General features: G+C 67.7%; 50 protein-coding genes and 1 other RNA gene. 17 read left to right on the top strand and 34 right to left on the bottom strand.

The window, feature by feature from the left end; translation table 11 throughout:
* Window positions 1-14: 14 nt before the first annotated feature.
* From B9P64_RS05960 to B9P64_RS27230, 3 genes are all read left to right on the top strand, one after another.
* Entirely contained in the window at window positions 15-1,076 is a 1,062-nt protein-coding gene (locus B9P64_RS05960) for a M4 family metallopeptidase (protein WP_085315316.1), read from the top strand.
* Window positions 1,077-1,087: 11 nt separating this feature from the next.
* On the top strand, window positions 1,088-1,423 hold the full coding sequence (locus tag B9P64_RS05955; protein ID WP_085315315.1) for a protealysin inhibitor emfourin: 336 nt from the start codon (window positions 1,088-1,090) through the stop codon (window positions 1,421-1,423).
* A gap of 67 nt (window positions 1,424-1,490) precedes the next feature.
* The gene (locus tag B9P64_RS27230) at window positions 1,491-2,192 is read left to right on the top strand and encodes a hypothetical protein (protein ID WP_235839907.1); all 702 of its coding nucleotides are present in this window, start codon (window positions 1,491-1,493) and stop codon (window positions 2,190-2,192) included.
* Window positions 2,193-2,273: 81 nt separating this feature from the next.
* Here B9P64_RS27230 and B9P64_RS05945 read toward each other — a convergent pair whose 3' ends face one another.
* The 4 genes from B9P64_RS05945 to B9P64_RS05930 form a co-directional block, all read right to left on the bottom strand.
* Window positions 2,274-4,595: an NADP-dependent malic enzyme gene (locus B9P64_RS05945; protein WP_085315314.1), complete on the bottom strand. Its 2,322-nt coding sequence runs from the start codon at window positions 4,593-4,595 to the stop codon at window positions 2,274-2,276.
* Window positions 4,596-4,681: 86 nt separating this feature from the next.
* Entirely contained in the window at window positions 4,682-5,962 is a 1,281-nt protein-coding gene (locus tag B9P64_RS05940) for a TRAP transporter large permease (RefSeq protein ID WP_085315313.1), read from the bottom strand.
* Window positions 5,959-6,579, bottom strand: coding sequence for a TRAP transporter small permease (locus tag B9P64_RS05935; RefSeq protein WP_085315312.1), 621 nt, complete (start codon window positions 6,577-6,579; stop codon window positions 5,959-5,961). Before B9P64_RS05935 ends, B9P64_RS05940 begins: the two co-directional genes overlap by 4 nt.
* A gap of 32 nt (window positions 6,580-6,611) precedes the next feature.
* Entirely contained in the window at window positions 6,612-7,613 is a 1,002-nt protein-coding gene (locus B9P64_RS05930; RefSeq protein ID WP_085315311.1) for a TRAP transporter substrate-binding protein, read from the bottom strand.
* A 219-nt stretch (window positions 7,614-7,832) separates the two neighbouring features.
* Between B9P64_RS05930 and B9P64_RS05925 the strand changes: the two genes are divergently transcribed.
* From B9P64_RS05925 to B9P64_RS05915, 3 genes are read left to right on the top strand one after another with little or no spacing between them, the layout of a single operon-like run.
* Window positions 7,833-9,809 (top strand): sensor histidine kinase, encoded by a 1,977-nt coding sequence (locus B9P64_RS05925; RefSeq protein ID WP_085315310.1) that lies wholly within the window; start codon window positions 7,833-7,835, stop codon window positions 9,807-9,809.
* Window positions 9,810-9,832: 23 nt separating this feature from the next.
* Entirely contained in the window at window positions 9,833-10,429 is a 597-nt protein-coding gene (locus B9P64_RS05920) for a response regulator transcription factor (RefSeq protein ID WP_085315337.1), read from the top strand.
* A gap of 35 nt (window positions 10,430-10,464) precedes the next feature.
* The gene (locus B9P64_RS05915) at window positions 10,465-11,655 is read left to right on the top strand and encodes a pyridoxal phosphate-dependent aminotransferase (protein ID WP_085315309.1); all 1,191 of its coding nucleotides are present in this window, start codon (window positions 10,465-10,467) and stop codon (window positions 11,653-11,655) included.
* Between the two features lie 5 nt (window positions 11,656-11,660).
* On the opposite strand, the gene B9P64_RS05910 is transcribed toward B9P64_RS05915, so the two are convergent.
* Together B9P64_RS05910 and B9P64_RS05905 are read right to left on the bottom strand one after the other, a co-directional pair.
* Window positions 11,661-11,885: an ATP-binding protein gene (locus B9P64_RS05910; protein WP_085315308.1), complete on the bottom strand. Its 225-nt coding sequence runs from the start codon at window positions 11,883-11,885 to the stop codon at window positions 11,661-11,663.
* A gap of 92 nt (window positions 11,886-11,977) precedes the next feature.
* Window positions 11,978-12,832, bottom strand: coding sequence for a lytic transglycosylase domain-containing protein (locus tag B9P64_RS05905; protein ID WP_176256740.1), 855 nt, complete (start codon window positions 12,830-12,832; stop codon window positions 11,978-11,980).
* Between the two features lie 505 nt (window positions 12,833-13,337).
* On the opposite strand from B9P64_RS05905, the gene ubiD reads away from it, so the two are divergent.
* Entirely contained in the window at window positions 13,338-14,870 is a 1,533-nt protein-coding gene (ubiD, locus tag B9P64_RS05900) for a 4-hydroxy-3-polyprenylbenzoate decarboxylase (protein ID WP_085315306.1), read from the top strand.
* Between the two features lie 48 nt (window positions 14,871-14,918).
* Here ubiD and dacB read toward each other — a convergent pair whose 3' ends face one another.
* Window positions 14,919-16,340 (bottom strand): D-alanyl-D-alanine carboxypeptidase/D-alanyl-D-alanine endopeptidase, encoded by a 1,422-nt coding sequence (dacB, locus tag B9P64_RS05895; RefSeq protein ID WP_085315305.1) that lies wholly within the window; start codon window positions 16,338-16,340, stop codon window positions 14,919-14,921.
* Window positions 16,341-16,455: 115 nt separating this feature from the next.
* Here dacB and B9P64_RS05890 point away from each other — a divergent pair, with 115 nt between their 5' ends.
* Both B9P64_RS05890 and B9P64_RS05885 read left to right on the top strand, forming a co-directional pair.
* Window positions 16,456-18,837, top strand: coding sequence for a DUF1631 family protein (locus tag B9P64_RS05890; protein WP_085315304.1), 2,382 nt, complete (start codon window positions 16,456-16,458; stop codon window positions 18,835-18,837).
* A 79-nt stretch (window positions 18,838-18,916) separates the two neighbouring features.
* Window positions 18,917-19,879 carry a LysR substrate-binding domain-containing protein gene (locus tag B9P64_RS05885; RefSeq protein WP_085315303.1) on the top strand — a complete coding sequence of 321 codons (963 nt, stop codon included), beginning with the start codon at window positions 18,917-18,919 and terminating at the stop codon, window positions 19,877-19,879.
* Window positions 19,880-19,891: 12 nt separating this feature from the next.
* Here the strand turns inward: B9P64_RS05885 and B9P64_RS05880 are convergent, their stop codons facing one another.
* On the bottom strand, window positions 19,892-20,884 hold the full coding sequence (locus B9P64_RS05880) for an AAA family ATPase (RefSeq protein WP_085315302.1): 993 nt from the start codon (window positions 20,882-20,884) through the stop codon (window positions 19,892-19,894).
* A gap of 162 nt (window positions 20,885-21,046) precedes the next feature.
* Between B9P64_RS05880 and B9P64_RS05875 the strand changes: the two genes are divergently transcribed.
* The 3 genes from B9P64_RS05875 to B9P64_RS05865 all read left to right on the top strand — a co-directional run bounded on the left by B9P64_RS05875 (window position 21,047) and on the right by B9P64_RS05865 (window position 24,469).
* A complete protein-coding gene (locus B9P64_RS05875; RefSeq protein WP_085315301.1) occupies window positions 21,047-21,349 on the top strand; it encodes an antibiotic biosynthesis monooxygenase family protein in 303 nt (100 codons plus the stop codon).
* A gap of 7 nt (window positions 21,350-21,356) precedes the next feature.
* Window positions 21,357-22,841, top strand: a complete 1,485-nt coding sequence (gene mdtD, locus B9P64_RS05870) for a multidrug transporter subunit MdtD (RefSeq protein ID WP_085315300.1) — start codon at window positions 21,357-21,359, stop codon at window positions 22,839-22,841.
* Between the two features lie 332 nt (window positions 22,842-23,173).
* A complete protein-coding gene (locus B9P64_RS05865) occupies window positions 23,174-24,469 on the top strand; it encodes a fatty acid desaturase family protein (RefSeq protein ID WP_217808653.1) in 1,296 nt (431 codons plus the stop codon).
* Between the two features lie 153 nt (window positions 24,470-24,622).
* Here the strand turns inward: B9P64_RS05865 and B9P64_RS05860 are convergent, their stop codons facing one another.
* The 8 genes from B9P64_RS05860 to ffs form a co-directional block, all read right to left on the bottom strand.
* Window positions 24,623-25,096 (bottom strand): GNAT family N-acetyltransferase, encoded by a 474-nt coding sequence (locus B9P64_RS05860; protein WP_176256739.1) that lies wholly within the window; start codon window positions 25,094-25,096, stop codon window positions 24,623-24,625.
* A 186-nt stretch (window positions 25,097-25,282) separates the two neighbouring features.
* Complete coding sequence (locus B9P64_RS05855) at window positions 25,283-26,995, bottom strand: DUF262 domain-containing protein (protein WP_085315298.1); 1,713 nt, start codon at window positions 26,993-26,995, stop codon at window positions 25,283-25,285.
* 66 nt (window positions 26,996-27,061) lie between these two features.
* Complete coding sequence (locus B9P64_RS05850; protein ID WP_085315297.1) at window positions 27,062-27,667, bottom strand: DUF924 family protein; 606 nt, start codon at window positions 27,665-27,667, stop codon at window positions 27,062-27,064.
* The gene (gene mgtA, locus B9P64_RS05845) at window positions 27,664-30,576 is read right to left on the bottom strand and encodes a magnesium-translocating P-type ATPase (protein WP_085315296.1); all 2,913 of its coding nucleotides are present in this window, start codon (window positions 30,574-30,576) and stop codon (window positions 27,664-27,666) included. The genes B9P64_RS05850 and mgtA overlap by 4 nt, the downstream gene beginning before the upstream one ends.
* A gap of 87 nt (window positions 30,577-30,663) precedes the next feature.
* Window positions 30,664-31,266 (bottom strand): recombination mediator RecR, encoded by a 603-nt coding sequence (gene recR / locus B9P64_RS05840; RefSeq protein ID WP_085315335.1) that lies wholly within the window; start codon window positions 31,264-31,266, stop codon window positions 30,664-30,666.
* A gap of 52 nt (window positions 31,267-31,318) precedes the next feature.
* A complete protein-coding gene (locus B9P64_RS05835) occupies window positions 31,319-31,645 on the bottom strand; it encodes a YbaB/EbfC family nucleoid-associated protein (protein ID WP_085315295.1) in 327 nt (108 codons plus the stop codon).
* Window positions 31,642-34,098 (bottom strand): DNA polymerase III subunit gamma/tau, encoded by a 2,457-nt coding sequence (dnaX, locus tag B9P64_RS05830; protein ID WP_085315294.1) that lies wholly within the window; start codon window positions 34,096-34,098, stop codon window positions 31,642-31,644. Before dnaX ends, B9P64_RS05835 begins: the two co-directional genes overlap by 4 nt.
* Window positions 34,099-34,162: 64 nt before the next feature.
* Window positions 34,163-34,261: signal recognition particle sRNA small type (gene ffs / locus B9P64_RS05825), an RNA gene on the bottom strand.
* A gap of 173 nt (window positions 34,262-34,434) precedes the next feature.
* Here ffs and B9P64_RS05820 point away from each other — a divergent pair.
* Window positions 34,435-35,247 (top strand): DODA-type extradiol aromatic ring-opening family dioxygenase, encoded by an 813-nt coding sequence (locus B9P64_RS05820; RefSeq protein ID WP_085315293.1) that lies wholly within the window; start codon window positions 34,435-34,437, stop codon window positions 35,245-35,247.
* 22 nt (window positions 35,248-35,269) lie between these two features.
* A complete protein-coding gene (locus tag B9P64_RS05815) occupies window positions 35,270-35,569 on the top strand; it encodes a DUF3861 domain-containing protein (RefSeq protein WP_085315292.1) in 300 nt (99 codons plus the stop codon).
* 68 nt (window positions 35,570-35,637) lie between these two features.
* Here B9P64_RS05815 and B9P64_RS05810 read toward each other — a convergent pair whose 3' ends face one another.
* Window positions 35,638-36,318, bottom strand: a complete 681-nt coding sequence (locus B9P64_RS05810; RefSeq protein ID WP_085315291.1) for a hypothetical protein — start codon at window positions 36,316-36,318, stop codon at window positions 35,638-35,640.
* Between the two features lie 307 nt (window positions 36,319-36,625).
* On the opposite strand from B9P64_RS05810, the gene B9P64_RS05805 reads away from it, so the two are divergent.
* On the top strand, window positions 36,626-37,336 hold the full coding sequence (locus tag B9P64_RS05805; RefSeq protein WP_085315290.1) for a glutamine amidotransferase: 711 nt from the start codon (window positions 36,626-36,628) through the stop codon (window positions 37,334-37,336).
* A gap of 20 nt (window positions 37,337-37,356) precedes the next feature.
* On the opposite strand, the gene B9P64_RS05800 is transcribed toward B9P64_RS05805, so the two are convergent.
* The 3 genes from B9P64_RS05800 to B9P64_RS05790 are packed head-to-tail and all read right to left on the bottom strand — an operon-like array spanning window position 37,357 to window position 40,610.
* On the bottom strand, window positions 37,357-38,175 hold the full coding sequence (locus B9P64_RS05800) for a TIGR00266 family protein (protein WP_085315289.1): 819 nt from the start codon (window positions 38,173-38,175) through the stop codon (window positions 37,357-37,359).
* A 51-nt stretch (window positions 38,176-38,226) separates the two neighbouring features.
* Window positions 38,227-39,270, bottom strand: coding sequence for a ribosome small subunit-dependent GTPase A (gene rsgA, locus B9P64_RS05795; protein WP_085315288.1), 1,044 nt, complete (start codon window positions 39,268-39,270; stop codon window positions 38,227-38,229).
* 56 nt (window positions 39,271-39,326) lie between these two features.
* Window positions 39,327-40,610 (bottom strand): M48 family metallopeptidase, encoded by a 1,284-nt coding sequence (locus tag B9P64_RS05790; RefSeq protein ID WP_085315287.1) that lies wholly within the window; start codon window positions 40,608-40,610, stop codon window positions 39,327-39,329.
* Window positions 40,611-40,761: 151 nt separating this feature from the next.
* Here B9P64_RS05790 and B9P64_RS05785 point away from each other — a divergent pair, with 151 nt between their 5' ends.
* Entirely contained in the window at window positions 40,762-41,571 is an 810-nt protein-coding gene (locus B9P64_RS05785) for a DUF481 domain-containing protein (protein WP_176256738.1), read from the top strand.
* A gap of 184 nt (window positions 41,572-41,755) precedes the next feature.
* Window positions 41,756-42,340: an oligoribonuclease gene (gene orn, locus B9P64_RS05780; RefSeq protein ID WP_085315285.1), complete on the top strand. Its 585-nt coding sequence runs from the start codon at window positions 41,756-41,758 to the stop codon at window positions 42,338-42,340.
* A 6-nt stretch (window positions 42,341-42,346) separates the two neighbouring features.
* On the opposite strand, the gene B9P64_RS05775 is transcribed toward orn, so the two are convergent.
* From B9P64_RS05775 to B9P64_RS05715, 14 genes are all read right to left on the bottom strand, one after another.
* The gene (locus tag B9P64_RS05775) at window positions 42,347-43,786 is read right to left on the bottom strand and encodes an MATE family efflux transporter (RefSeq protein WP_176256737.1); all 1,440 of its coding nucleotides are present in this window, start codon (window positions 43,784-43,786) and stop codon (window positions 42,347-42,349) included.
* A 38-nt stretch (window positions 43,787-43,824) separates the two neighbouring features.
* Window positions 43,825-45,564, bottom strand: coding sequence for an ArnT family glycosyltransferase (locus B9P64_RS24915; RefSeq protein ID WP_176256736.1), 1,740 nt, complete (start codon window positions 45,562-45,564; stop codon window positions 43,825-43,827).
* Between the two features lie 186 nt (window positions 45,565-45,750).
* A complete protein-coding gene (locus B9P64_RS05770) occupies window positions 45,751-46,014 on the bottom strand; it encodes a type B 50S ribosomal protein L31 (protein ID WP_085315283.1) in 264 nt (87 codons plus the stop codon).
* A gap of 158 nt (window positions 46,015-46,172) precedes the next feature.
* A complete protein-coding gene (gene rho, locus B9P64_RS05765; RefSeq protein WP_085315282.1) occupies window positions 46,173-47,435 on the bottom strand; it encodes a transcription termination factor Rho in 1,263 nt (420 codons plus the stop codon).
* Between the two features lie 122 nt (window positions 47,436-47,557).
* Window positions 47,558-47,884 (bottom strand): thioredoxin TrxA, encoded by a 327-nt coding sequence (gene trxA / locus B9P64_RS05760; protein WP_085315281.1) that lies wholly within the window; start codon window positions 47,882-47,884, stop codon window positions 47,558-47,560.
* Between the two features lie 355 nt (window positions 47,885-48,239).
* Window positions 48,240-49,187: a CobD/CbiB family protein gene (locus tag B9P64_RS05755; RefSeq protein WP_085315280.1), complete on the bottom strand. Its 948-nt coding sequence runs from the start codon at window positions 49,185-49,187 to the stop codon at window positions 48,240-48,242.
* A 45-nt stretch (window positions 49,188-49,232) separates the two neighbouring features.
* Entirely contained in the window at window positions 49,233-49,922 is a 690-nt protein-coding gene (locus B9P64_RS05750) for a CoA pyrophosphatase (protein ID WP_085315279.1), read from the bottom strand.
* A 43-nt stretch (window positions 49,923-49,965) separates the two neighbouring features.
* The gene (gene rplS / locus B9P64_RS05745) at window positions 49,966-50,355 is read right to left on the bottom strand and encodes a 50S ribosomal protein L19 (protein ID WP_085315278.1); all 390 of its coding nucleotides are present in this window, start codon (window positions 50,353-50,355) and stop codon (window positions 49,966-49,968) included.
* A gap of 77 nt (window positions 50,356-50,432) precedes the next feature.
* A complete protein-coding gene (gene trmD / locus B9P64_RS05740) occupies window positions 50,433-51,194 on the bottom strand; it encodes a tRNA (guanosine(37)-N1)-methyltransferase TrmD (protein WP_085315277.1) in 762 nt (253 codons plus the stop codon).
* A 4-nt stretch (window positions 51,195-51,198) separates the two neighbouring features.
* Window positions 51,199-51,744 carry a ribosome maturation factor RimM gene (rimM, locus tag B9P64_RS05735; protein WP_235839906.1) on the bottom strand — a complete coding sequence of 182 codons (546 nt, stop codon included), beginning with the start codon at window positions 51,742-51,744 and terminating at the stop codon, window positions 51,199-51,201.
* A gap of 11 nt (window positions 51,745-51,755) precedes the next feature.
* Window positions 51,756-52,019, bottom strand: coding sequence for a 30S ribosomal protein S16 (gene rpsP, locus B9P64_RS05730; RefSeq protein WP_085315275.1), 264 nt, complete (start codon window positions 52,017-52,019; stop codon window positions 51,756-51,758).
* Window positions 52,020-52,252: 233 nt separating this feature from the next.
* A complete protein-coding gene (locus B9P64_RS05725; protein ID WP_085315274.1) occupies window positions 52,253-53,335 on the bottom strand; it encodes a PA0069 family radical SAM protein in 1,083 nt (360 codons plus the stop codon).
* A gap of 25 nt (window positions 53,336-53,360) precedes the next feature.
* Window positions 53,361-55,163, bottom strand: coding sequence for an acyl-CoA dehydrogenase (locus B9P64_RS05720; RefSeq protein WP_085315273.1), 1,803 nt, complete (start codon window positions 55,161-55,163; stop codon window positions 53,361-53,363).
* A 108-nt stretch (window positions 55,164-55,271) separates the two neighbouring features.
* Window positions 55,272-55,755 (bottom strand): electron transfer flavoprotein subunit alpha/FixB family protein (locus tag B9P64_RS05715; protein ID WP_217808652.1); only part of this gene is annotated, 484 nt, incomplete at its 5' end.

Genomic DNA, 55,755 nt, shown 5'->3' with positions numbered 1-55,755 from the left:
AGGAGACCGTGCCCATGTGCCAGCGACATCATCGCCATTCCATTTTCTGCATCCTGCCGCCGCAGGTGCTCGACCAGATCGTGCGCAACGGCAAGAAGGCCGACCGCGACTGGGCGCTCGACGCCCTGCATGCCGACAACACCCAGCGCGCGATGCGCGCCTCGGGTGCGGTGCAGCCGGCGCGCAAGACGCGCAGCAACAGCCATCCTGGCGAGATCAAGCGCACCGTCTACACCGCCAAGAACAAGTCGGATCTGCCCGGCAAGTCGGTACGCGACGAGGACGACGGCCCGCACAAGGATGCGGCAGTCAATCAGGCCTTCGATGCGCTCGGCGCCACCCACGGCTTTTTCTGGGAGGTGTTCCAGCGCAATTCCATCGACGACGAAGGCCTGCCGCTGCTGGCCACGGTGCATTACGGCAAGAAATATCCGAACGCCTTCTGGGACGGCGCGCAGATGGTGTTCGGCGACGGCGACGGCAAGCTGTTCAACAGCTTCACCGCGTCGCTCGACGTGATCGGTCATGAACTGGCCCACGGCGTGACCCAGGACGAAGCCCAGCTCGCCTATTTCAACCAGGCTGGCGCGCTCAACGAATCCATGTCCGACGTGTTCGGCAGCCTGGTCAAGCAGTACGCGCTCAAGCAGACCGCCGACAAGGCCGACTGGCTGATCGGCGCCGAGCTGCTCACCAAGGAGGTCAAGGGCGTGGCGCTGCGCTCGCTGGCGGCGCCCGGCACTGCCTACGACGATCCGGTGCTCGGCAAGGATCCGCAGCCCGCGCACATGAAGGACTACGTGCGCACCAGCGACGACAACGGCGGCGTGCACACCAACTCGGGCATCCCCAACCACGCCTTCTATCTGGCCGCCCGCGCCATCGGCGGCCATGCCTGGGAGAAGGCCGGACTGGTCTGGTACGACACGCTGCGCGACAAGCGTTTGAAACCGAATGCCGGCTTCGCCGCATTCGCCAAACTCACCGTCAACAACGCGGTTACGCTGTTCGGCAGCGGCTCGAAGGAAGCGAAGGCCATCAAGGAGGCCTGGGTCGCGGTAGGCGTCAAGGTCTGAGGAGCTAAGCGATGGCGAACGACAAGCCCGGCGTCGAGATCGGCGCCGATGCGGTACTGCGGATCAGCCGCCAGGGCGGCTTTGCGGCGCTGCCCGGTTTGGCGGCGCCGCGCGAGATTCCCGCCAACGCCTGCCCGGCGACGCTGCGCGCATGGCTCGGCGCGCGTCTGGCGGCCAGCCAGCCGGCCACGCCGCCCGGACAGGGCGACCGGTTCTACTGGCGCATCGAGCTGCTGAGCACCGCCGGTGCGCGCAAGGCGACGGCCAGCACCGTCATCCCCGACGATGCCGACGCCGCCGCACTGGCCGGTTTGTGGGAAAAGGCCGGTCAATCCGGCGCCGGCTGAGCCGCTGCCGGTTCAAGTCGCATGGTGGGACGGCCGTTAACCGGTCAGATCCCGAAGGTTGTCCTCCATGCGTCCACGTCGTCATCTCCTCGCCAGCGCGCTTGCGCTCACGCTCTTCCTGCCCGGCTGCGACAAGCTCGACGGCCTGCTGCCCGGCGCCACCAGCAAGGCCGATGCCGAAGCCGAGGGCAAGGCGATCGGCTCGGCCTGCCGCCATGCCGGGCGCGCCATCGAGGACTGCTTCACGCTCAATGCCAAGGCCAACAAGGCCGCGATCTTCGACGGCTGGCGCGACATGAACGACTACATGACCAAGAACAAGATCGAGGTCGTGGCGCCGGTCGTGCCGCGCGAACCACCCAAGCCGGCCACGCCGCCGCAGCCCGCCACCGCCGCCGCGCCCGAGCCCGCCCCCGAACCCGCGCCGGCCGAAGACGAGCGCAAGCCGCGCAGCAAGCGTCCGCGCAGCGGTCAGGCCGCCGACCTGGCGCGCGACGATGCCTCGATGAAGCTGGCCACGCGCGACGTCGAGCGCGAACCGCGCAGCGAGATGCGCGGACGCGGCAACAACGCGCCGGCGAATTCGGCCGGCTATTCCGGCGCCGCCGCGCATGGGCCCGAGCACGCTGGCGCCGGTACGCACGAACGCCGCGCCGGCGACACGCCGGTCGCCGTGCCGGCGCCCGCCGCCGAACGCCCGCCGGCCCGCGTCAGCGCGGTCGGCAGCTCGGAGATCGAGCGCGCCAAGGCCTTCGCCAACACGCCCTGAGCGTCGTAGCGCCATGAAAAAAGCCGTGCCGCCTCACGGCGCACACGGCTTTCGGGCACGACCCGGCGGGGTCGGGTGGGTTTAGCGCCTGGCGGCGTCCACCACGGCCAGCGCCGTCATGTTGACCACGCGCCGCACCGTCGCGCTCGGCGTCAGCACATGCACCGGGCGCGCGGCACCGAGCAGCACCGGGCCGATCGCCACGTTGTTGCCGGCCGCCGTCTTGAGCAGGTTGTAGGCGATGTTGGCCGCGTCGAGGTTGGGCAGCACCAGCAGGTTGGCTTCGCCGCTCAGAGTCGAGTTGGGCATGATGAGCTTGCGCACGCCTTCGTCGATGGCGCAGTCGCCGTGCATCTCGCCGTCGATCTCGATCCACGGTGCCTGATCGCGCACGATGGCCAGCGCGCGGCGCACCTTCTCGGCCGACGCGTTGTTGTGCGTGCCGAAATTGCTGTGCGACAGCAGCGCCGCCTTCGGCGTGACGCCCAGGCGCTTCATTTCCTCGGCCGCCATGATCGTGATCTCGGCCAGCTGCTCGGCGGTCGGATCGACGTTCACATGCGTGTCGACCAGGAACACCGTGCGATTCGGCAGCAACAGGCCGTTCATCGCCGCGTACACGGTGGCGCCGGGGCGCTTGCCGATGACCTGGTCGATGTACTTGAGATGCAGATCGAAGCTGCCGTAGGTGCCGCAGATCAGCGCATCGGCCGAGCCCTTGTGGATCAGCATGCTGCCGATCAGCGTGTGGCGGCGGCGCATTTCGAGCTTGGCGTAGTGCTCGGTGATGCCCTTGCGCTCGGTCATGCGGTGATAGGTCTGCCAGTAGTCGCGGTAGCGCTCGTCGTACTCGGGATTGATGAGTTCGAAGTCGATCTCGGGCCGCAGACGCAGACCGAAGCGCTCGATGCGCTGCTTGATGACCGCCGGCCGGCCGATCAGGATCGGCTGGGCGATGCGCTCATCGACGATGACCTGCACCGCGCGCAGCACGCTCTCTTCCTCGGCCTCGGCATAGACCACGCGCTTGCTCTTGACCGGCAGCTTCTTGGCGGCCGAGAACAGCGGCCGCATCAGCGCGCCCGAGTGATAGACGAACTGCTGGAGCTGGGCGGTATAGGCCTCGTAGTCGGCGATCGGCCGCGTCGCCACGCCCGAGGCTGCGGCGGCGCGCGCCACGGCCGGCGCGATGGTGGTGATGAGGCGCGGGTCGAAGGGCTTGGGAATCAGGTATTCCGGGCCGAAGCTCATGTTCTCGACGCCGTAGGCGCTGGCGACCACGTCGCTGGCTTCCTGCTGGGCCAGCTGGGCCACGGCCTCGACGGCGGCGATCTCCATCTCGCGCGTCACCGTGGTGGCGCCCGAGTCGAGCGCGCCGCGGAAGATGAACGGGAAGCAGAGAACGTTGTTGACCTGATTGGGATAGTCGGTGCGGCCGGTGGCGATCAGCGCGTCGTCGCGCACCGCCTTGATTTCCTCGGGGAGGATTTCGGGCGTGGGATTGGCCAGCGCAAAGATGATCGGCTGGGCCGCCATCGTCGCGACCATTTCCGGCTTGAGCACGCCAGCGGCCGACAGGCCCAGGAACACGTCGGCACCCTGAATCACCTCGGCCAGCGTGCGCAGCTGCGTCGGCTGGGCAAAGCGCGCCTTGTCCGGGTCCATGAGCTCGGTGCGGCCCTGGTACACGGCGCCGGCCAGGTCGGTCAGCCAGATGTTGCCGATGGGCACGCCCAGGTCCACGAGCAGGTCGACGCAGGCCAGTGCCGCCGCGCCCGCGCCCGAGGTGACGATGCGCACTTCGTCGATCTTCTTGCCGATGACCTTGAGCGCGTTGAGGATGCCGGCGCCCACGACGATGGCAGTGCCGTGCTGGTCGTCATGGAAGACCGGAATCTTCATGCGCTCGCGCAGCTTGCGTTCGACCACGAAGCAGTCGGGCGCCTTGATGTCTTCGAGGTTGATGCCGCCGAAGGTCGGTTCGAGCGCGGCGATGATCTCGACCAGCTTGTCGGGGTCGCGCTCGTCGATCTCGATGTCGAACACGTCGATGTTGGCGAACTTCTTGAACAGCACCGCCTTGCCTTCCATCACCGGCTTGGCCGCGAGCGGGCCGATGGGGCCGAGGCCCAGCACCGCCGTGCCGTTGGTGATGACGCCGACCAGATTGCCGCGCGCCGTGTAGCGCACCGCATTGGCCGGGTCCTCGACGATCTCCTCGCAGGCGAAGGCCACGCCGGGCGAGTACGCAAGTGCCAGATCGCGCTGGTTGGCCACCACCTTGGTGGAGCTGATCGCGATCTTCCCGGGCGTCGGGAACTCGTGGTACTCGAGTGCCGCCTTGCGCAGCAGCTCCTTCTTGGATGGGTCCGCAGCCTGTTTGGAATTATCGGTCTCTGACATGGCGATGTAAGTCTCGTGTTAGGAATCCGGGGGGTGCCGATTCTAGTCGCTCCACCTTGCCAAACACTGGCAGAGCGACCAGGGCACTAGAAACCGAGCAGTCTCGGCAGGAACAGCGTGACCTGCGGCACATAGGTGATGACGAGCAGGAAGCCCACCATCGCGATCAGCCACGGCATCACGGCCACGGTCAGCTCGGAAATGCCCATGCGGGTGATGCCCGAGGCCACGTAAAGGTTGAGTCCGACCGGCGGATGGCACATGCCCACTTCCATGTTCACCACGATCAGGATGCCGAAGTGGACCGGATCGATGCCGAGCTTCATGGCGACCGGGAACAGGATCGGCGCCATGATCAGCACGATGGAACTCGGCTCCATCACATTGCCGGCCATCAGCAGCAGGATGTTCACCACCAGCAGGAAGACGATCGGCCCGAAGCCCTGGGCAATCATCCAGTCGGCCATCGACTGCGGAATGCCCTCGCTGGTCATGAGAAAGCTGAACAGCACCGCGTTGGTGATGATGTACAGCAGCATCGCCGACATGCTGGCCGAGTCGAGCAGCACCTTGGGGATCTGCTTGAAGCCGATGTCCTTGTAGACGAACACCGCGATGAAGAAGGCATACACCGCCGCCATCGCTGCCGCCTCGGTGGGCGTGAACTTGCCGCTGTAGATGCCGCCGATCACCACCACGATCAGGAACAGGCCCCAGGCCGATTCCTTCAGCGCCTTGAGCCGCTGCATCCACGTCGCCTTCTGCATGCGCGGGTAGTTGTTCTTCCACGCGAGATACCAAGTAACGAGCCCGAGCGTGAGCGCCAGCAGCAGCCCCGGAATCACGCCGGCCATGAACAGCGCGCCGACCGAGGTATTGGTCGACACCGAGTACATGACCATCACGATCGACGGCGGAATCAGGATGCCGAGCGCGCCCGAGGTGGTGATGACGCCGGCGCCGAAGCGATTGGGATAACCCTGCTTCACCATCGCCGGCAGCACGATGGAGCCGATGGCCACCACCGTCGCCGGGCTGGAGCCGGACACCGCCGCGAACAGCGCGCAGCCCAGCACGCCGGCCAGCGCCAGCCCGCCGTGCCAGTGCCCGACCATCGACGAGGCGAAGGCGATCATCCGCTTGGCCACCCCGCCGTGGGTCAGGAAGTTGCCGGCCAGGATGAAGAACGGAATCGCCATGATTTCGAACTTCTCGATGCCCGTGAACAGCTTGAGCGCGACCGACTCGATCGGCACGTTGGTCATCGTGAACAGGAAGGTCAGCACCGTCAGGCCGAGCGAAATGCTGATCGGCATGCCGGTCAGCATCAGCACGATGAGCAGCACGAAGATGATAAGCGCGCTCATGAACGGCCTCCCTTGCGCGCGTCGAGCGCCTCGTCGATGCCGGGAATCTCGGCGCCCATCGGCGACGCGACCGCGCCGTGTTCGTCGATGCCTTCCACATGCGAATGATCGTGATGCGGCAACTCGCCGGTGCGCACGAAGGCCAGCGTCACCTGCAGGAAGCGGAAGCACATGAGATAGGAGCCGAGCGGGATGGCCATGTAGACCCACCACATCGGGATTTCCATGTCGGCCGAGACCTGATCGGTCTGCGCCATGTGATGCACGAAATTGGCGCCGAGCGTGCCGACGATGCCGGTGAACAGCGCGCCGGCGAGAAGCCCGACCACGACCATCACCTTGCGCTGCCCGGGCGGCAGGCGGTTGATGATCACGTCCACGCCCACATGGATGCCGGTGCGCACGCCGTAGGCGGCGCCGAACTTGGCCATCCACACGAACATGTAGATGCAGAGTTCCTGCGCCCAGCTCAGGTTGATGCCGAGCATGAAGTCCTGCGTCAGCTCGACGGTGGACAGGTAGCGATGGACCACGGCCACGAAGATGACGAGCGTCGCGAGCGCCATGAGCGTCGCGATGATCGTCTCTTCGAGCCGGTCCAGGAGTTTGAGCACCATGCGTGCGTTCCCCGACCGGTGGCTGCGCTGGCTTACTTGGCGCCGAGGTTGGCGGCCTCGGCGTTGATCGCCTTGATGAGGTCGGCGCCGACGCGGCTTTCCACATCCTTCTGCACCGGCAGCAGCGCGGTACGCCAGACCTTGCGCTGGGCGTCGGTCAGGTGCGTCACCTGGGTCTTGCCCGACTTCTCGATGGCGGCGAGCGCGGCGTCGTTGTCCTGCTGCGCGATGGCGTTGGCGTAGCGGGTCGATTCCTTCATGGCCGCTTCCAGCTCCTTGCGCACGTCGGCCGGCAGGTCGTCCCAGAACTTCTTGTTGACGATGACCGCGTAGCCCAGATAGCCGTGATAGGTGTCGGTCGCGTACTTCTGCACCTCGTGCATCTTCTGCGTGTACATGTTCGACGGCGGGTTCTCGGTGCCGTCGACCACGCCGGTTTGCAGCGCCTGATACACCTCGCTGAAGGCCATCACCTGCGGGATGGCGCCGAGCGCGCGCATCTGCGCATCGAGCACCTTGCTGCTCTGGATGCGCAGCTTCTGGCCCTTCACGTCGGCGGGCACCAGCAGCGGCTTGTTGGCGCTGATGATCTTGAAGCCGTTGTCCCAGTAGCCGAGGCCGGTAATGCCCTTGCTCTCCAGCTTCTTGAACAGGCCCTGGCCGATCGGCCCGTCCTGCACCGCCTGCAGCACCTGCTTGTTCGGGAAGATATAGGGCACGTCGAAGACCTCGAACTCCTTCACGCCGAGCGGGCCGAACTTGGCCAGCGACGGCGCTAGCATCTGCACCGAGCCGAGTTGCAGCGCTTCCAGCTCTTCCTTGTCCTTGTACAGCTGCGAGTTCGGATAGACCTCGACCTTGACGCGGCCCTTGGTCTTTTCCTCGGCCAGCTTCTTGAAGTAGTCGGCGGCGCGGCCCTTGGGCGTGTCGGGCGCGACCACATGGCTGAACTTGATGACGATGGGCGCCTGGGCGTGAGCCACGCCGGCAAGGCACAGGGCAAGGACGAAACCGAGGGGTTTCAGGAAGCGCATGTTGTCTCCTCTGGGGATGCGCTGGCGGCAGTCGTGCCGTCATCTGGTTTGTTTGAATTGATCCGCGCGTCGGGCGGACGCGCCCGCGCGGGGTGGGCCGAATATGCCTTGCAACCAGGTTTCAGACGACTGACGGCTTTCCACAATGCCGGGAACCCTCGGCCGGCGGACGGCGCGCGGCTGCGGCATCATCGCCGGCCCGACCTGCTTGCGAATGCCATGTCAACCACTGCGCCGCCTGCCGCTTCGCCGCTGCCCGCCACCGGTGCCAGCGCCGCGCGCGCGCCGGGTTCGCGGCTGCGTCACTGGCTGCCGCCGCTGCTCGCCGGCCTGCTGCTGCTGGTGACGGCGGCCGGCGTGCTCTGGCTCAACTGGCGCGGCGAGGTCAGCCACCGCATGGAGGTGCAGGTGGCCGACACGCTGTGGGTCAAGCAGAGCCTGGAGTTCCAGCTGCGCCATCACGAGGAAACGCTGCGCGAGCTGGCCACCGGCTGGCGCCAGGGCCGCGTCGGGCCGACCGAATTCGCCGCCAAGGCGCGCTCGATGCTGGCGACCAATCATGAGCTGGTGCGCATCGCGCTCTACGACGGCGACGGCCAGGCAGTCGCCATCGAGGAGACTCGCGCGCTCGATGCCGGCGCCATCGAGACCGAGCTTTCCACCTATGCGCGGCGCCGGGGCAGCGAGCTTTACGCCGGCCCCAACGACATCGGCGGCCAGCAACTGCTGACGCTGGCGGTGCCGGCGGTGGGCAAGCGCGAAGGCACGCTGGTGCTCGAAGCCTCGCTCGACGGGCTGTTGCAGGAGGTTGTGCCCTGGTGGTTCGCGCGCAACAACGAGGTGGCGCTGGCCAACAGCTTCGGCGATCCGCTCGCGGTGCGCCGCGCCACCTCGCCGGCGCGCGGCAACTACCGCCATCAGACGCCGCTGGAGATGCCGGGCGTCGCGCTCACCCTGGTCACCGATTCGACCGAGGACACGCCGCGCCTGCTGCCGAGCCTGATGAGCGCCAGCGTGGTCGGGCTGTCGCTCACGCTGCTGGCCAGCCTGGTGCTGCTGTGGCGCGACAACACCCGGCGCGCCGATGCGGAGCGGCGGCTGTCCGAGCAGCTGAGTTTCCGCCAGGCGATGGACAACTCGCTGATGACCGGGCTGCGCGCGCGCGACCTGTCCGGCCGCGTCACCTACGTCAATCCGGCGTTCTGCAAGATGGTCGGCTATGCGCCCGAGGAACTGCTCGGCCGCAGCTGGCCGATGCCCTATCACGACCCCGAGCGCGACCGCGTGTCGCGCGCGCGCTTCGCCCAGGTGCTCGACGGCACGCTGCCGGCGAGCGAGTTCGAGAGCGTGTTCGTGCACCGCGACGGCCGCCGCGTGCATGTGCTGATCCACGAGGCGCCGCTGATCGATGCGCGCGGCCGCCGCACCGGCTGGATGAGCTCGGTGCACGACATCACCGAGCGCCGCCGCGTGGAAGAACTGAGCCGCCAGCAGCAGGAAAAGCTGCAAGCCACGGCGCGCCTCGTGACCATGGGCGAAGTCGCCTCGACGCTGTCGCATGAGCTGAACCAGCCGCTGTCGGCGATCACCGCCTATGCGACCGGCTGCCTCAATCTCGTGCCCGAGGACGAGGGCGACGGTGAATTCAGCCTGCGCAGCACGCTCGAAAAGATCCAGCGCCAGGCCGCGCGCGCCGGCCAGATCATTCGCTCGGTGCACGACTTCGTGCGCCGGCGCGAGCCGGCCAAGACGCGCTGCCGCATCGAGGAAGTGATCGACGCGACCCTGCCGCTGGTGCAGATGCAGGCACGCAAGCTTGGCATCGCGGTCGAGACCCGCATCGCCGCCGAGCTGCCCACCATCGACGCCGATCCGGTGATGCTGGAGCAGGTGCTGCTCAACCTCGCGCGCAATGCGATGGAAGCGATGGCGCCGATGCCGGCACCGCGCCGCAAGCTCGAAATCGCGGCCGAGCCGCGCGATGCGGGCATCGAGCTGGCGGTGGTCGATCACGGCCCGGGCATCGCGCCGGCCGATGCCGAACGGCTGTTCACGCCGTTCTTCTCCACCAAGGCCGAGGGCATGGGCATGGGCCTCAACATCTGCCGCACCGCCATCGAATTCCACCGTGGCCGCATCTGGCACGAAGCCACGGCCGGCGGCGGCACCACCTTCCGCTTCACGCTGCAACCCTGACGCGACGGCACGCCATGAACCGACTGGTCCACATCATCGACGACGAGGAAGCCATCCGCGACGGCCTCGGCTGGCTGCTCAAGACGCGCGGCCTCGACTCGCGCGGCTGGGACGACGGCGCCGCCTTTCTCGACGCCGGCGACGCGCCGCTCGCGGGCGTGACCTGCCTCGTGCTCGACGTGCGGATGCCCCGGCTCTCGGGCCTCGAAGTCTTCGACCGGCTGCAGGCGCGCCACGGCGACGCGATGCCGCCGGTGATCTTCCTCACCGGCCACGGCGACATTCCGATGGCGGTCGAGGCGGTGAAGAAAGGCGCTTTCGATTTCTTCGAGAAGCCGCTGAGCAACAACCGGCTCGTCGACCGCATCATCGCGGCGCTCGACCGCGCCGAAGCCTCGCTCGCGCTGCGCTCGACCCAGGCCGAGACCGACCGCCGCCTCGCCAGCCTGAGCCCGCGCGAGCACGAGGTGATGGAGCGCGTGCTCGGCGGCAAGCTCAACAAGGTCATCGCCGACGAACTCGGCATCACGATGCGCACGGTAGAGGTGCATCGCGCGAGCATCTTCAACAAGATGGGCGTGCGCGGCGCGGTCGAGCTGGCGCAACTGCTCAAGCGCTGATGCAGGCTCTCCTCCACGCATAACCCGCAGACAAGATGCAGCTTCCCTCCCCCGCGCTGGCGGCACGCCTCGCCAACATCGAACCCTTTCATGCGATGGAGATCGTCAAGGCCGCCGACGCACTCGAGCGCGCGGGCCGCGATCTGGTCTATCTCGCGCTCGGCGAACCCGACTTCGCCGCGCCCGAGCCGGTGCAGCGCGCCGCGCTCGCCGCGATGCAGGCCGGCGCCACCCGCTACACCGCCGCGCTCGGCCTGCCCGAACTGCGCGAAGCCATCAGCGGCTTCTATGCGCGCTGCTACGGGCTCGACATTGCGCCCGAGCGGATTGCGGTCACGGCCGGCGCCTCGGGCGCGCTGCTGCTCGCCTGCCTCGCCACGCTCGACCCGGGCAGCGAAGTGCTCATGTCCGACCCCGGCTATCCGTGCAACCGGAATTTCGTCGCGGCGGTGGACGCGGTGCCGCGCGCCCTGCCCTGCGGGCCTGAGCAGCGCTTTCAGCTCGAAGCGCGCCAGATCGCGACGCACTGGACCGCGCGCACGCGCGCCGCGCTGATCGCCTCGCCGTCCAATCCCACCGGCACCTCGGTGCTGCCCGACGAACTCGCCGCCATCGCGCGCGAGGTGCGGGCGCGCGGCGGCCATCTCATCGTCGACGAGATCTATCACGCGCTCAGCTACGACCTCGCCGATCCGGTCACCGGCTTTGCGCGCTCGGCGCTGGCGCTCGGCGACGACATCGTCACGGTGAACAGCTTCTCCAAGTTCTTCGGCATGACGGGCTGGCGCCTGGGCTGGCTGGTGCTGCCGCCGGGGCTGGTGCGCGCGGTCGAAAAGCTCGCGCAGAACCTGTTCATCTGCGCCTCGACCGTGTCGCAGCGCGCGGCGCTGGCCTGCTTTGGCGACGACGCGATGGCCACCTTTCTCGCGCGCCGCGACGAGTTCCGGCGCCGCCGCGACTTTCTGCTGCCGGCGCTGCGCGAACTCGATCTGGGCGTGCCGGTGACGCCCGACGGCGCGTTCTACATCTATGCCGACATCCATCGCCACGCGCCCGACAGCGACGCCTTCGCGCTGCGCATGCTGGAGCGGGCCGGCGTGGTGCTGGTGCCGGGCAAGGACTTCGGCCGCGCCGGCACCCGCGACTTCGTGCGCTTCAGCTATGCGACCGGGTTCGAGCGCATCGAGCTGGCGGTCGAGCGCATGGCGCGCGAGCTGCGCGGCTGACGCGGTCAGCGCGCTATCGGCTCGACCATCGAGATCACATCGAAGGGGCAGGTGGTGGCGCAGATCGCGCAGCCGGTGCAGCCCGGTGCGTCATGCAGCACCGAGCGCTTGCGGCCCATGCCGTTCGGCCCGTCGGCATCGAGCCACAGCACATGCGGCGGACAGCTGGCCACGCAGCGGCCGCAGCCGGTGCAGCGTGCGCTGTCGATCGCGGGCAGTGCCTTGGCCATGGAGCGGGCGGAAAAGAAGGATTGGCGGCCGGCGAGCGGCCAAAAAGAAGCCCGCTTGCGCGGGCCTCGGATGCAGTGCGGTTCAGCCCGGGTCAGCTGCCCGGCGCCTCGCTCGCGCGATCGGTCGCCGGCTTGGCGACCGTGTTGGCCGCCGTCTGCACCGCGCGCGTGCCGCGCATGGCCGCCTCGATGCGGGCCCGTTCGCTCATCACGCGGTCGCCGTAGCCGTTGTCGTCCACGCCCGGCTGGGCGCCCAGATAGGCGTGCAGGCCGGCCTCGACCGAGCCGTTGCGCTCGATCAGCTCGCGCAGGATCTGCGCGCCGACGCGGATGTTGACCAGCGGATGGAAGGCCGCGCCCGCGCCGCCAAAGCCGGCGAGCTTGTCGGCATGCACCACCGGCATCACCTGCATCAGGCCGCGCGCGCCCATCGGGCTTTGCGCGAACGGATTCATGCTCGATTCGATGCTCATCACCGCCAGCAGCAGCAGCGGATCGACCTTGACCTGCTGGCCGGTGCGGAAGGCTTCCGCCACCACCTGGCCGATGGCCTCGGGCGCCAGCTTGTACTTGCTGGCCAGGAACTGCGCCGCAGCCTTCTGCTCGCGGGTGAGGTTGACCGGCTTGCTGGCCAGTTCACGTTCGCGATTCAGCGCATCGCGCGTCGCCGCTTCGATGGCGTCCATGTCGGGCGCTTCGGTGCGCACCACCACGACGGTCTTGGGCATGCCGAGCAGCTGGCTCGACAGATCGGTCGCCGCCTGCGTCATCACGCCACGGGCTTCCGGATTGATAAAGGCAAACACCGCCGCGCAGAGCGTGACGATTCCCAGCAAGGCAAAACCCTTCTTTGCACAGATCACGACGCCGGAAGCGATGTCGGCAACCACGATGCGGACATTGCCACCCAGGCGGGCGGTCTGATTTGCAGCATTTGCAGCAGTCATCTGCATGCCTACTCCTGTCAACTTGCGTCGCTGTCCGCCGCTCTGCGCCACCGGACCAGGCCGGCAGGGCTGCGCTGCGTGCTGCGACAATCGCGACCTCGTCACTCCACTGACCTTGCAAGGTCAGGCACCGGGCGGTGCGCGGGCCGGCTGGCCCCTGGGCGGATCGCGTGACTACGTTTGCTTCGGAACCCGGCGATGAGGCCGCCAGGCCGGGTCGGCAATGCCGCCGGACGCTTCGTCCGGGCACCATTGACGGCCCTCCGGGGTCCCACGCCGTGCGGCAGCGCCGCTGGACGGGTGGCGTTCGGGAACCCGAAAGTCGTGGCGCAGTGTGTGAGACGGCCGCGACAAGGGTCAACTTGACAAAACCGATTGTCTACGGCAAGCAATTGACTCGCATTGTGCAAGTGCATGATTTTCAAGGGATTTCAGGTAAAAACCCTTAAGTCGCGCATCGATTGCAATTACTTATCGAAATCAACAGTGTGTTTTTGAAAACGCTATGAAGTACCGCGATTTACGAGATTTCCTGGGGCAACTGGAGCGCCGCGGCGATCTGAAGCGAGTCTCCACCCCGGTGTCGCCGGTGCTGGAAATGACCGAGATTTCCGACCGCGTGCTGCGCCGCGACGGCCCGGCGCTGCTGTTCGAGCAGCCGGTCGGCCACTCCATGCCGGTGCTGACCAATCTGTTCGGCAGCACGCGCCGCGTGGCCTGGGGCATGGGCGAGGACGATCTGCATGCGCTGCGCGATCTGGGCCGGCTGCTGTCCGAGCTGAAGGAGCCGCAGCCGCCGCGTTCGCTCGGCGAGCTGGGCAAGCTCGGCGGGCTGGTGAAGGCGCTGTGGGACATGAAGCCGAGCACGGTGCGCAATCCGCCGTGCCAGGAGGTGGTGCTCGAAGGGCCGGACGTCGACCTGGGCGCGCTGCCGGTGCAGCACTGCTGGCCCGACGACGCGGCGCCGCTCATCACCTGGGGGCTGATCGTGACGCGCGGGCCGCACAAGCCGCGCCAGAACCTGGGCATCTACCGGCAGCAGGTGATCGGCAAGAACATGACGATCATGCGCTGGCTCGCGCATCGCGGCGGCGCGCTCGATTTCCGCGACTGGCGCATCAAGCATCCGGGCACCGACTTTCCGATTGCCGTGGCGCTGGGGGCTGACCCGGCGACCATCCTGGGCGCGGTGACGCCGGTGCCCGACACGCTGAGCGAGTACCAGTTCGCCGGGCTGCTGCGCGGCTCGCGCACCGAGCTGTCGCGCTGCAAGGGCATCGACTTGCAGGTGCCGGCGTCGGCCGAGATCGTGCTGGAAGGCCGGCTGACCGCCGCGCACCCCGACGATCTGCCGGCGCTGCAAGCGCAATCGAGCGCGCCGCTCAAGGTCGTGGACGGCTATCTGCATGCGCTCGAAGGGCCTTACGGCGATCACACCGGCTATTACAACGAGCAGGAATGGTTTCCGGTGTTCACCATCGACCGGCTGACGCGCCGCGCCGATGCGATCTACCACTCGACCTACACCGGCAAGCCGCCCGACGAGCCGGCCGTGCTGGGCGTGGCGCTCAACGAGGTCTTTGTGCCGCTGCTGCAGAAGCAGTACCCCGAGATCACCGACTTCTATCTGCCGCCCGAGGGTTGCAGTTACCGCATGGCCATCGTGGCGCTGCGCAAGAGCTATCCGGGCCATGCCAAGCGGGTGATGTTCGGCGTGTGGAGCTTTTTGCGGCAGTTCATGTACACCAAGTTCGTCATCGTGGTGGACGACGACATCGACGTGCGCGACTGGAAGGAAGTGATCTGGGCCATCACCACGCGCATGGACCCGAGCCGCGACACCCTGCTGGTCGACAACACGCCGATCGACTATCTCGACTTCGCCTCGCCGGTGTCGGGGCTGGGCTCGAAGATGGGGCTCGACGCGACCAACAAGTGGCCCGGCGAGACGACGCGCGAATGGGGCACGCCCATCGCGATGGATACCGGCGTCAAGGCGAAGGTGGATGCGATGTGGGGCGAGCTGGGGCTCGGCTGAGCTTGCGCCGGCCGGCGCGGCTGCCGAGCGCGGCAGGCCGGTCGGCGCTCAGCCGTTCTCCGCCACCCAGCGGATCAATGCGTCGTTGAAGGCATTGGCCCGGGCCGGCTCGGCGCCATTGACGATGCCGACCAGCGCATAGCGCCGGCCCGACAGCGCTTGCACATAGCCGGCCACCGCGCGCGTGCCGTCGATGGCGCCCGACTTGATGTGCGCCGGCACCGCCGCATCCGCCAACCGGCGCCGCATCGTGCCGTCGCGCCCGACGATGGGCAGCGACGCGACCAGCTCGGCCTGGAACGGCATGCGCCAGGCCCAGGCCAGCAGCGCGGCCAGATCGCCGGCGCGGATGCGGTCGAGCCGCGACAGCCCGGCGCCGTTCTCGATCACCAGGCCGTCGAAGGCAAAGCCGCGCGCCGCCAGCCAGTCGGCCACGGCCGCGCTCGCCGCGGTCTCGTCGGCGCCCGGCCCGCTGCGGCGCGCGCCCAGCATCAGGAACAGCTGGCGCGCCATCACGTTGTTGGACTGCTTGTTCATGCCGACCAGCGTCTCGGCCAGCGCGGCCGATTCGCGCTCGACCAGCGTGACGGCGTCGGCCGGCGCTTCGCCTTCGGTCAGCGTCGGCCGGTGCGCGAACTGGCCGCCCAGCTCGCGCCACAGGCTGTCGATGGCGGCGAGCAGATAGTCGTCATGGCTGCCGAGATTGATCCACCAGGTCTGGGCGCCGCAGCTGCGCGGCCAGTCGCCGCTCAGCGTGAGCGTTGCGGCGTCGGCGCTGAGCGCGACGCCGGCCTTCCAGTCGCCGCAGGGCCGGTCCACCAGCCGCAGCCGCGTCACCAGCCGATGCGCCGGATCGGGCGGATCGAGCGTGAGCGCAATCCGCTCGCCGGCCGGCGCGATGTGCAGCGCGCGCGCCTTCCAGCCCAGCAGCGCCGCATCGGCGCCGGCGTTGTAGCTGCGCAGCGGCTCGCCGTCGAAGGCGCCGTCGTCATGCGGCAGCGGCCGGAACAGCGAGCGGTCGACCACCAGCGCGCCGTCAAGGCTGCGCACGCCGGCCAGCCGCAGCTCGCGCAGGCTGGCCCACAGGTCTTCGAGCCGGAACTGCGGATCGCCGCCGCCCTTCAGATAGAGCGGCCCCGCGAGCCGACCCGCCTGCGGCGCCGCCCGGGCCGCGAAACGCGTGCTCCAGCGGAACTCGGGGCCGAGCAGATCGAGCGCGGCAATGCTGGTGACCAGCTTCATCGTCGAGGCCGGACTGCGCGGCTGATCGGCATTGAGCCGGGCCCGCAGCGCGCCGCCATCGAGCGGCAGCAGCTCGACCGCCGCCTGCGCCGGCGTCACGCCGGCCGCCAGCAGCAGTGGGCCGAGCGCGGTCGCCTCGACCGGCAGCGGCGCCGGCTGACCGACGGCAGCCGGCGCCGCCTCGGCGGCAAGTGCCGACCGGTCGGCCTGCGCCAGCCCGCCGGCCATCACCAAGACCAGGCAGCCAATCCGGCAAATTGCCGGCCACTTCGCCACCATTCCTGAATGTGAACTAAGTCTCACTGCCATAAGATCGTTTCGGCCAACCCCTTGCGGAAGCTGAATGAACACTGCTACGCGCCCTGCCAATCCCGAACGCCAAGAGCAGCTGGAGCAAGCCGCCGAACTGGCGGTCGAGAGCTTTGCGCGCTGCCTTCATGAAGTGCTGCCACGCGTGGAGGCCGAACTCTACGCGGCGGCCGACCGCGAACGCGACCGCACGCGGCAGGTGCGCCTGCTCGATGCGCAGCAGCTGGTGCGCCGGCACCGCGAGTCGCTCGAAGCGGCATTCCGGCGCGCCTTCGCCGAGATCGTGCGCAGCCGGGTCGCGCCGGGCGCACGGCCGACCACGCGCCCGACCGCGACCACGCCGCTGCTCGGCCTGAGCCTGCTCAACGATGCCGACATGGAAGCCGAGATCGTCGTGCGCCGGCTGGTCGAGCGCATGCGCCACACGCGCGACGAAAAGGCCGCCGAAACCCTCGACGCGCTCGATGCGCGGATCGGCTTTCTGCTCGGCCGCGACCGGCTCAAGGACGACGAGAATCCGCTGTCGCCCGAGGCACTGGTGCGCGCCATCCAGCGCTGCTGCGAAATCCTGGAGACCGAAAACGCGATCCGGGTCGAAATCCTGCGGTCGTTCGAGCAGGTGGTCGCGCCCGGCTTCACGCCGGCCTTCGAGGCGATCAACGTGGACATGGTCCGGCACGATGTGCTGCCCGACCTCGCGGCCTGGCGCCGCACCCAGGCCGAGGCGCGCCAGGGGCCCGCCACCGGCAACTACTCCAGCAGCGCGACCCAGCCGATCGACCGCCGCACCGGCGTCCATCCCACGCTGACCCAGCCGTTCGGCGCCACCGGCCGCCAGCCCGCGCTCGCCAGCGGACTCACGACCGGCTCCTCGACCGGCGCCCGGATCGATACCGAAGCCGGCAGCGGCCGCAGCGCCCGACCGCCGCGCTCGCTGATCGAGGCCTTCACGCAATGGCGCGCGCGCCAGCCGGTGGCGCCCGGGCGCGGCGCGCTGGCGCCCGACACGGTCTGGCCGGCCGGCCACCGCGCGGTGCTCGACGCCCTGCCCGGCCTGATTCCGGCGTCGCCGGCGGTCGCGGCCGCGATGTCGGGCGTGGTGAATGCGCCGCTGTCCGACCTGAACCTGCTCTATCAGGTGCGCGACAACGCGCGCCGCGTGGGCGTGCCGGCCGAGGAGGAAATCCTCATCGATCTGGTCGCGCTGCTGATCGACAAGCTGCTCGCCGACACCGTCATGCCCGAGCGCACGCGGCGGCTGATCGCGCGGCTGCAAGTGCCGCTGCTGCGCGCCGCGCTGCTCGACCGCCAGTTCTTCGCCCAGGCCGGACATCCGGCGCGCCGGCTGCTCGATGCCATCGGCACGGCTGCCATCGGCCGCGACCTGCCGGCCGAAGGCGACACCCGCTTCTACGAAATGCTGCTCGACGTGGTGACCACGATCGAGGCCCGCTTCATCGACGACCTCGGCGTGTTCGAGCAGGAGATCGGCGTGATCGAGGCCTATCTGGCCGAGGAAGCCGAGCGCGAAGCCCTGCGCTACGCGCGCGCCGCCGAGCTGCTCCAGCAGATCGAGCGCCGCGAAACCGCCGATGCCCAGGCCCATGCGCTCATCGAGGAAGCGGTGCTCGGCAGCCCGCTGCCCGAGGTGGTGCGCGAGTTTCTGGTCGGCCCGTGGCGCCAGGTGCTGGTGGAAGCGGCGGTGGCCGGCGCATCCGACGACACCCGCGCCTCTCTGCGCGATGTCATCTCCGACCTGAGCTGGAGCGTGCTGCCCAAGCAGGACCCGGCCGAGCGCCAGCGTCTGGTGCAGCTGCTGCCCGGGCTGCTGCGGCGCATCAAGGGCGGGCTGCTCACCATCGCCTGGCCGGCCGACGAGCAGAACCGCTTCTATGCCGCGCTGATGCAGCTGCATTCGGGCGCGGTGCGGCTCGGCAACCGCAGCGAATTCGACAACGAGCGCTTCGAGCGGCTCGCGGCCCAGGTGCGCCAGCTGCGCATCGATGCCGATCCGGCGCCCGGCAGCGCCGCCACGCCGGCCATCGAACCCGGCCGGGTGCGTGCCGGCGCCGAGCAGGCCCGGCTGCAACTCACCGTGCCCGAGCCCTGGACCCACAACCGCACGCTCAACATCGCGCCGGCCACGCCCGCGGATGCCGACGCCTGGCTGGCGCAATTGCAGCGCGGCGACTGGGTCGAGCGGCTCGACGCCGGCCAGCGCACGCTGCTGCGGCTGCGCTGGATCAGCCCGCTGCGCTCGCTCTATCTGTTCACCGACCGCTCGGGCAGCGCCGCCGTCTCGTACACGCCGCTGCTGCTGCGCGAGCAGCTGCAACTGCGCCAGCTGCGGCTGATCGACGGCGACGAACTCAGCGCACGCGCGCTGCGCTCGGTCGAGGCCAGCATCGCCAGCTGATGCCGCTGGCCGAAGCGGCCGCACATGCGATTGCGATAGGTGCTAGCCTAGCCCTATCAAATTTTCGCGCGTAATAGTCATGACACTCACCGAACTGAAATACATCGTCGCCGTGGCGCGCGAGCGCCATTTCGGCCGCGCCGCCGAAGCCTGCTTCGTGTCCCAGCCCACGCTGTCGGTCGCGGTCAAGAAGCTGGAAGACGAACTCAACGTGCTGATCTTCGAGCGCGGCAACAACGAGGTCACGCTGACCGCCGTGGGCGAGCGCATCGTCGCCCAGGCGCGCCAGGTGCTCGACCAGACCGCGACCATCAAGGAGATCGCGCGCCAGGGCCGCGATCCGCTCGCCGGGCCGCTGCGGCTCGGCATGATCTACACCATCGCGCCCTATCTGCTGCCCGCCCTGGTGCGCCGCATCATCGACTCGGTGCCGCAGATGCCGCTGCTGTTGCAGGAGAACTTCACCGTGCGGCTGATCGAGCTGCTCAAGCAGAACGAGCTCGATGCCGCGATCCTGGCGCTGCCACTGCCCGACAACAGCCTGGCCACCGAGGCGCTCTATGACGAGCCCTTCATCGTCGCCCTGCCGCGCGACCACGCCTGGACCCATCGCAAGAGCGTGACGGCGGCCGAGCTCAAGAACGAAACCATGCTCATGCTCGGCGCCGGCCATTGCTTCCGCGATCAGGTGATCGGCATCTGCCCCGAGTTCTCGCATCTCAGCAGCGGCGGCGACGGCATCCAGCGCAGCTTCGAGGGCAGCTCGCTCGAAACCATCCGCCACATGGTCGCGTCGGGGCTCGGCATCACGGTGCTGCCGCAGACCTCGCTGGCGCTCAACGGGCAGGACCCGCTGATCCGCTATGTGCCGTTCGAGGCGCCGATTCCGGATCGCCGCGTGGTGATCGCCTGGCGCAAGAGCTTTACCCGGCCGCAGGCCATCGAGGCGGTCAGCGCCGCGGTACGCAGCGTGATCCGCGACGGCCTGCTGCAGGGCGTGACGCTGGTCGACAAGGCCGAGAAGATCGACAAGGCGGCCTGAGCGCCGGCGCGCTCAGAAGCCGATGCGCGCCTTCTTCACGCCGCGCTCGGTCTCGATGTCGTCCGGCGCGATCTCGTCGCGCCGCGCCAGCCGGGCGTTGCCGAAGGCGCCGGTCATGAGCCGGCGCATCTCGCGCGGCGCCACGCGCGCGAACTTGTCGAGCGCATCGTCGGCCAGCCGGGGCGGAAACGCGTCGCCCCAGCGGTGCGATTCGCGGATCTCGCGGTAGATGGCCTGGGCGATGCGCCGTGCCGCCTCGGCATCGGGCGCGGCGATCTCGTAGACGTTCATGCGGTTGAGGATGGGCTCGGGAATCGCGCGCGCATCGTTGGCCGTCGCGACCCAGATCACCTCGCCGGCATCGATCGGCACCTCGGCAAATTCGTCGACGAACTCGCGCGCGGTGTCGATCTCCAGCAGCGAGTAGAGCGCGCCGAGCGGGTCGTACTGGCCGTCGCTGCCGGCCTTGTCGATCTCGTCGATGACCATCACCGGATTGGCGTAGTCGCCATGCACGAGTGTTTCGAACACCTTGCCCGGCTTGGCGTTCTTCCACTGGCTCGACGCACCCGACAGCACCCAGCCCGCCGTCAGCGAGCTCATGCCGACAAAGCCGTAGCCGGTGCTCAGCAGCCCCGACAGCCGCTTGGCAAAGTGCGTCTTGCCGATGCCCGGATCGCCGAGCAGCAGCATCGGCGTCAGCTCCAGCCGGTCATCGGTGCCGACGCACAGCGCCACCTGCTTGCGGATGTCGTCGAGCACTTCGCCGAAGTTGGGCAGCTCGTCATAGAGCGGGTCCATGTCGGGCAGCGAGGCCGGCTTGACCGAGAAGCGCTGGCCGCCGGCCTTGAGCATGCGTTCGTAGACCGAGCGCAGATTGTCGTTGGCGCCATCGGCCAGTTCGCCGAGCGCGGACTCGACGGCCTGGGTGCGGTACACCTCCTTGAAGGCGGCGACGGGAATGCCGGGCCTGCGCCCGGTGACGGCGGGGACGAGTTCACCCATCTCTGTAGCTCCTTGGATGGCAAATCGACGGACGCCCCCACCGTCTGCAATTTGCATACCGGCGCAATCGCGACAAGGCCACTCGATTTGCAAGCCCGCTTGCCTGCCACGCGGGGTGGGCTGCTAACCTCGCCAGCCCGATCACTGTCTGGACAGCAATCCATGATTCTCGAAGTCGCCGACCTGCGCATTCAACCCGGCCGCCAGGCTGAATTCGACGCCGCCATCAAGCACGGCGTGGAAACCGTCATCGCCAAGGCCACCGGCTTTCTTGGCTATCAGGTGCAGAAGGGCGTCGAGTCGCCCGAGCGCTATCTGCTGCTGATCCGCTGGGCCACGCTCGAAAACCACACCGTCGATTTCCGCGAATCGCCGGCCTTCCAGGACTGGCGCGCCATCGTCGGCCCGTTCTTCGCGGCGCCGCCCGTGGTGGAGCACTTCGAACTGCTGACCGGCTCGAACTGAGCCCGGCATGCAGCGCGAACCATCGCTGGGCCTGCTGCTGTGGGTCGTGGCCGCCAGCTTCTTCATGCAGGCGCTCGACACGACCATCGTCAACACCGCCCTGCCCGCGATGGCGCGCAGCCTGGGCGAAAGCCCGCTGCGCATGCAGTCGGTGGTCATCGGCTATTCGCTGACCACCGCCATGCTGATTCCCGCCTCGGGCTGGATCGCCGACCGCTTCGGCATCCGGCCCGTGTTTCTTTGCGCGATCGGCATCTTTTCGCTCGGCTCGCTGCTGTGTGCGCTGTCGCAGGCGCTGTGGCAGCTGGTGGCCGCGCGGGTGCTGCAAGGCATCGGCGGCGCGCTGCTCATGCCGGTAGGCCGGCTGGCGGTGCTGCGCGTGGTGCCACGCGAACGCTTTCTGGCCGCGATGAGCTTCGTGACGATTCCGGGGCTGGTCGGGCCGCTCATCGGGCCCACGCTGGGCGGCTGGCTCACGCAGGCAGTGTCCTGGCACTGGGTCTTCCTCATCAACCTGCCGGTCGGGCTGATCGGCGCCATCGCCGCCGCCAAGGCCATGCCGAGCGGCCGGCTTGAAGACAACCCGCCGTTCGATCTGCCCGGCTTTGCGCTGCTGGCGGTGAGCATGGTGTCGATCTCGATCTCGCTCGACGGCCTGGGCGAGCTGGGCATGCGCCGCGCCACGGTGATGATTCTGCTGTTCATGGGCCTGGCCGCGCTGGCCGGCTACTGGCTGCATGCGGCGCGCCGGCCGCAGCCGCTGTTCGCGCTCAGCCTGTTCGAGACCAATACCTTCAGCGTCGGCCTGATCGGCAATCTGTTCGCGCGCATCGGCGCCGGCAGCATGCCCTTCCTGATTCCGCTGCTGCTCCAGGTGAGCCTGGGCTATTCGCCGATGGAATCGGGCCTGATGATGATTCCGACCGCGCTCGCGGCCATGGCCGTCAAGCGCTACGCCACGACCATCATCGGCAGCCTCGGCTACCGCCGCGTGCTGATCGGCAACACGCTGATGGTGGGCGCTGCCATCGCCAGCTTCGGCCTGTTCTCGGCCGAGCAGCCGATGTGGCTGCGGCTGGTGCAGCTCACCTTCTTCGGCGCGGTCAACTCGATGCAGTTCAGCGCCATGAACACCATCACCCTGCTCGACCTGCGCAGCGAGCAGAAAAGCAGCGGCAACAGCCTGCTGTCGATGGTGATGATGCTGTCGATGAGCCTGGGCGTGGCCGTGGCCGGCGCGCTGCTCGCGGCCTTCGGCGACGAGTACGGCGCGCAAGCCGCCGCTGCCGCCGGCAACGCTGCCGACGCCGAACTGGCCAGCGCCAGCGTGACCGCCGCAGCCGGCGCGGTCGCCGCGCACACGCTCGATGCCTTCCACGCGACCTTCGTCTGCGTTGGGCTGATTACCTGCGCATCGGCCTGGGTGTTCGCCCAGCTGGCGCCGGTGCCGCGTGAGAAAGTCGCCAGCGCGGCACAGACGGAAGTGGACTGATCGACCCGCAAATCGCAACGCCGGCGCAGGCAATCCCTGCCACCGGCTTGCGACCGATCAGACGCCGGGCAAATCCCGCGCCGGCAGCGCTGCACAGCACACCGATCGTGAAGTGGTATTCACCCGCGGCCAGCGGTTCTCACGCAGAATCCGCCGCTGCAATTTGCAACGGCTCTTGATTTTCCCGCGCCGGGCTCGTCCGCCGGCGTGCACAACCCGCACCAACCGCTGTCCCCCGCCGATTCCACCGTTCTGGCCTGACGCCCAAGCCGCGTCACCGGTCCAGTCCCTCACGGTGCCGCGCTCTCAGGCCGGCGCCGCCAAAGCCCCAAATGACAAAAGACGTCGAGAACTCCCTGCCCTTTGCGGGCATCGGCCCCTTCGTGGCCGGCGCCGGCCCGCTGACCACGCTGTTTCGCCGCCTGACCGATCGCTGGATGGGCACGCGCAAGCCGCAAGCCTTGACGATCGACGACATTCGCAGCGACGGCCCCGAGCGCCAATCGCAGCCGGGCAAATTCGATGCCGCCTCATTTCGCAGCCAGCTCGAAGCGCTGCGCGACCGGATCAATGCGCAATTGGGTGCCGACGATCTCGCGCACCTCAAGAAGATCGAGCGGCGCGGCTGGATGGCGTCGATTGCCGGCTATGCCACGATCTGGATGTTTCCCAATCCGGTCACGCCGTTTCTGTTGAGCTTTGGCCAATTGACGCGCTGGCTGCTCGCACATCACATCCTGCATCGCGGCTACGACAAGGTGCCCGGCGTGGCGCCGCGTTACACCAGCAAGGTATTTGCCCGGGGCCGGCGGCGTTTCATCGACTGGTTCGACTGGATTCATCCGGACGCCTGGCATTACGAGCACAACATTCTTCACCACTACTACACCGGTGAAGAAAAGGACCCCGACCTCATCGAGCGCAATGTGCAATTCGTGCGCGAGGCCAAGGTACCCAAGATATTCAAGTACGCGCTGGTGGCCGCCACCGCGCTGACCTGGCGCTTTACCTATTACGCGCCCAATACCATCAGCGTCATCAATCCCGAGCGCATCGACAAGCCGGCCGGCGACGACAAGCGTGGCGCACTCACGGTGCGCGACCTGTTCCGCTTTGGCAATCCGCATGTGCGCAAGCTCTGGACTGCCTGCTATCTGCCTTACGGGCTATTTCATTTCGTCGTGCAGCCGCTGCTGTTTCTGCCGTTTGGCACGAGCGTGGCGCTTTGCGTGCTGGCCAACAAGCTGATTGCCGAGGCAATGCTGAATGTGCATTCCTTCATGGTGATCGGCCCCAATCACACCGGCAGCGATCTTTATCGCTTCGACTATCACATCCGCAATAAAGAAGAGTTTTACGCCCATCAGGTATTGGGCTCGGCCAATTACCATACCGGTGGCGATGCCTGCGATCATTCGCAGATCTGGCTCAATTACCAGATCGAGCATCATGTGTTTCCGGATATCCCAATGCTGAAGTACCAGCAATTCCAGCCGGAAATCAAACGCATCTGCGAAGCGCACGGCCTGCCTTATGTGCAGGAAAGCATCTTTGTGCGCTTTGGCAAGATGGTGCAGGTTTGGGTCGGCAACGCGAGCATGAAGGAACTGAAGCAGTTTCCGCGCTGATTGCGGCCGGCGCCTGACTGGCGCCAGTTTGAGCTACACCCCAGGCTCTGCGGACAAAATGCAAGGCCTGGTTTGCATTGAAATATCAATTTATTTCGCAACCATAAGTGCTTGCTGCCTCGCGCGACCATCCCGCGCCAATCAATCAAATTTTCAACAGGCTTCAGCAGCAGTCATTGCAATATTGGCTGGTGCAATCGACTTTTTGAAGAAGAATTCCATTTCACCCGGGCCAAGCCTGAGGGCTCCGATCTCTTCCAGTCCTGCGGCCCGATGCCGAGCGATTTCCAGTTCCCGACATGCCGAGATCAGAAGATGATCGAAGCCAAGCGAAGCAAGCCAGTTCTCTATCGAGTGCATCAGCAATGAACCTGTTCCTTGACCTCGTGATTCCGGATTGACATACCACCAAGTCAAAAGCGGAATTTTTGAGACATACAAAAAGTTCAACGATGCATAGCCGATTGCATTGCCATCTTGCTCTGCCAAGAAAATGCTTTCGCGAGCGATGCTGCTTGAAACGATGATTTCATCGAGTTTCGTTTTTCGGCCGAACTCATCCTTCTCCTCGAATGCCAGGCAAATTTGCACATCATTCAATGTGGCGGCGCGGACAGCAACTTTCATGATGACTCTCTCAACTTGATGAATTCGCAATAGCGCCACTGGTGGCAGATTGACCCTCAAGAGACGCCAGTCGGCAAAGATGACGCAGGCCCGTTGTCGACTGTCGATAGCGGGCTTTACGTCACCCAGCAGACAGCGCCGGTTGCCAAATGGACTCCCGGTGCCAACCGCCTGCATCGAGACGTTTCAGCACTGCCAGATCAAATTTGCTTTTTCAGCCAGAAATTCACTGCGCCGTTCAATCACCGCTTCATTCCATTCTGCGCACTTCAAATACTCCGAGAATGTGTCCAAGCCAGCAGCGTAATGGTCCAAGCCCTTTGTGGCGCCCTTGCCGATTTTCTTGATATTCCATGCGGCATCACGAATGGAGGAGTTCAGCGATACCGGAATGATGGTCAAATTTCCCAGCGTCAAAAGCTGCCGATTGCGAAAATCGCGTTCCTTTTCAGTCGCCACAGCCGGCCAGTTGTTTTTCCACTTTTTCGGCAAGACATGTTCAAGACTATAGTGGTCCAGCCCAGCCATAGCAGTTGAGTGATAGCTGCGATTCCTGATCTTGGTTTCGATGAAATAGAGAATGCCTGCTGCCTGCTTGTTGACCAGCTTTGACTCCTTGAAGCCCTTAACAACTTCATCGTTTGTCGGCATGAATCCAATCTTATCTGACCGATCATTGATGAAATCCTTGATGGCATCCCTCGACAGGATTGAATTCGAAATCAGGCGATCGGAAAATATTTGATTGTAATTTTTGGTGGTCTCGTGACAAACCATTCTCCTCATCACATAAGATTCCAAATAGCTGAAAATGGCCTCTCGCTCCGCCACGTCCTCAACGTTCTTGAGGACGTAAAGCACATAAGGTATCAGTGTCGTGGTTTCAAGGCCAAAAATGATCGCATTGACCCGCTCGATACCTGAAGCGCCGGAAAGATCACGGTTGACAACATCGGCATCGAAATTGCCCGAAAATATCAGCGCGTATTCCTTCAACTCTGCGATCAACTCCACTTTGTCGATTCGATACTTGAGAATCAGTTGCTTATATGATTCGAACAAGCCCTCCATCTTCGTAAATTCAATCTTGTCTTCTGCGCGAATCGATAGCCTTGCATCCTGCACCTTGATCTGAAGATAGGAATACAGGAATAAGTCAAGAAAGCTCCGCTGAAAACGTCCTGCAAAAATTTCAGTGTTCCAGTAGTTTCGAACCTCTTCGTTGCTTTCAAACACGCCTTCCCAATACTGCACGTAACGCTCAATATCCTCTTTCCCAAAAAGATGATTTTTCAGAAGCTCGGCTGTGGTGAGCTTCACCCCAAGTGAATTGATAGTGTCGAAAATTTGCTGCTCATCATCCCCATGCCCGAGATCGACCCCAACAAACATCAGATTCGTCAAAAGATTTTGCGGATTGATCTGCGAGGCATCGAGATGTTGCGTAAAATAGTTGAATGCCCTGATGACATTTCCCTCACCCTTTAGCAAATCAAGCGAAGATGCGTTCATCACAAGACGGAAATCGACAACATCGTTTCGACTATGCTGCAAAGCGATTTCATTGTTTTGCATCGGCAACCTGAACAAGCTTTCCAGATAAAAATTGTTCAACTTCAGAGCAAGCACTTTGAATACGATATTCATTGTGGTGAGCCGTTGTTGCCCATCGATCAACGTTCGCTTGTCGCCAACGCTTTGCCCAGAGTTGGTTTGCTGCTGTTTGAGAATGACCGATCCAAGAAAATAGGGCTTGTTGTTGTGCGACACGAACTCCATGTCTGAAATAAACCGCTCCCACTGATCCTCATCCCATACATAAGAACGTTGAAAAAACGGTATTTCCAGAATTTTGTTCTGATTGAAAATGTCGTTGATTGTGCGCTTGCCAGCTTCCATTTACATCCATCCTTTTCATGCAAAATTAAAACGGCGTCATTGACGCCGAGAACTCAAACTTCAACTTCAAAACCCAGACCCCGGCAATTTGAGGAATGCAATTTCCTCTTCGGTCGATTCGCGGCCCAGAATCGCATTGCGATGCGGATAGCGCCCAAAGCGGTCGACGATGGCCTTGTGCTTCTTTTCCCAGTACAGCCGGGTTTCGAGGAAAGGCTGGCTGAACAGCCGCACCGCTTCTTCATGAATGCGGCGCGATTCGGAATGCATGTAGGGCATGTAGATGAATTCGCGTTCGCGTGCGCCGAGCTTGCGGTCGTCGCCCTGACGCACCGCTTCCTGCGCCAATGCCAGCGCCAGTCCGTCGAAGGCAAACGCGGCCGGCGTGTCGCGGAACATGTTGCGCGACAGCTGATCGAGCACGATCACCTCGGCGAGCCGGCCGCGCGGGTGATGGCGCCAGTGCTCGCATTCGCCGGCGGCGACCGCCGCATGCAGCCTGCCGAAGCGGGCGCGGATCGCATCGTCGAAGGGCGGCGAGCTCAGGAACCAGCCGTCCGGCCCGGTCTCGATGAACCAGAAGCGCAGCACGCTCTCGGCCAGCGGGTCGAGGATGGCGCGGTAGTCGATGGCGTCGTCGGCGACGACAAGGGCGGAGGAGGCGTCGGTCATGGCTTTTCCTTTGGCTGCGCTCGGCGGCGCGATTCGGCCGTCGCGTAGCGGCCTTTCATGAACTGGACGAGCGCGGCGTAACCCAGCAGCACCGCGATCAGCCACGGAAAATACGCCGCCGGCAGCGCAGTCAGCCGGAAGTCGCCGGCGAACGGCCCCATCGCCAGAAAGATGCCGAGCGCCGCCACGCCGACCGACGCGGCAATCACCGCCGGCGCCGCCCGGCTGTCGATGAACGGCCGGCCGCGCGTGCGGATGAGATGGACGATGAGCGTCTGCGACAGCAGCCCCTCGATGAACCAGCCCGAGCGGAACAGTTCGATGAAGCCGGCCGAGGCATGGTCGAGCCCGGCGCCGATCACCCACCACATCAGCGCAAAGGTGGCGAGATCGAACACCGAGCTGAGCGGGCCGAAGAACAGCATGTAGCGGCCCAGATCATCGGCATTCCAGGCTTGCGGCGTGGCGGTCTGGTCGGCGTCCACGTTGTCGAACGGGATGGCCGTCTGCGCCAGGTCGTAGAGCAGGTTCTGCGTGAGGAGCTGGATCGGCAGCATCGGCAGGAAGGGCAGCACGGCGCTCGCCACCAGCACCGACAGCACGTTGCCGAAGTTGGAGCTGGCGGTCATGCGCAGGTACTTGAGCATGTTGGCGAACACGCGCCGGCCCTCGACCACGCCCTCGGCGAGCACGAGCAGGCTGCGCTCCAGCAGGATGATGTCGGCCGCTTCCCTGGCGATGTCCACGGCGGTATCGACCGAGATGCCGATGTCGGCCGCGTGGATGGCCGGCGCGTCGTTGATGCCGTCGCCCATGAAGCCGACCACATGCCCGTTGGCGCGCAGCGCGCGGACGATGCGCTCCTTGTGCGCCGGCGCCAGGCGCGCGAACAGCGTGTTGGCCTCGACCGCGACCGCCAGCGCCGCGTCGTCGAGCGCATCGACCTCGGGGCCGAGCAGCGTGCCGTGCAAGGTCAGCCCCACGTCGCGGCAAACCTTGCGCGCGACCACCGCGTTGTCTCCGGTCAGCACCTTGGCCGCGATGCCGTTGGCGGCCAGCGCCGCGAGCGCCGGGCCGGCGCTGTCCTTGGGCGGATCGAGAAAGGCGATGTAGCCCATCAGCGTCAGCTCGCATTCGTCGGCGACGCCGTAGACCTCCTTCTCGGGCGGCACTTCCTTCATGGCCACGGCCACCACGCGCAGGCCGTCCTCGTTGAGCGCGCCGGCCACGGCACGGATGCGCCGCTGCCAGTCGGCGTCGAGCGCCACCTCGCCGTCGCGGCTGTGCACGCCCTTGCACAGCGCCAGCACCTCGTCGAGCGCGCCCTTGCAGATCAGCTCATGGTGATGCTCGCGCTCGGCCACGATCACGCTCATGCGGCGGCGCTCGAAGTCGAACGGAATCTCGTCGACCTTGCGGTAGTCGGCGTCGAGCTTGAGCCGCTCGCCGACGTCGATGTGGTCGAGCACCGCCACGTCGAGCAGGTTGCGCAGGCCGGTCTGGTAATGGCTGTTGAGATAGGCGAGCTCCAGCACCAGCGGATCGGGCTGGCCGAGCGCGTCCACATGCCGCTCCAGCACGATGCGGTCCTGCGTGAGCGTGCCGGTCTTGTCGGTGCACAGCACGTCCATCGCGCCGAAGTTCTGGATCGCGTCGAGCCGCTTGACGACCACCTTGCGCCCGGCCATGCGCACCGCGCCGCGCGCGAGGGTGGCGGTCACGATCATCGGCAGCATCTCGGGCGTGAGACCGACCGCGATGGAGATCGCGAACAGAAAGGCCTCCAGCCAGTCGCGGTGCAGCAGGCCGTTGATGACGAACACCAGCGGCACCATCACGGCGGCAAAGCGGATCAGCAGCCAGCTCACGCGATTGACGCCGGTCTCGAAGGAAGTGGGCTCGCGCCGCGTGGCGCCGGCGCTGCGGGCGAGCGCGCCGAACAGCGTGCGGCCGCCGGTGGCGACGACCACCGCCGTGGCGGTGCCGCTGACGATGTTGCTGCCCATGAAGACCAGCGCATCGGCATCGAGCGCGACTTCGGCGGCCTGCACCGGCGGTGTCGGCTCGCCGGTGACCGGATGCGGCCGGCCGTGCGCGAACTTCTCCACCGGCAGCGATTCGCCGGTCATCGCGGCCTGGCTGACGAACAGGTCTTTCGACGTGAGCAGGCGCGCGTCGGCCGGGACCATGTCGCCGGCGGCGAGCACCAGCACATCGCCGGGGACGAGGTCGCGGATGGGCAGGTCGATGCGGCGCGGCGCGGCTGCTGTGGTGGTTACGGCAGCCGAGGCCGGCGCGGCAGCGGTCGCGTCATCGGCCCGGCGCAGCACGCAGGCGCGGTTGCCGACCAGCTCCTTCAGCGCATCGGCGGCGCGCTGGCTGCGGCCTTCCTGCACAAAGCGGATGCCGACCGACAGCAGCACCATCGCGCCGATGACCACCGTGGCGCGCAGGTCGTCGGTCAGCCACGACACCAGCGCCAGCATGCTGAGCAGCAGGTTGAACGGGTTGCGATAGCACAGCCACAGATGGCGCCAGGCCGGCAGCGGCGGCTCGTGCAGCACGATGTTCGGGCCGCAGCGCGCGCGGATGGCGGCGGCTTCGGCATCGCTCAGGCCGTCGGCGCGGCTGGCCAGCCGGGCGAGGAGATCGGCCGGCGCGGTGGCGGCTGCGGCGAGCAGCTCGGCATCGGCCGGGAGCGCCGCCGGGCCGGTTGGCGCGGTGGCGGCTGGCGCGGGCGCCGTGGCCGCACGACCGGGCGCATCGGCGGCAGCACGCGCCTGCCCGGCCATCCAGTCGCCCACCAGCGGCAGCGACAGCGGCAGATGACCGCCGAAATGCTGGCTCAGCCGATGGGTTTGCAGAAAGCGGTCGAAACTGCCGCGCAGGCGCGACAACAAGGCATCCATTGGCAGGCCGGGAGCGGTGACGGAGCTTCAAGCTCGCGTGCGGCACCGCCAGCGTCAAGCCGGCCGGTCAACTGAAACAGGATCGCGTCAGCGCCGGTCGACCAGCGCCTGGGCGATGGTGCCCAGATCGACGTATTCGAGCTCGGCGCCGACCGGCACGCCGCGCGCGAGCCGCGACACGCGCAGCGCGAGGCCCTTCTCGGCCGCGCGCGCCTTGAGCAGCGCGCCGATGTAATGCGCGGTGGCCTCGCCCTCGTTGGTGAAGCTGGTGGCGAGCACCACCTCGGTCACCGTGCCGTCGGTGGCGCGGTCGATGAGCTGGGCCAGTTGCAGATCGTTGGGGCCGATGCCGTCGAGCGGACTGAGCCGGCCGAGCAGCACGAAATACAGGCCGTGATAGCTGCGCGTCTGCTCGATCGCCGACTGGTCGGCCGGCGCCTCGACGATGCAGAGCTGGCTGCGGTCGCGCTCCGGCGAGGCGCAGGTTTCGCAGATCTCGTCTTCGGTGAAGGTGTGGCAGAGCGCGCAATGGCGCACGGCGGCGAGCGCCGCGTCGATGCCGCGCGCGATGCGGGCCGCGCCTTCGTGATCGTGCTGGAGCAGGTGATAGGCCATGCGCTGCGCCGAGCGCGGGCCGACGCCCGGCAGCACGCGCAGCGCCTCGACGAGCGCCGCCAGCGTGGGCGACATGCCGGCGGCCATCAGGCGCGCGCCGGGCGGCGGCGGATGGCGCGCAGGCGCATCAGAACGGGAGCTTGAATCCGGGCGGCAGCGGCAGGCCGGCGGTCAGGCCCGACATCTTTTCGCTGGCGGTGGCTTCGGCCTTGCGCAGCGCGTCGTTGACGGCGGCGGTGACCAGATCCTCGAGCATGTCGCGGTCCTCGCCGACCAGGCTCGGGTCGATGGTGATGCGGCGGATCTGGTTCTTGCAGGTGGCCACGACCTTGACCAGACCGGCGCCGGACTGGCCCTCGACCTCGATGTCGGCGAGCTGGTCCTGCATCTTCTTCATGTTGTCCTGCATCTGCTGGGCCTGCTTCATGAGCTGGCCGATCTGGTTCTTCATCATTTCGATTCCTCCAAAGGTTTGATCGAGCCGGGCACGATGCTGGCGCCGTGTTCGAGCAGGGTCTTGACGAATGGGTCGGCGAGAAAGCCGTCCTCGGCTTCGCGCTGGCGTTCGGCATCGGCGACGAGGCGGCGGATGCCGGCACTGTCGGTGACGGTGCCGGCCTCGATGTTGAGCTTGAGCGTCTGGCCCGAGCGTTCGCGCAGCGCGGCGACGAGGCGGGCGACGATGGCGGGCTCGGCCAGCGCCGGATTCTCGATGCGCAGCCGCAGCGTGTCGCCTTCCATGTGGATCAGCTCGGTCTGGCGCGCAAGCTCGCGCGGCAGACCCTTGAGATCGAGGCTGGCGGCATAGCTGGGCCAGTCGTCGATGGCGACGAGCGGTGCGATGGCGGGTGCCGGTGCGCGGGTGGCCCTGGCGGAAGGGCCGCTGCGGCGGTCGTCGGCGGATGCGCCGTGATCGGCTCCGTTGCCGGCGCGGCGGGCCGGACGCGGGCCGGCGTCGGGCCCGTCGGCATAGTCGGCCGGCGCGAAGTCGGGCATGAACTCGGGCTCGGGGCCGCCGGGATCGGCGTAGTCGTCATAGCCGGGGTCGTCGTCGTCGAAGGGCGGCGGGCCGTCATCGTCGGCTGCCGGCGGTGCGGCCGGGCGCGGTGCCGCGGCGGGCGTCGGCTGGGCTGCGCGGACGGGCGATGGCTGGGCTGCGCCGGCACGGGCGCTGGCGAGCGATGGCTGCGGCGCGGGTGCCGGTTGCGGCTGCGCGGTCGCGGCAGGCGCAGGCGGCAGCGACTGGCGCTCGGCGGCGCTGGCGGATGCGGTCGGCTCGACGGCCGCTGCAACCGGCACGGGCGCCGGACAGCGCGGAGCCGCGTTGCTGCCGCGCCCCTTGAGCAGATCGAGTGCGGCGCGCGCATTGGCGCTCGACGGGCGCGCGCTGGCGGCATCGGCGGCGGGCCGCGCGACCGGGCTGGCGGCAACGGGGCTGGCCGTCGGCGTCGCGATCGCGGCGACGCGCGGCGGCGGCTCGGCCACGCGCGGCGCCGCATCGGCTGCCGGCACGCGTTCGACATAGGGCGGATCGAAGGGGATGCCGGCATCGGCGGGCGGCGTGACAGCGGCGGGCGCTGCCTCGACCGGCGGCGCGGTCGGCGCAACCGGCACCGGCGCCTCGACCCGCGCCACCGTCGTGACCGCCGGCGCAGGCGCCACCAGGGGCGCTGCCGGCGGCACGGCCGGGCGCGCGGCCACCGGCGCAGCGGCGGCGCGCGGCGCCACACCCACGCTCGCCTTCAGCGCCGCCAGCGCCTTGCCGGCATCGGCCGGCGCCGGGCCCGCCGCAGCCGGCTCGCCCAGCCGCGCCGGCCGGAACGCCAGCATGCGCAGCAGCGTCATCTCGAAGCCGGCGCGCTCATCCGGCGCCAGCGGCAGATCGCGCCGGCCGCGGATGGCGATGTCGTAATGCAGCTGCGCTTCCTGCGCATCGAAGGCCGTGGCGAGCCGGCGGATGTCGTCGACCTCGGGCAGGTCATCGGGCAGCGCCGCCGGCACCGTGCGCGCGATGGCGATGCGCTGGAACAGCAGCGCCAGCTCCTGCAGCGCGCCGCCATAGCCGACCGAGCGCTCGGCCATCTCGCCCGCGATCGCCATCAACGCCGCGCCGTCCTCGGCCAGCAGCGCCTCGCCGATGCGCACCAGATAGCCGGTGTCGATGGCGCCCAGCATCGCGCGCACCACCGCCTCGCCGACCGGCCCGGCCGAATAGGCAATCGCCTGATCGGTCAGCGACAGCGCATCGCGCATCGAGCCGTGCGCCGACTGCGCCAGCAGCCGCAGCGCATTCGGCTCGTAGTCGATCCGCTCGGCGCGCAGCACATTGCCCAGATGCTCGACGATGTGCCCGGGCGGCATCTGCTTGAGGTTGAACTGCAGGCAGCGCGACAGCACCGTGACCGGCACTTTCTGCGGATCGGTCGTGGCCAGGATGAATTTCAGGTGCGCCGGCGGCTCCTCCAGCGTCTTCAGCATGGCGTTGAAGGCGTGGTTCGACAGCATGTGCACTTCGTCGATCATGAAGACCTTGAAGCGCGCGGCGGTCGGCGCATAGACGCTGCGTTCGAGCAGCGCCGTCATTTCCTCGACGCCGCGATTGCTCGCCGCGTCCATTTCCACATAGTCGACAAAGCGGCCGGCGTCGATCGCGCGGCAGGCTTCGCACACATTGCAGGGCTCGGGCGTGATGTCGCCCTGCCCGTCGGCGCCCACGCAGTTAAGCGCCTTGGCCAGGATGCGCGACAGCGTGGTCTTGCCGACGCCGCGCGTACCGGTGAACAGCCAGGCGTGATGCAGCCGCTTCTGCTCCAGGGCATGGCTCAGGGCGCGCACCACATGCTCCTGGCCCACCACCTCCGCAAAATTGCGCGAACGGTACTTGCGGGCCAGAACGAGATAGCTCATGCGGTGCTGGGGGAGTGGCGGCCGGGTGAACTGCTGCGGCGCTGCGGAACTGCGGGGGGAAGAGGGTGGTGAGCCTTGTCCTCGGCACTTGAAGGTAATCGCTGTGGCTGCTTCGTTCCCGACCTGACCAGGTTCACGACGCTCCAATGCGAGGGGGCCCACCGCTGGCGATTGTATCCGACCCGGCGACCCAGCCCTTTCGGCACCGCCAACCGGTCCGAAAACGCCGCTTGCCATGGCCGGAATGCGCAGGTGAAACCAGCCGCGACGGCCACGCCACATCCAGCATCGTCGCCCCTATGATGCGCATTTAGTTCTAGTTAGAAGGAAATTGCCATGTCCACCCCGCTGCGCCAGCCGACCGTCTACCTTCCGCACGGCGGCGGCCCCTGCTTCTTCATGGACTGGCCCGGCGACCCGCACGCCTGGGACAAGCTCGCCGCCTGGCTGCGCGGCCTCGTCGCGACGCTGCCCGAGAAGCCCAAGGCCATCCTCGTGATCTCGGGCCACTGGGAAACCGGCGAACTCGCGCTCACCGGCGCCGCCAGGCCCGAACTCATCTACGACTACTACGGCTTTCCGGAGCACACCTATCAGCTGAAATTTCCGGCGAGCGGCGATCCGGCGCTCGCGGCGCGCGTGTCGGGGCTGTTGAACGCGGCCGGCTTTCCGGCCCATGTCGACGCCGAGCGCGGCTACGACCACGGCGTGTTCATCCCCTTCCTGCTCGTCACGCCCGAGGCCGACATTCCGGTGCTGCAACTGTCGCTGCACCACAGCCTCGACCCGGCGCTGCATCTGGCCATCGGCCGGGCGCTGGCACCGCTGCGCGATGAAGGCGTGCTGATCGCCGGCAGCGGCATGAGCTTTCACAACCTGCGCGTGCGCGGCAGCGTGCCGGGCCGCGCGGTGCCGGGCACCGAGGAATTCGACCGCTGGCTGACCGCCGCCGTGGAAGCGCCGCCGGCCGAGCGCGACGCCCTGCTCACCGGCTGGGAAGCCGCGCCGTTCGCGCGTCATGCCCATCCGCGCGAGGAACATCTGCTGCCGCTGATGGTGGTGGCCGGCGCGGCCGGCACCGATGCGGGCAAGCACAGCTTCGACGACCTGGCGATGGGCTGGCGCATTTCGGGCTATCGCTTCGACTGAGCCTCACCGCCGAAAGCCGCCCATGAAACAGCACCGCTACCGCATCACCGTCGAGCATCTGAGCGATCCGCAGGGCGCGCCGTCGACCCATGCCGCGCCACTGCAATTCGAAACCGGCAACCATGACGACATCCTCGCCATCGTCGAACGCATGCAGGCGCGCGGCGACTTCGCGCCCGACACCGGCGCCGCGCTGGCCGTCGGCCTGAAGCTGTTCAGCGAGGTCATGCTCGAAAACCGCAGCCATCCGCTGTTCAGCGAGTTCTCGGCGCATTTCCGCGACTTCATGAAGCGGCTCAAGAAGGGGTCGGACGCGGGCTGAGGCGGTTGGCGCGACAGCAGCCACCCATCCACCGCAAACGGATGGCTGCCTGAGCGCGCTGCGCCGGCCTACCGGCGCCGGGGCGCATTCACGCCCACGGCCGGTTGCGGCTCGTCGTCGCCGACCCGCGCGTCATCGCCATCCACCGCGTCCCCGGCCGAGGCGCCGATCTCGTCGGCGTCATCGTCGAACCGGTCGCCGATGGCCGCGTCCTGCGCATCGGCAGCGTCGGCCAGTGCGTCGCCGGCGGCTTGCGCGGCATCGACGCCCCGGTCGAGCGCCGTCGCGCCGCCCGTCAGGCTCGTCACCATGCCGGCCGCCGCGCCGATGGCCGCCGCGCTGGCGCTCGCCACCAATGCCTGACCGGCGGCCATCGTGCCCTCGATGGAATTCACCATCGCCTGCGTGATGACCGAGGCATTGGCCTCCATCCGCTCCTTGCTCTGGTCGATCAGCGCGTCGGCGCGGGCCTGCACTTCGACCGGATCGAAGCCGGTCAGCGGCGCGGCAGGCGGCCGATCGTCGATCGCATCGACCGTCCGGTCGCCGATTTCCTTCGTGGCGTCGAGCGCCTGATGGCCAATGTCGCGCGCGGCGTCGAGCGATCTCTCGCTCAGGTCGCGCGCGGCGTCGAGCGCGGTATTGCCTGCGTCGCGCGTGGCGTCGACGCTGGAATCGAACGCCGCCTTGGCCGGCCTGGCGCGCGATTGGGTTGCGACGGAAGCCTTGTCGATGTCGGTAATGGCCATGCGAACCTCCCAGGGAATGCAGCCTTGCAACCGGGCCGCCGGACATCGGCGCGCCACGACTGAAGTTTGGGAAGCGCTGCGCCGCCCTGCGACGAGGCATCCGCCCGACGGCCGGTCAGCGCGGCGGAGATCGGCGGGTGATGTTTTCCTACCGGTCCGACAGTGGCCGCCGTCGGACGGCGCCGCGCGGCGGACAAGGCCGACCGCTCAGACCCCGACAGCCCCGCATGTGCGGGAAGCGCTCGCCGGCGCCTGCCGCGCCGCGGGAACATCGCGCCCGTCCCCGCCACTCTTCCCGTCGCCCGCCATGACCCACGCCGTCGCGCTCTGCCATGTTTCCTTCGAAGACCTCGACGCGCTCGGCCCGCTGCTCGAAGCGGCCGGCTTCGCCATCGACATGGTCGAGGTGCCCGTGCGGCCCGACTTCGCCGAGCGCGCCCGCGCGGCCGATCTGCTCGTCGTGCTGGGCGGGCCGATCGGTGTCTACCAGCAGGACGACTTCCCCTTTCTGGCCGAGGAGATCGCCGTCGTGCGCGAGCGGCTGCTGGCCGGGCGGCCGGTCATCGGCATCTGCCTCGGCTCGCAGATCATGGCGGCGGCACTCGGCGCGCGCGTCTATCCCGGCGCGAACGGGGTGGAGCTGGGCTGGAAGCCCGTCACGCTGACCGCGGCCGGCGCCGATTCACCCTTGCGCGCGCTGCCGGCCGATGCGCCGGTGCTGCACTGGCATGGCGACACCTTCGATCTGCCCAAGGGCGCAACCCTGCTGGCGGGATCGGCGCAGTACGCGCATCAGGCGTTTGCCTTCGGTCGCCACGGGCTCGCGCTGCAATTCCACATCGAAGGCAGCCCGGCCGGGCTGGAGCGCTGGTACGTGGCGCATGTGGGCGAGCTGGCGGCGGCGGGCGTGCCGATCGGGCTGCTGCGTCGGCAGGCGAACGATTGCGCGCCGCGCGTGCAGCCCGCCCTGGCCGCGATGCTGCGCGAGTTCCTGGCCGACAACGGCCTCGGCGGCTGAGGGCGGGCGGTCGACGGCGCTCAGTCGCTGCTGTCGCCGCCGAAGATGCCGCCGAGCAATCCGCCCGCAGCAAAGCCCGGCAGCAGCGAGCCTTCTTCACGACTGCCGCCGCGCTGCGGCGCCGCCGCGAACACCCGCGATGCCAGCCGCGAGAACGGCAGGCTTTGCAGCCAGATCGTGCCGGGGCCCGTGAGCTTGGCCAGGAACAGCCCCTCGCCGCCGAACAGCGCGGTCTTGATCTTGCCGACGTACTGCACCTCGAAGCTGGTGCTCGGCGTGTAGGCGACGACGCAGCCGGTATCGACCATCAGCGTCTCGCCCATGCGCAGCGTGCGCCGCTCGATCGTGCCGCAGGCATGCACGAAGGCCAGACCGTCGCCGTCGAGCTTCTGCATGATGAAACCCTCGCCGCCGAAGAAGCCGGTGCTCAGCCGCTGCTGGAAGGCGATGCCGAGCGACACGCCGCGCGCCGCGCACAGAAACGCGTCCTTCTGGCAGATGAGCGTGCCACCGAGCAAGTTGAGATCCATCGGAATGATCTTGCCCGGGTAGGGCGCGGCGAAGGCCACGCGGCGCTTGCCCTGGCCCTGGTTGGTGTACACGGTCGTGAACAGCGATTCGCCCGTGACCAGCCGCTTGCCGGCGCCGAGCAGCTTGCCGAACAGCCCGCCGCCGCCCTGCCCCGAGGCGTCGCCGAACACCGTGTCCATCGCGATGCCGGCTTCCATGAACATCATGCTGCCGGCCTCGCCGATGGCCGCCTCGCCGGGGTCGAGCTCGACCTCGACGAACTGCATCTCGTTGCCCTTGATTTCGTAATCGACGACGTCCATGGCCATGACGGTTCTCCTCGTGAACGGGTGGTGGCGGGATGAGCTGCGATGCCGGCGTCAGAGCAGCCCGGCATCCGACAGCAGCTGACGATAAAGCGCATGCCGGCGCGGCGTGATGTCGCCGCTGGCGAGCGCGCCGAGCACCGCGCAGCCCGGCTCCTCGAGATGCCGGCAGTTGTAGAAGCGGCAGCCGCCGAGATGCGGGCGGAACTCGGGGAAGGCGTTCTGGATTTCCTCGGCCGTCAGATGCGCGAGGCCGAATTCCTGAAAGCCCGGCGAATCGACGATGCGCAGCGCGCGGCCATCGGGCAGCATGGCCTGATGCAGCTGGGCGAAGGTGGTCGTGTGCTTGCCGGAGTCGAGCCGCTCGGAAATCTCCTGCGTCGCGGCGGCCGCGCCCGGGATCAGCAGGTTCACCAGCGTCGACTTGCCCATGCCCGACTGGCCGAGCACCAGATTGGTCGGCGCGCCAGCTGCGCTTGCCGCCAGCAGCTCGGCCGTGGGCAGCGGCCCGGCCAGACGCGGCAACAGCACATCGAGCGCCGCCTGCTGCGTGGCCTGGAGCGAATCGGCAGCCGCCACCTTGAGCGACACCTCGACGATCTCGGCGCCGAACTCGGCATAGGCCGCGAGCCGCGCGCGCGCCGCGGGCGCCGACGCCAGCTCGACCTTGTTGAACACGATCAGCGCCGGCACGTCGATGCTCTCGGCCGCGACCAGCGCGCGCGACAGCAGATCGTCGGCAAACGTCGGCTCGGCCGCGACCACGATGACGATGCGATCGACATTCGCCGCCAGCAGCTTCTGGCGGAACTGGTCCGAGCGGTAGACGAGGTTGCGGCGCGGCATCACCTCCTCGACCACGCCCTGCTGCACCGCGTCGATGGCACCCTGGGGCGTCACGCGCACGCGGTCGCCGCAGGCGGCCTCGCTCTTCTTGCCGCGCGTGAGGCAGTGCCAGTCGGCGCCGTCCACGCGCACGCGGAAGTGCCGGCCGTAGGCGGCGATGACCTCGCCGAAGCGGCTGCCGTCGCCGGTGGTTTCGCTGCGCTTGCCGCGCGCGGCCTTGTCGGCGGCGGCGATTTCTCGGCCGCGCTTCATGCCGCGCTCCGGCTTGCAAGAGCTTGCAGCGCGCCGGCCGCCGTCATGCCGCGCACTCAGCCGCCCAGCGCCGCAAGCCTTGCGATGCGCAGCGGCGCGGGCGGATGGCTGTCGTGCCAGGCGGAGTAGAGCGGGTCGGGCGTGAGCGTGGAGGCATTGTCTTCATAGAGTTTGACGAGGGCGCTGATGAGCGCATGGGCATCGGACTGGCGCGCGGCAAAGGCATCGGCGGCGAACTCGTCGCGGCGCGACAGCCAGCTGCCCACCGGCCCGAAGGCAAAGCCGAACACCGGCATCGCGAGGAAGAACAGCAGCAGCGCCAGCGCCGCATTCGAGCTGTCGAGCATCGGCGTCACGCCGAGCCCGAGATAGAACCAGCTCTTCTGCGCCAGCCAGCCGAGCAGCGCGAACACGCCGAAGGAGATGGCGAAGCCCGACAGCATGCGCCGCGTCACATGGCGCAGCTTGAAATGGCCCAGCTCATGCGCCAGCACCGCCTCCACTTCCACCGGCGCGAGCCGCTCGATCAGCGTGTCGAAGAACACGATGCGGCGCGCCCGGCCAAAGCCGGTGAAGTAGGCATTGCCGTGGCTGGAACGCTTGCTGCCGTCCATCACGAACAGGCCCTTGCTGGCAAAGCCGCAGCGCGCCATCAGCGCCTCGATGCGGGTCTTGAGCGCCTCGTTGTCGAGCGGCACGAACTTGTTGAACAGCGGCGCGATCACGGTCGGGAAGATGACCAGCAGCAGCAGGTTGAAGCCGCTCCACAGCGCCCAGGCCCAGAGCCACCAGCGTTCGCCGGCGGCATTCATCAGCCACAGCAGCGCGGCCAGCAGCGGCGCGCCCAGCACCAGACCGAGCGCCGTGGCCTTGACCAGATCGGCCAGCCAGAGTCCCAGCGTCATGCGGTTGAAGCCAAAGCGCTGCTCCAGCCGGAACTGCCGATACCAGGCCAGCGGCAGATCGACCGCCGAGCCGAGCGCAAGCACCGCGCCGACCAGCGCCAGCTGCTGCCCCAGCCCGGTGCCGAGCCAGTCGAGCAGCCACAGATGCAGCGCGCCGATGCCGCCGAACAGCGTGAGCCCGAGCAGCAGCAGCGCGCCGATCAGCCCGTCGAGCATGCCGAGCCGCACCCGCGCGACCGTGTAGGCCGCCGCCTTGCGATGCGCATCGAGCGGCAGCCGGTCGGCAAACAGCGCCGGCACCGCATCGGCATGGCGCGCCACATGGCGGATCTGGCGCAGCGCCAGCCATTGGCGCAGCCCGAACGACGCCATGAAGCACAGCGAGAACGCCAGCGCCAGCCACTGCGGCGCCTGCAACAACGATGAAGAAGACATCTGAACACTCCGGATCGGCGCCATTGCTGTCGGCACCGTGCCGTTACTTTACGCAAACGCATTGGAGGCCAGCCGCGGCGCATGGGATAACGCCTGCCGTGCGCCGCGGGCCACCTCCGCCCCGGCATCGATGCGAAAGGTCATCCCCCAAATGAAGAAGAATTTCTGCCCGGCCGCGCGCGCCGGTTTTGTACTGCGCAGCGCCAGCCTGCTGCTGGTCACCGGCTGCGCACTGGCCAGCCAGCCGGCGCTGGCCCAGACCGGGACCGAGAAGGTGCTGGCATTGCCGAGCGACAGCTGGAACTGGAAGGAACAGGACCAGTGGACCGGCACCCTCGGCGTCGGCGCCACCTTCTCGCGCGGCAACAACGACTCGACCCAGCTCAACTTCAACGGCGATGCGCAGAAGAGCACCCAGGTCGACCGCATCCTGTTCAAGGCCAATGCCGTGCGCGCCAGCACCGAGGGCGCCCGCACCGCCAACAACGCCATGTTCAATGCGCGCTACGAAGAGAACCTGAACCGCCAGACCTTCGCCTTCCTCACCGGCGACCTGCAGCGCGATCCGCTCGCCGACCTGACGCTGCTGCAAAGCTATGGCGGCGGCTTTGGCCGGCGCGTCATCAACGAGCAGAGCAACCAGCTCAACTTCTATGCCGGTGTGGCCTACACGATCCAGGACAACATCGTGAATGCGGACCGCAAGGGCGCCGATCTGCTGCTCGGCGACGACTGGGCCTACAACCTGTCGGAGAACGCGGTGTTCAAGCAGAGCCTGGCCTACTACCCGGGCCTGGGCGACGCCTCGCAGCGCGCCATCCTGCAATCGAGCCTGACCAGCAAGCTGGTCGGCCCGCTCGCCATGCAGCTGAGCCTGCTCTGGAAGTTCAACGGCGATGTGCCGGCCGGCGTGCACAAGACCGACACCCTGCTGACCGCCGGCGTGACCGTGAAGTTCTGAGCCGCAGCGGCGCGCGCCGAAGGCCCGCCAGCTCGGGCGTTTGGCGGGTGGAGCCCATGCGACAATCCGCCGCCTTCGACGGCCGACCGTCCTCACCGATGGCCGGCCGTTTGCTTTTGCCGGACCGCGCACCGCCGCGCCCGCCCTCCGTTCGCTTTCACCGAGGCGCCCTGCCTCCGCCGCCATGACCGAATCCGCCGCACCCGCCGCTCCCGCGCCCGTCACCGGCCGCCACGACGACAACCTCGTCTGGGTCGACATGGAGATGACCGGCCTGTCGCCCGACACCGACCGCGTGCTCGAGATCGCCGTCATCGTCACCGACGCCCAGCTCAACCTGCTGGCCGAGGGGCCGGTGATCGTGCTGCACCAGAGCGACGCCGCGCTCGACGCGATGGACGCCTGGAACAAGGGCACGCACGGCCGCTCGGGCCTGATCGACAAGGTCAAGGCCTCGACCGTGGACGAGGACGAGGCCGAGCGCGTGCTGCTCGACTTCCTGCGCCTGTGGGTGCCCAAGTCCAAGAGCCCGATGTGCGGCAACACCATCTGCCAGGACCGCCGCTTCATGGCGCGCTGGCTGCCCAAGCTGGAAAGCTATTTCCACTACCGCAACCTCGACGTGAGCACGCTGAAGGAACTGGCGCGGCGCTGGAAGCCGGGCGTGGTCGAGGGCTTCCGCAAGGCGCAGGCGCATACCGCGCTGGCCGACATCCGCGAATCGATCGAGGAGCTGCGCCACTACCGCGAGCATTTCCTCAAGCTGTAAGCGGACTCAGGTCATGCCGGCGCGGCGCCGGCCGATGCCCGACGGCGCGCCCGGCCTTGCACGCCAGGTCGCCGCGAGCAGCAGGCGCAGCAGCGCGGCCGTGACATACAGGCTCACCGCCGCCGCGATCCAGAAGCCGGTCGCGCCATGCACCGCCACCGGCAGCAGCCCTTGCGGATCGAAGGCCAGCCAGGCGCCCGCGCCAATCCCCACGCCCCACATCGCGAACACGTTCACCAGCATCGGCGCGGTGGCGATCTTGTGCGCGCGCAGCACCGCCGCCGTGGTCGACTGGATCGCATCGCCGGCATGGAACAGCGCGACCAGCGGCAGCAGCGCGAGCGCGGCAGCGGCGATCTCGGCATCGCGCGTGTAAAGCCCGACGATTTGCTCGCGCAGCAGCCACACGACTGCGGCCAGCGCCACCCCGCCGATCAGACCGGCGCGCATGCCGGTCACGCCCAGCGCCCGCGCGCGGGCCGCCTGCCCGGCGCCGATGGCCTGGGCCACCAGCGTGGTGGTCGCATTGCCGATGGAAAACGGCAGGATGAACATCAGCGCGCCCAGGTTGCCGACGATCTGATGCCCCGACAGCGCCACCGGCCCGAAGCGCGAGATGAACAGCGCCATGAAGGTGAAGCCGGTCACCTCGACCAGGATCGACGCGCCCATCGGCAGCCCCAGCTTGAGCAGCCGCAGCTGCGCCGCCCGGCGCGGCCATTCGAAGCCGCCGCCGAGAATGGCGCAGTCGCGCAGCGCCGGCGCCCGCCGCAGCGCGACCAGCGCCGCGATGCACTGGCCCCAGTAGCAGATGGCCGTCGCCAGCGCACAGCCGGGCGCGCCGAGCGCCGGCAGCTTCAACGGGCCAAGCTCGGCACCAAAGATGAAGACCGCATTCAGCGGCAGCTTGAGCGCCAGCAAGGCCGCCACCTGGATCGCCATCGGCAGGCGCGGCCGCGCGAGCGCATTGGCAAAGGCGCGCCACACCGCAAACAGCAGCCCGGCCGGCAAGGCCAGGGCCAGCCAGTGCAGCTGGCTGACGATCCTGGGCACCAGCGCCGGATCGGGCTGGGCGAAGGCGATCCACGGCGCCGGGAACATCAGCGCTGCGCAACCCGCCACCGACAGCAGCAGCGCCAGCCACACCGCCTGCCGGAACTCGGCGCCCGCTTCGCGCGGCTTGCCGGCGCCGATCAGCTGGCCGGCGATCGGCCCGATGGCCAGCACCACGCCCATCAGCCCGACGAAGATGCTGATGTAGGCCGCGCCGCCCACCGCCAGCGCCGCCAGCTCATGGCCCGGCGCGCGGCCGACCATCACCGTGTCGAGCACGGCGAAGCTCATCGTCGCGAGCTGGCCGATGGCGGTCGGCCAGGCCAGGCGCGCGAGCGCGTGCGCGTGGGTCGGGCGGGCAGGCTCGGGCGGTTGCCCGGCTGTTGCGGACAAGGCTTCAGCCGGCGCGGAGGGCGGCTCGGCCGGCGCCGTCATGGGCGCGGCGCGGCGGCGACGGCAGGCGCGCCGACGCGCCGGTACAGCGTGAAGCGCTCGGTCGGGTCGGTGCGCCGGCGGCCGGTCCACACCGGCTGCCATTGCGACTTGTCGAGCGCGGCCAGCGGCGCGTTGCGGTTCTCGTGGCGCAGGCGCCAGCCGCATTCGCTGCCACCGATGCGATAGCCGTCGAAGTAGACCAGCGAGGCGCGCTGCGGCAGGCCCACGTCGGCCGCCTGGATGCATTCGCCGGCCGGCAGCTGGGTGCGCAGCTCGGCCGAAACGTGGCGATAGGTCTTCACATAGTCCACATAGGGCAACAGAAAGGTCATGAACAGCGACCAGCACAGCGTGATGCCGCCGGCCGACAGCACCGCGCTGCGCCACAGCACCTCGGGCTGCTCGCGCACCCGCCACAGCACCAGCCGCACCCAGCCGACGCAGACCGCCGCCGCCACCAGCAGCTCGGCGAACGAGAACCGGCCCTCCCAGCCCGGCGCGCGCTTGGCCAGATTGAGCGCATAACGCGGCGGCCAGCCCGACAGCGTGGTCATCCAGGTGAACCACAGCCAGAGCGCAAACAGCGTGAAGGCGATCAGCGCGAACCAGTCGATCAGGTTCGACGCGCCGCGCCGCAGCGTGGGCAGGCCGAACGCGGCGAGCATCGCCATCGCCGGCATCAGCACCAGCAGCGCGCTGTCGCCCGGCGTGCGGCCAAAGCCGATGTAGAGCAGCCCGGCCAACAGCCCCGCCGTCGGCAGCGCGAACTGCGGCAGCCGCCAGTGCTGACGCCAGACCCAGGCGCCCCAGACCGCGATCGGCCACAGCGGCCACAGGAACCACACCGCGTTCTGCGGATAAAAGCTCCACAGGCGCGGACTGGCGATCCACCAGTCGGCCTGGGATTGCAGCAGCCAGCTGTCGAGCCAGCCGCGCCCGGCGTCGCCGAACTGGGTCGCGAGCGGCAGCAGCCAGAGCGCCAGCAGCGCGGCGGCGGTCGACCAGGCGATTGCATGCCACGCCAGCCCGAGCCGGCGGAACGACGGCGAGATCGCCGCAGCGAGCGCGACCGCAAACGGCCAGATCGCGGCCGAGGTCCAGCCCAGCGTGAGGCCGGCCGCGCCGACCGCCGCGCCAAAGCTCAGTGCGCCGGCAATCGGCCGGTCGAGCGAACGCGCCAGTCCGAACAGCGCCAGACAGGCGCAGGCAAAGCCGGCGATCGGCTGGGAGCTTTCATGCGCGCGCACCAGCAGACCGAGCGTCGCCAGCACCAGCAGCAGCGCACCGTCGGCGACCGCGCGACCAAAGGCCTGCGGCGCCGGCTGACCACCGAAGGCCAGCGCCTGCGGCTGGGCATCGGGCCGGCGCCCGAGCAGATACACGCCATACCAGAGCGCTGCCGCGCCGCCCGCGCCGGCCACCAGCGTCGCCACGCGTGCCGCCTCGTCGGCGGTGATGACGCCGCCCAGCAGCCGGATGAAGCCGGCACCGATCCAGTAGAACAGCGGCCCCTCGCCCAGCACCGGCGAGCCGAAGATGTTCGGCATCCACCAGTCGGCGAGGCTGCCGCGCGCCATCGTGAGCATCACGCCGAAGCCGCTGGCATCGTCGGCGCGCCAGGGGTCGCGGCCAAACAGGCCGGGCAGCGCATAGACCAGGAGCATCACGGCGAGCGCCCAGCGCGGCAGCTTGCCGGCGGCGGCTTCGGTCAGGCGTAACGGAATCGGGGAGGCCATGGCGGTATCGGAAACGGGCGGCAGCGGATGATGCCGCGCCGGGATTGCGCGGCGGCGTCGCGTCGCGCGGAAGCTGCCCGACATCAAGCCGTCGAGCCTTGAAACAACATCGCGCGCAAAAACAAAAAGGCAGCCGAGGCTGCCTTTTTGCTGCGGGCCTCGGCCCGGCGGTCGACGCGGAAGCGATCAGCCGCCGATCTTGCCGGTGCGATTGCCGAAGCGCTGACGGAACTTGTCGATGCGGCCGGCCGTGTCCATGACCTTTTGCTTGCCCGTGTAGAACGGGTGCGATTCCGAGGTGATGTCCAGCTTGTACAGCGGATATTCCTTGCCGTCGGTCCAGGTGACCTTGTCGCGGCAATGGACCGTCGAGCGGGTCTTGAACGAGAAGTCCATCGACAGATCCTGGAAGATCACTTCGCGGTATTCGGGGTGAATGCCATCTTTCATGGGTTTTTCCTTGGCTATTGGGTCGCCGGCCTGGCGGAAGTCCGGAAGCGCTTGCGGTCACCCGACCGCCCGCTTCCCGTCGACATCAAGACTTTCACTCGGCGCCAGCCACGTGCCCGGGACGAAAAGCCCCCGATTATAGCGGGCGAATCGCCGTATCAGCCGCCGCGCCGCATCATGTCGAAGAACTCGGCATTGCTCTTGGTCTCGCGCATCTTGCCCATGATGAATTCCATGGCCTGGATTTCGTCCATGTCATAGATGAGCCGGCGCAGCACCCAGATCTTCTGCAGCAGTTCCTTCGGGATCAGCAGCTCTTCGCGCCGGGTGCCCGACTTGTTGAGGTTGATGGCCGGATAGACGCGCTTCTCGGCCAGACGGCGTTCGAGGTGCACTTCCATGTTGCCCGTGCCCTTGAATTCCTCGTAGATCACGTCGTCCATGCGCGAGCCGGTCTCGATCAGCGCCGTCGCGATGATGGTGAGCGAACCGCCCTCCTCCACATTGCGCGCCGCGCCGAAGAAGCGCTTGGGGCGTTGCAGCGCATTCGCATCCACGCCACCGGTCAACACCTTGCCCGAGGTGGGCACGACGGTGTTGTAGGCGCGGCCGAGGCGGGTAATCGAGTCGAGCAGGATGACCACATCCTTCTTCATCTCGACCAGGCGCTTGGCCTTCTCGATGACCATCTCGGCCACCTGGACGTGGCGCGTGGCCGGCTCGTCGAAGGTCGAGGCGATGACCTCGCCGCGCACCGAGCGCTGCATTTCGGTCACTTCTTCCGGGCGCTCGTCGATGAGCAGCACGATCAGCACGACCTCGGGATGATTGGCCGTGATGGCGTGCGCGATGTGCTGCATCAGCACCGTTTTGCCCGACTTGGGGCTCGCCACCAGCAGGCCGCGCTGGCCCTTGCCGATGGGCGCGATCATGTCGACGATGCGCGCCGTGATGTTCTCTTCCCCGCGCATGTCCCGTTCGAGCTTGAGCGGCTCGTCCGGAAACAGCGGCGTCAGGTTCTCGAACATGATCTTGTGCTTGTTCTGTTCGGGCGTGACGTCGTTGACCTTGTCGACCTTCACCAGCGCGAAATAGCGTTCGCCATCCTTGGGCGTGCGCACTTCGCCTTCGATCGAATCGCCGGTATGCAGATTGAATCGGCGAATCTGCGACGGACTGATGTAGATGTCGTCGGTGCTCGCCAGATAGCTCATTTCGGGCGAACGCAAAAAGCCGAATCCGTCAGGCAGTACTTCCAGCACGCCGTCACCGAAGATCTGCTCGCCGAGCTTGGCCTTCTTCTTGAGGATCGCGAACATCAATTCCTGCTTGCGCAGGCGATTCGCGTTTTCTATCTCGAGCGTGTTGGCCATCTCGAGAAGCTGGGAAACGTGCTGTGCCTTGAGGTCGGAAAGATGCATTGCTGGAGCTTCGGCCGGGCCGAGCGATTGAGGGGTGGAAGTGGGGCGCCCGGACTCGCGATCTGGAGCCGGCGGCAACCGGCTGCGCGAGGCGCCCGCGGGGAGGGATGTATCGAGAAGGATCAGAGATTGGCTTCGAGGAAACTCGTGAGCTGCGCCTTGGAAAGCGCACCCACCTTGGTGGCGGCGACGGCGCCGTTCTTGAACAGCATCAGCGTCGGAATGCCGCGGATGCCGAACTTGGCGGCGGTGGCCTGGTTGTCGTCGACGTTGAGCTTGGCGATCGCCAGCTTGCCGTCGTAGTCCTTGGCGATTTCTTCAAGGATCGGAGCAATCATCTTGCAGGGACCGCACCACTCGGCCCAGTAATCGACCAGGACGGGCGTGCCGGACTTGAGGACATCGGTGTCGAAACTGGCATCGGACACGTGCTGGATGGCGTCGCTCATGCATGACCTTTCGGAGGGAGTGTGAGGCAGGAAATCGGGAGTGATCGGCAGAATTGCCGAAGGAATGTCAGGAAGGTTCGGAACTGGAATTGCGCGAATGCGCCAATCACGATTCGCGTGCCGCCGGCATTCGGGCTGGACATTCCACCGGCCAGTTTGGAACCGGCGCTTGTCTGAGGAATGCTGGCAACCCGCCGACAAATAAACCTCGCGGCGCGGTTCTATTCGAGCGCGCCCGCAAAAACATCTTCAAACACGGGGGCCGATTGATGGATGCTGCCCCGAGCATTTCGGGCTTGTCAACGCAAAACAATTAATCGCACCGATGACACGCGCTGAATGGCGCAAGTCCGCGTCAGGCGACCCACATCGCGACAGAAAACAGCAGCAGCAGCACCAGCCAGAGCACCATCGCGCGCCACACCAGCCCGACTGCCGCCTTGAGGTGCTCGGCCCGGACTTCGCGCTTGAGGCCGGCATCGGCTTCGCTGGCATCGGCCACGCCCGAGGCTTCGAGCACGACCGGATGGTCGGCGCCGCCAGCCAGCGACAGCCCCATCGCGCCACCGCCCGCTGCGAGGACGATGGCGCCGGTTTCATCGCCCCAGCGCGCGCTGCCGGTGCGCCAGGCATACATCGCGTCCTCGAAATTGCCGACGATGGCAAAGCCGAGCGCGGTGAGGCGCACCGGCAGCCAGTCGATCACCGCAAACACGCCGCGCGCGAATTCGCCGAAGCGCTCGGCCTCGGGGTGGTGCCAGAGCCGCGCCGCGCCTTCGGTGACGCGATAGAGCACGGCGCCGACCGGCCCGAGGATGACGTACCAGACGAACACGCCGAACACATGCCGATGCACGAGCAGCAGCGCGCGCAGCAGCGCCGAACGCGCCACCTCGCCGGCCGACAGCCGCTCGGCCGAGAACTCGGGATCGGTCTCGCGCTTCCAGGCGGTGAGCACGGCGCGCGCCTCGTCGAGCTGGCCGGCATCGAGCGCTGCCTGGATGGCGCTGAACGGATGGCTGAACTGCCGAAAACCGAGCGTGAGGTAGAGCACGACGACCTCGAACACCAGCAGCAGTACCGGACCGCCGAGCCAGGCCAGCCAGTAGCCGAAGCCGGTGACGGTGGCGAACAGCAGCACCAGCACGACCCAGCCGAGCACGCCGTGGCGCCGGTCGCCGGCGTTCATCGAATGCTCGATCCACTTGATCACCGCCGCGACCGCGTCATGCACCAGGTTGTCGGACCGCAGCGGCCTGAACTGCTCGATGATCAAGGCGATGACGACGGACAGGAAGGTCATGGGCGGGGGCTTGGCGACAGGGTCGAAGGATTGTAGCGGCAGGGTTCAGGCCGCCCCGCGCGCCAGCTCCGCAGCCAGCACCGAGTAGAAGCCGTGCAGCATCGTGGCCGTCGCACCCCAGATGAAGTAGCGCGCGCCGTCGTTGTGCCAGGGCATCGCGTGAAAGCGTCGCGCCATGCGTACGCCGCCCTCGTCCCAGGCCAGTTCGCGCAGCTCGTGGTTGCGCGGGTCCATGAGGAAGTGCAGCGGCGTCTCGAAGACTTCGGCCACCTCGAAGGGCTGGGGCGTGAAGGCCTCGACCGACTCGACCAGCGCGACCACCGGCGTGACGACGAAGCCGGTGGAGGTGTCGTGGCGCGGCAGCTGGCCGATCACCTCGACCGCCGAGGTGGCCAGCCCGACTTCCTCGCGCGCTTCGCGCAAGGCGGTCTCGATGGGCGAGGCGTCTTCGGGATCGGTGCGGCCGCCGGGAAAGCTGATCTGCCCGGCATGGTCGTTGAGATGCGCGGTGCGGCGCGTGAACAGCACCGTCAGGCCGGTCGGACGCTGGATCAGCGCGACCAGCACGGCGGCGGGAATCAGGTTGGCGGCGGGCGCGGTCTCAGTCCGGATGCGCTCCGTGGCGAATACCGCGCGCAGCGCGTCGGGCGTGAGCAGCCGGTCCGGAATGCGCACGCCCGTCGCGTCGGGCTCGACGAGACGGGCGTGTTCGGGATCGAAGCCGGGCTTGGCCATGGCGTGTCGATGCCGGCGGTGCGCAAGCGCCGCCGGCCGGCAATCAGCCTTGCTGTGCCGTCGCCTTGACCTTGCGGGCCGGCAGCTTTTCCTTGATGCGCGCCGACTTGCCCGAGCGTTCGCGCAGGTAGTACAGCTTGGCGCGACGGACGTCGCCGCGGCGCTTGACTTCGATCGACGCGATCAGCGGCGAGTAGAGCTGGAAGGTCCGCTCGACGCCTTCGCCGGACGAGATCTTGCGAACGATGAAGTTCGAATTCAGGCCGCGGTTGCGACGGGCGATCACGACGCCTTCATAGGCCTGGACGCGCTTGCGCGTGCCTTCGACCACGTTGACGCTGACGATCACGGTGTCGCCAGGAGCGAAGTCGGGAATCGTCTTGTTCAGACGGGCGATTTCTTCCTGCTCGAGGATCTGGATGATGTCGGCCATAACTCTCTCCGATGAGATCCATCTTGAACCGGCATGTACGTTGGTTGTGCGCCGGCCAGAGGATGGGGTTGCGATAACTACTGTTCCAACTGCTTGAGGTACTGCTCGTCGCGCGCACTCAGCAGTCCGAGTGAACGCGCCCGACCGATCAGGTCGGGTCGCTTGCGCGCCGTCGCGAGGAGCGATTGCTCCCGGCGCCAGCGCGCGATGTTCGCGTGGTGCCCCGACAGCAGAACGTCGGGCACCGGCATGTCGCGCCACTGTTCCGGCCGCGTGTAGTGCGGACAGTCGAGCAGCCCGCCGGACGCTTCGTCCGCGAAGCTGTCGCGGGCGGTCGATTCGGCGTCGTTCATTGCGCCCGGCAACAGCCGCACGCAGGCATCGATGACGGCCATCGCCGCGATCTCGCCGCCCGAAAGCACGAAATCGCCAAGGCTGATTTCCTCGTCGACCAGACTGGCCAGCACGCGCTCGTCGATGGCCTCGTAGCGGCCGCAGACCAGCACATGCCGGGCGTCGCCCTCGGCCATCGCCGCCGCCCGCGCATGCGTGAACGGGGCGCCCTGGGGCGACATCAGCACCACTTTCGCGGGCCGGTCGTCGGCGGCCTTCGCCGCCTCGATCGCCTGCGCCAGCGGCTCGGCCAGCATCACCATGCCGGGACCGCCCCCGAAGGGCCGGTCGTCGACGCGGCGATAGGCATCGACGGTGCGATCGCGCGGATTCCAGGCCGCGAAGCGCCAGAGATCGTTGCGCAGCGCCCGGGCGCCGATGCCGCTTTCGGTGACCGCCGAAAACATCTCGGGGAACAGCGTCACGACATCGAAGCGCAGCGCCATCGCGTCAGCCCTGGGGCTCGAAGGCCCAGTCGACGACGATACGCCGGGCGGGCACGTCGACCTCACGCAGATAGGCATCGACGAAGGGCACGAGTTCCGTCACCGGCTTGCCGTCGCGTTCGCCAACCTGGACTTCGAGGATGGAGTGCGCGCCGTTGTCGATGAGGTTCACGACCTTGCCGGCCAGACTGCCGTCGGTTGCAGCGAAGACTTCGCAGCCGAGCAGATCGACCCAGTAATAGGCGTTCGGCTCGGGTTCCGGGAAGTCGGCGCGCGAGACGGCGATCTCGTAGCCACGCAGCGCTTCGGCCGTGTCGCGGTCGGTCGAGCCTTCGATCCGGGCGACGATCTGCCCGGAATGCGGCTTGACGTCGGCGCAGCCACGGCGTTCCCAACGGCCCGAATCGCGCGGTGCAAACCACCAGCGATCGGCCCTCTGGAGCGCCGAGGCCTCGGCCGAGAACGCTTCCACCTTGATCCAGCCCTTGACGCCGTAGGCACCGACGACTCGCGCAACGACCACGAGGTCATCGGGCACGGGCAGCGTCATTGCGCCGGACATCAGGCGGCGGGCTGGGTGGCCTTCTTCGAGAAGTCCTTGACCAGACGGGCCACGGTCGGCGACGGCTGGGCGCCGACACCGATCCAGTAGTTGACGCGGTCGAGCGCGATGCGGACTTGCTCTTCGCCTTCGTGGGCAACGGCGTTGTAGAAGCCGAGGCGTTCGATGAAGGCGCCGTCGCGACGGTTGCGCGAATCGGTGACGACGATGTTGTAGAAGGGGCGCTGCTTGGCGCCGCCACGGGAAAGGCGAATGACGACCATGTTGTTCCTTGTGCACGACGGAGGTTCGGCGGCGCGGCTGACACTTGGGCCGGGTCTTCGAACACGAGCGCGCTGTTTGCGATGCCCCTTGGGGCGTTAGAACGTTCTCGGGACCGGGCCGGCCGGCGCGATGCGCACATGCTGGGAACCCGATCCGCGTCTTCCGCAGCCGGAGCTTGGCCGCAGGAAACCGCGCATTATAGCGAGAGATTCCCGAGCGTCCAGCTCGGCGGCTAGAAAAGCTGGCGCTGCTGCCCCGGCAGCTCGGGCGGCACGAAGAGATCGGCACGCAACGGCGTCATCGCGCGACCGAGACCGGCGCGCTTCACCGCGAGCCGGAAGCGCTGCCGGATCAGCTCGGCCCAGGGCCCGCGGCCCTTCATGCGGCTGGCGAAGTCGGCGTCGTTGAAGCGCCGGGTCGCGTCGCCGGGCGCGGTGCGCATCGCGGCGATGTGGCCGAGCACGCGCTCGGCGCGATCCGGGAAATGCGCGAGCAGCCAGTCGTCGAACAGCCCGGTCAGCTCCCACGGCAGGCGGATGACGGTGTAATGCGCCGAGCGCGCGCCTGCCTCGGCAACCGCCGCGACGATGCGCTCGATCTCGGGCTCATTGACGAAGGGAATGATCGGCGCGACCAGCACACCGACCGGCACGCCCGCGTCGGCGAGCCGGCGCACGGTGCGCAGCCGCCGCTCGGGGCTGGCGCAGCGCGGTTCCATGATCCGCGCGAGATCGTGGTCGAGCGTGGTGATCGAAATGAACACCTCGGCGAGGCCGTCGGCGGCCATCGGCGCGAGCAAATCGATGTCGCGCTCGACCAAGCTAGCCTTGGTGACGATAGCCAGCGGATGCCGGCAGTCGGCAAGGACCTCGACCAGCCCGCGCGTGATGCCCAGCTCGCGCTCGACCGGCTGATAGGCGTCGGTCACAGCGCCCAGATTGATGAGCCTGGCCCGGTAGGCCGGCGCCGCCAGCTCCTGCCTGAGCAGCTCGACGGCATTCACCTTGGCGATCAGCCGCGACTCAAAATCCAGCCCCGGCGACAGGCCGAGCCAGGAATGCGTCGGCCGCGCGTAGCAGTAGATGCAGCCGTGCTCGCAGCCGCGATAGGGATTGATCGACTGCTCGAACGGCACGTCGGGCGAGTCGTTGCGCGCGATGATCGAGCGCGCCTGCTCGCAGCGCACATGGGTCTTGAGCGGTGGCGCGGCCTCGTCGTCGCCCTGCGACGCAAAGCTGCGCCAGTCGCCATCGGCCTCGCGCGCCAGCCGCTCGAAGCGGCCGGCCGGATTGGAAACGGCCCCTCGGCCCCTGATGGCGTCCGTTACTCGCTCCTGACGGTTAGAAGTCCTCGGGCGCCAGTGCGTTGACCGAAGCGCCGCCGGTGACGATGGCGCTGCCCAGACCCGAGGCCGTGCTCACGAAATGCTCGGCAAAGAAGCGCGCGGTGGCGATCTTGTTGACGAAGAACCTGTCGGTCTCGCCGCCGGCCAGCTTGGCCTTGGCCACCAGCAGCGCGCGCGCCAGCTGCCAGCCGGTGAACACGATACCGGCGAGTTTCAGGTAAGGCACGCTGCCCGCGTAAACGCCCTTGGGATCGGCCTTGGCGTTCTTGGCGATGTAGGCGACGACCTGCTCGAAGGCGTTCACGCCTTGCGTGAGGTTGGTGGCGACCGCAATCGAATCGGCATCGCCGAGGGTTTCGAGCTCGCCGATGGTGGCCTTGACCTTGGCCGCGAACTTGCCGGCCAGCGCGCCGCCATCGCGCGCGGTCTTGCGGCCGACGAAGTCGTTGGCCTGGATCGCGGTCGTGCCTTCGTAGATGGTCAGGATGCGGGCGTCGCGGTAGTACTGCGCCGCGCCGGTTTCCTCGATGAAGCCCATGCCGCCATGCACCTGCACGCCGTCCGATGCGACCTGGATCGACATCTCGGTGCTCCAGCCCTTCACGATCGGCACCAGGAATTCATAGTCGGCCTGGGCTTGCGCGGCGGCCTCGGCGTCGGGCGAGTGATGCGCCACGTCGTAGTAGGCAGCGGCCACGTAGGCCAGCGCGCGTGCGCCTTCGGTCTGGGCGCGCATGTTCATCAGCAGGCGCTTCACGTCGGGGTGGTTGATGATCGCCACCGGCTCCTTGCCGCCCGTGAGGTCGCGCGACTGGGTGCGGTCCTTGGCGTAGCCGACGGCCTTCTGATAGGCCCGCTCGGCCACCGCCACGCCCTGCATGCCGACGCCGAAGCGCGCGGCATTCATCATCACGAACATGTATTCGAGACCCCGGTTTTCCTCGCCGACGAGGTAGCCGATGCCGCCCGGGCCCACGTCGCCCTTGTCGTCGCCGAACAGCAGCACGGCGGTCGGGCTGGCCTTGATGCCGAGCTTGTGCTCGATGCTGGCGCACCAGACGTCGTTGCGCTTGCCGAGGCTGCCGTCGTCATTGACGAGGAACTTGGGCACCACGAACAGCGAGATGCCCTTCACGCCCTCGGGCGCGTCCGGCAGGCGGGCGAGCACGAGGTGAATGATGTTTTCGCAGAAGTCGTGTTCGCCGTAGGTGATGAAGATCTTCTGGCCGCTGACGCGGTAGGTGCCGTCGCCCTGCGGCACGGCGCGCGTGCGCACCTGGGCCAGATCGGAGCCGGCGCCCGGCTCGGTGAGGTTCATCGTGCCGGTCCAGCGGCCTTCGATCATCGGGCCGATGTAGGTCGTCTTCAGCGCGTCGCTGCCGGCGGTGAGCAGCGCCTCGATGGCGCCGTCGGTGAGCAGCGGGCAGAGCGCGAACGACAGGCTGGCCGAATTCACCATCTCGATGCAGGGCGTGGCGAGCAGCTTGGGCATGCCCTGACCGCCGTATTCGGCCGGATGCAGGATGCCCTGCCAGCCGCCATCGACGAACTGCTTGAAGGCGTCCTTGAAGCCGGGCGCGGTGGTGACGACGCCGTTTTCGAGCTTGCCGTAGTCGGTGTCGCTCGCGTGGTTGAGCGGCGCGACGACTTCGCTGTTGAAGCGCGCGTTCTCTTCGAGCACGGCGGTGGCGGTATCGGCGTCCAGATCCGACCACGCCGGAATCTTGAGCAGGTCTTCAAAGCCGGCCAGTTCGTTGATGACGAACTGCATGTCCTTCACGGGCGGGGTGTAGCTCATGGCGTTCTCTCTTGCGCGCTGGTAGCGGCGCTGTCGGGTGAATTCAGGGCGGGACGGCGCCCCGCGTCGGGCGCGGCGCGACGAATCCCGTCGCGCCGGCGGCTTGGATCAGAGCTTCTCGACCAGCTCCGGGACGGCCTGGAACAGGTCGGCGACCAGCCCGTAATCGGCCACGCCGAAGATCGGCGCGTCGGCGTCCTTGTTGATCGCCACGATCACCTTGCTGTCCTTCATCCCGGCCAGATGCTGGATCGCGCCCGAGATGCCGACCGCGATGTACAGCTGCGGCGCCACGATCTTGCCGGTCTGGCCCACTTGCCAGTCGTTCGGCACGTAGCCGGCATCGACGGCGGCGCGGCTCGCGCCCATTGCAGCGCCGAGCTTGTCGGCGAGCGGCTCCAGCAGCTTGAAGGCTTCAGCGCTGCCCATGCCGCGGCCGCCCGAGACGATGATCTTGGCGGCGGTGAGTTCGGGGCGTTCGCTCTTGGCGAGTTCGCGGCCGACGAAGCGGCTCTTGGTCTTGGCGGCGGCGGGCGTGAGCGTCGTGATGGCTGCGCTGCCGCCGGTCGCGGCGACCGGGTCGAAGGCCGTG

Origin of the sequence: Derxia lacustris (genome assembly GCF_002105195.1) — a bacterium.
Taxonomy (GTDB): Bacteria; Pseudomonadota; Gammaproteobacteria; order Burkholderiales; family Burkholderiaceae_E; genus Derxia; species Derxia lacustris.
Note: the sequence above shows the minus strand (reverse complement) of the source record. Positions and strands in the feature narration are given on the sequence as shown.

What these genes read in the sequence shown, in the direction of transcription:
- B9P64_RS05930 (WP_085315311.1), bottom strand. Translation starts at nt 7,613, where the DNA reads ATGCGCTTCCTGAAACCCCTCGGTTTCGTCCTTGCCCTGTGCCTTGCC.
- B9P64_RS05815 (WP_085315292.1), top strand. Translation starts at nt 35,270, where the DNA reads ATGAAACAGCACCGCTACCGCATCACCGTCGAGCATCTGAGCGATCCG.
- B9P64_RS05810 (WP_085315291.1), bottom strand. Translation starts at nt 36,318, where the DNA reads ATGGCCATTACCGACATCGACAAGGCTTCCGTCGCAACCCAATCGCGC.
- B9P64_RS05755 (WP_085315280.1), bottom strand. Translation starts at nt 49,187, where the DNA reads ATGACCTTCCTGTCCGTCGTCATCGCCTTGATCATCGAGCAGTTCAGG.
- B9P64_RS05890 (WP_085315304.1), top strand. Translation starts at nt 16,456, where the DNA reads ATGAACACTGCTACGCGCCCTGCCAATCCCGAACGCCAAGAGCAGCTG.
- B9P64_RS05855 (WP_085315298.1), bottom strand. Translation starts at nt 26,995, where the DNA reads ATGGAAGCTGGCAAGCGCACAATCAACGACATTTTCAATCAGAACAAA.
- trxA (WP_085315281.1), bottom strand. Translation starts at nt 47,884, where the DNA reads ATGAGCGACGCCATCCAGCACGTGTCCGATGCCAGTTTCGACACCGAT.
- B9P64_RS05720 (WP_085315273.1), bottom strand. Translation starts at nt 55,163, where the DNA reads ATGAGCTACACCCCGCCCGTGAAGGACATGCAGTTCGTCATCAACGAA.
- trmD (WP_085315277.1), bottom strand. Translation starts at nt 51,194, where the DNA reads ATGGCGCTGCGCTTCGATGTCGTGACGCTGTTCCCCGAGATGTTTTCG.
- B9P64_RS05945 (WP_085315314.1), bottom strand. Translation starts at nt 4,595, where the DNA reads ATGTCAGAGACCGATAATTCCAAACAGGCTGCGGACCCATCCAAGAAG.
- B9P64_RS05800 (WP_085315289.1), bottom strand. Translation starts at nt 38,175, where the DNA reads ATGGCCATGGACGTCGTCGATTACGAAATCAAGGGCAACGAGATGCAG.
- B9P64_RS24915 (WP_176256736.1), bottom strand. Translation starts at nt 45,564, where the DNA reads ATGGCCTCCCCGATTCCGTTACGCCTGACCGAAGCCGCCGCCGGCAAG.
- ubiD (WP_085315306.1), top strand. Translation starts at nt 13,338, where the DNA reads ATGAAGTACCGCGATTTACGAGATTTCCTGGGGCAACTGGAGCGCCGC.
- rho (WP_085315282.1), bottom strand. Translation starts at nt 47,435, where the DNA reads ATGCATCTTTCCGACCTCAAGGCACAGCACGTTTCCCAGCTTCTCGAG.
- B9P64_RS05850 (WP_085315297.1), bottom strand. Translation starts at nt 27,667, where the DNA reads ATGACCGACGCCTCCTCCGCCCTTGTCGTCGCCGACGACGCCATCGAC.
- B9P64_RS05805 (WP_085315290.1), top strand. Translation starts at nt 36,626, where the DNA reads ATGACCCACGCCGTCGCGCTCTGCCATGTTTCCTTCGAAGACCTCGAC.
- rsgA (WP_085315288.1), bottom strand. Translation starts at nt 39,270, where the DNA reads ATGAAGCGCGGCCGAGAAATCGCCGCCGCCGACAAGGCCGCGCGCGGC.
- B9P64_RS05940 (WP_085315313.1), bottom strand. Translation starts at nt 5,962, where the DNA reads ATGAGCGCGCTTATCATCTTCGTGCTGCTCATCGTGCTGATGCTGACC.
- rimM (WP_235839906.1), bottom strand. Translation starts at nt 51,744, where the DNA reads ATGACGCTGCCCGTGCCCGATGACCTCGTGGTCGTTGCGCGAGTCGTC.
- B9P64_RS27230 (WP_235839907.1), top strand. Translation starts at nt 1,491, where the DNA reads ATGCGTCCACGTCGTCATCTCCTCGCCAGCGCGCTTGCGCTCACGCTC.
- B9P64_RS05790 (WP_085315287.1), bottom strand. Translation starts at nt 40,610, where the DNA reads ATGTCTTCTTCATCGTTGTTGCAGGCGCCGCAGTGGCTGGCGCTGGCG.
- rpsP (WP_085315275.1), bottom strand. Translation starts at nt 52,019, where the DNA reads ATGGTCGTCATTCGCCTTTCCCGTGGCGGCGCCAAGCAGCGCCCCTTC.
- B9P64_RS05925 (WP_085315310.1), top strand. Translation starts at nt 7,833, where the DNA reads ATGTCAACCACTGCGCCGCCTGCCGCTTCGCCGCTGCCCGCCACCGGT.
- B9P64_RS05880 (WP_085315302.1), bottom strand. Translation starts at nt 20,884, where the DNA reads ATGGGTGAACTCGTCCCCGCCGTCACCGGGCGCAGGCCCGGCATTCCC.
- B9P64_RS05935 (WP_085315312.1), bottom strand. Translation starts at nt 6,579, where the DNA reads ATGGTGCTCAAACTCCTGGACCGGCTCGAAGAGACGATCATCGCGACG.
- B9P64_RS05835 (WP_085315295.1), bottom strand. Translation starts at nt 31,645, where the DNA reads ATGATGAAGAACCAGATCGGCCAGCTCATGAAGCAGGCCCAGCAGATG.
- mdtD (WP_085315300.1), top strand. Translation starts at nt 21,357, where the DNA reads ATGCAGCGCGAACCATCGCTGGGCCTGCTGCTGTGGGTCGTGGCCGCC.
- B9P64_RS05865 (WP_217808653.1), top strand. Translation starts at nt 23,174, where the DNA reads ATGACAAAAGACGTCGAGAACTCCCTGCCCTTTGCGGGCATCGGCCCC.
- recR (WP_085315335.1), bottom strand. Translation starts at nt 31,266, where the DNA reads ATGTCGCCCACGCTGGCGGCGCTCGTCGAGGCGCTGCGCGTGCTGCCG.
- B9P64_RS05915 (WP_085315309.1), top strand. Translation starts at nt 10,465, where the DNA reads ATGCAGCTTCCCTCCCCCGCGCTGGCGGCACGCCTCGCCAACATCGAA.
- mgtA (WP_085315296.1), bottom strand. Translation starts at nt 30,576, where the DNA reads ATGGATGCCTTGTTGTCGCGCCTGCGCGGCAGTTTCGACCGCTTTCTG.
- B9P64_RS05910 (WP_085315308.1), bottom strand. Translation starts at nt 11,885, where the DNA reads ATGGCCAAGGCACTGCCCGCGATCGACAGCGCACGCTGCACCGGCTGC.
- B9P64_RS05960 (WP_085315316.1), top strand. Translation starts at nt 15, where the DNA reads ATGTGCCAGCGACATCATCGCCATTCCATTTTCTGCATCCTGCCGCCG.
- B9P64_RS05785 (WP_176256738.1), top strand. Translation starts at nt 40,762, where the DNA reads ATGAAGAAGAATTTCTGCCCGGCCGCGCGCGCCGGTTTTGTACTGCGC.
- B9P64_RS05875 (WP_085315301.1), top strand. Translation starts at nt 21,047, where the DNA reads ATGATTCTCGAAGTCGCCGACCTGCGCATTCAACCCGGCCGCCAGGCT.
- orn (WP_085315285.1), top strand. Translation starts at nt 41,756, where the DNA reads ATGACCGAATCCGCCGCACCCGCCGCTCCCGCGCCCGTCACCGGCCGC.
- B9P64_RS05820 (WP_085315293.1), top strand. Translation starts at nt 34,435, where the DNA reads ATGTCCACCCCGCTGCGCCAGCCGACCGTCTACCTTCCGCACGGCGGC.
- dnaX (WP_085315294.1), bottom strand. Translation starts at nt 34,098, where the DNA reads ATGAGCTATCTCGTTCTGGCCCGCAAGTACCGTTCGCGCAATTTTGCG.
- B9P64_RS05905 (WP_176256740.1), bottom strand. Translation starts at nt 12,832, where the DNA reads ATGACTGCTGCAAATGCTGCAAATCAGACCGCCCGCCTGGGTGGCAAT.
- dacB (WP_085315305.1), bottom strand. Translation starts at nt 16,340, where the DNA reads ATGGCCGGCGGGCTGGCGCAGGCCGACCGGTCGGCACTTGCCGCCGAG.
- B9P64_RS05750 (WP_085315279.1), bottom strand. Translation starts at nt 49,922, where the DNA reads ATGGCCAAGCCCGGCTTCGATCCCGAACACGCCCGTCTCGTCGAGCCC.
- B9P64_RS05955 (WP_085315315.1), top strand. Translation starts at nt 1,088, where the DNA reads ATGGCGAACGACAAGCCCGGCGTCGAGATCGGCGCCGATGCGGTACTG.
- B9P64_RS05860 (WP_176256739.1), bottom strand. Translation starts at nt 25,096, where the DNA reads ATGAAAGTTGCTGTCCGCGCCGCCACATTGAATGATGTGCAAATTTGC.
- B9P64_RS05885 (WP_085315303.1), top strand. Translation starts at nt 18,917, where the DNA reads ATGACACTCACCGAACTGAAATACATCGTCGCCGTGGCGCGCGAGCGC.
- B9P64_RS05770 (WP_085315283.1), bottom strand. Translation starts at nt 46,014, where the DNA reads ATGAAAGATGGCATTCACCCCGAATACCGCGAAGTGATCTTCCAGGAT.
- rplS (WP_085315278.1), bottom strand. Translation starts at nt 50,355, where the DNA reads ATGGCCGACATCATCCAGATCCTCGAGCAGGAAGAAATCGCCCGTCTG.